39 protein-coding genes, 3 tRNA genes and 2 pseudogenes (2 of these 44 cut by a window edge) are annotated in these 57,671 nt (G+C 35.4%); 18 read left to right on the top strand and 26 right to left on the bottom strand.

The window, feature by feature from the left end; all coding sequences use genetic code 11:
- Together ASM33_RS00455 and ASM33_RS00450 are read right to left on the bottom strand one after the other, a co-directional pair.
- Positions 1-1,658, bottom strand: partial view of an acetyl-CoA carboxylase biotin carboxylase subunit gene (locus ASM33_RS00455; RefSeq protein WP_110409519.1) — the 5' portion only. It extends 463 nt beyond the left edge of the window; the window shows 1,658 of its 2,121 coding nt (coding positions 1-1,658); it begins with the start codon at positions 1,656-1,658; its stop codon lies off the left edge, out of view.
- Positions 1,659-1,728: 70 nt separating this feature from the next.
- On the bottom strand, positions 1,729-2,823 hold the full coding sequence (locus tag ASM33_RS00450) for an ankyrin repeat domain-containing protein (protein WP_237342920.1): 1,095 nt from the start codon (positions 2,821-2,823) through the stop codon (positions 1,729-1,731).
- A gap of 143 nt (positions 2,824-2,966) precedes the next feature.
- Here ASM33_RS00450 and ASM33_RS00445 point away from each other — a divergent pair.
- Positions 2,967-3,056: transfer RNA gene (locus tag ASM33_RS00445), tRNA-Ser, on the top strand.
- Between the two features lie 55 nt (positions 3,057-3,111).
- Here the strand turns inward: ASM33_RS00445 and ASM33_RS00440 are convergent.
- The 3 genes from ASM33_RS00440 to ASM33_RS00430 are packed head-to-tail and all read right to left on the bottom strand — an operon-like array spanning position 3,112 to position 10,054.
- Positions 3,112-5,385, bottom strand: a complete 2,274-nt coding sequence (locus ASM33_RS00440; protein WP_157956342.1) for a hypothetical protein — start codon at positions 5,383-5,385, stop codon at positions 3,112-3,114.
- Positions 5,386-5,389: 4 nt separating this feature from the next.
- Positions 5,390-7,822, bottom strand: coding sequence for a hypothetical protein (locus ASM33_RS00435; protein ID WP_110409521.1), 2,433 nt, complete (start codon positions 7,820-7,822; stop codon positions 5,390-5,392).
- A 3-nt stretch (positions 7,823-7,825) separates the two neighbouring features.
- Entirely contained in the window at positions 7,826-10,054 is a 2,229-nt protein-coding gene (locus ASM33_RS00430) for a hypothetical protein (RefSeq protein ID WP_110409522.1), read from the bottom strand.
- Positions 10,055-10,339: 285 nt separating this feature from the next.
- Between ASM33_RS00430 and ASM33_RS08855 the strand changes: the two are divergent.
- Positions 10,340-10,639, top strand: a pseudogene (locus ASM33_RS08855) (SDR family NAD(P)-dependent oxidoreductase); the annotation flags it as partial.
- Here ASM33_RS08855 and ASM33_RS08850 read toward each other — a convergent pair.
- Positions 10,543-12,048 (bottom strand): hypothetical protein, encoded by a 1,506-nt coding sequence (locus ASM33_RS08850; protein ID WP_162297596.1) that lies wholly within the window; start codon positions 12,046-12,048, stop codon positions 10,543-10,545. The pseudogene ASM33_RS08855 and the gene ASM33_RS08850 sit on opposite strands and share 97 nt — an antisense overlap.
- Positions 12,049-12,086: 38 nt before the next feature.
- Here ASM33_RS08850 and ASM33_RS00415 point away from each other — a divergent pair, with 38 nt between their 5' ends.
- The 3 genes from ASM33_RS00415 to ASM33_RS00405 all read left to right on the top strand — a co-directional run bounded on the left by ASM33_RS00415 (position 12,087) and on the right by ASM33_RS00405 (position 14,446).
- Entirely contained in the window at positions 12,087-12,449 is a 363-nt protein-coding gene (locus ASM33_RS00415; protein WP_157956341.1) for an IS4/Tn5 family transposase DNA-binding protein, read from the top strand.
- Positions 12,450-12,528: 79 nt separating this feature from the next.
- Complete coding sequence (locus ASM33_RS00410) at positions 12,529-13,278, top strand: IS5 family transposase (RefSeq protein WP_110409356.1); 750 nt, start codon at positions 12,529-12,531, stop codon at positions 13,276-13,278.
- Between the two features lie 4 nt (positions 13,279-13,282).
- Positions 13,283-14,446: an IS4 family transposase gene (locus ASM33_RS00405; RefSeq protein ID WP_157956340.1), complete on the top strand. Its 1,164-nt coding sequence runs from the start codon at positions 13,283-13,285 to the stop codon at positions 14,444-14,446.
- A 161-nt stretch (positions 14,447-14,607) separates the two neighbouring features.
- On the opposite strand, the gene ASM33_RS00400 is transcribed toward ASM33_RS00405, so the two are convergent.
- Positions 14,608-16,887, bottom strand: a complete 2,280-nt coding sequence (locus tag ASM33_RS00400) for a coiled-coil domain-containing protein (RefSeq protein ID WP_157956339.1) — start codon at positions 16,885-16,887, stop codon at positions 14,608-14,610.
- Positions 16,888-16,891: 4 nt separating this feature from the next.
- Positions 16,892-19,189: a hypothetical protein gene (locus ASM33_RS00395; protein ID WP_110409527.1), complete on the bottom strand. Its 2,298-nt coding sequence runs from the start codon at positions 19,187-19,189 to the stop codon at positions 16,892-16,894.
- A 280-nt stretch (positions 19,190-19,469) separates the two neighbouring features.
- Here ASM33_RS00395 and fabG point away from each other — a divergent pair, with 280 nt between their 5' ends.
- The 9 genes from fabG to ASM33_RS00350 all read left to right on the top strand — a co-directional run bounded on the left by fabG (position 19,470) and on the right by ASM33_RS00350 (position 29,156).
- Complete coding sequence (gene fabG / locus ASM33_RS00390; protein WP_110409528.1) at positions 19,470-20,204, top strand: 3-oxoacyl-[acyl-carrier-protein] reductase; 735 nt, start codon at positions 19,470-19,472, stop codon at positions 20,202-20,204.
- Positions 20,205-20,297: 93 nt separating this feature from the next.
- Positions 20,298-20,660, top strand: coding sequence for a TrbC/VirB2 family protein (locus ASM33_RS00385; RefSeq protein ID WP_110410538.1), 363 nt, complete (start codon positions 20,298-20,300; stop codon positions 20,658-20,660).
- 113 nt (positions 20,661-20,773) lie between these two features.
- Positions 20,774-21,163, top strand: coding sequence for a TrbC/VirB2 family protein (locus ASM33_RS00380; RefSeq protein WP_110409529.1), 390 nt, complete (start codon positions 20,774-20,776; stop codon positions 21,161-21,163).
- Between the two features lie 155 nt (positions 21,164-21,318).
- Positions 21,319-21,786, top strand: coding sequence for a thioredoxin-dependent thiol peroxidase (gene bcp / locus ASM33_RS00375; protein ID WP_110409530.1), 468 nt, complete (start codon positions 21,319-21,321; stop codon positions 21,784-21,786).
- Positions 21,787-22,043: 257 nt separating this feature from the next.
- Positions 22,044-23,876, top strand: a complete 1,833-nt coding sequence (gene ftsH / locus ASM33_RS00370) for an ATP-dependent zinc metalloprotease FtsH (protein ID WP_110409531.1) — start codon at positions 22,044-22,046, stop codon at positions 23,874-23,876.
- 570 nt (positions 23,877-24,446) lie between these two features.
- Complete coding sequence (gene recJ / locus ASM33_RS00365; protein ID WP_110409532.1) at positions 24,447-26,186, top strand: single-stranded-DNA-specific exonuclease RecJ; 1,740 nt, start codon at positions 24,447-24,449, stop codon at positions 26,184-26,186.
- A 301-nt stretch (positions 26,187-26,487) separates the two neighbouring features.
- On the top strand, positions 26,488-26,886 hold the full coding sequence (locus ASM33_RS00360; protein ID WP_110409533.1) for a hypothetical protein: 399 nt from the start codon (positions 26,488-26,490) through the stop codon (positions 26,884-26,886).
- Positions 26,883-28,358, top strand: a complete 1,476-nt coding sequence (locus tag ASM33_RS00355) for an IS4 family transposase (protein ID WP_157956338.1) — start codon at positions 26,883-26,885, stop codon at positions 28,356-28,358. Before ASM33_RS00360 ends, ASM33_RS00355 begins: the two co-directional genes overlap by 4 nt.
- Positions 28,359-28,367: 9 nt before the next feature.
- Complete coding sequence (locus ASM33_RS00350) at positions 28,368-29,156, top strand: IS4 family transposase (protein ID WP_338063663.1); 789 nt, start codon at positions 28,368-28,370, stop codon at positions 29,154-29,156.
- 174 nt (positions 29,157-29,330) lie between these two features.
- Here the strand turns inward: ASM33_RS00350 and ASM33_RS08915 are convergent.
- The 6 genes and pseudogenes from ASM33_RS08915 to ASM33_RS00315 all read right to left on the bottom strand — a co-directional run bounded on the left by ASM33_RS08915 (position 29,331) and on the right by ASM33_RS00315 (position 36,479).
- A pseudogene (locus tag ASM33_RS08915) lies at positions 29,331-30,298 on the bottom strand (IS110 family transposase).
- A 472-nt stretch (positions 30,299-30,770) separates the two neighbouring features.
- Positions 30,771-31,658 (bottom strand): heme o synthase, encoded by an 888-nt coding sequence (locus ASM33_RS00335; RefSeq protein WP_110409537.1) that lies wholly within the window; start codon positions 31,656-31,658, stop codon positions 30,771-30,773.
- 1 nt (position 31,659) lies between these two features.
- Positions 31,660-33,210 (bottom strand): cytochrome c oxidase subunit I, encoded by a 1,551-nt coding sequence (gene ctaD, locus ASM33_RS00330; RefSeq protein WP_110409538.1) that lies wholly within the window; start codon positions 33,208-33,210, stop codon positions 31,660-31,662.
- Positions 33,211-33,225: 15 nt separating this feature from the next.
- The gene (gene coxB, locus ASM33_RS00325; protein ID WP_110409539.1) at positions 33,226-33,990 is read right to left on the bottom strand and encodes a cytochrome c oxidase subunit II; all 765 of its coding nucleotides are present in this window, start codon (positions 33,988-33,990) and stop codon (positions 33,226-33,228) included.
- A 694-nt stretch (positions 33,991-34,684) separates the two neighbouring features.
- Entirely contained in the window at positions 34,685-35,167 is a 483-nt protein-coding gene (locus ASM33_RS00320; RefSeq protein WP_110409540.1) for a hypothetical protein, read from the bottom strand.
- 382 nt (positions 35,168-35,549) lie between these two features.
- A complete protein-coding gene (locus tag ASM33_RS00315; protein WP_110409541.1) occupies positions 35,550-36,479 on the bottom strand; it encodes an AEC family transporter in 930 nt (309 codons plus the stop codon).
- A gap of 310 nt (positions 36,480-36,789) precedes the next feature.
- Between ASM33_RS00315 and ASM33_RS00310 the strand changes: the two genes are divergently transcribed.
- The 3 genes from ASM33_RS00310 to ASM33_RS00300 all read left to right on the top strand — a co-directional run bounded on the left by ASM33_RS00310 (position 36,790) and on the right by ASM33_RS00300 (position 39,663).
- Positions 36,790-36,867: transfer RNA gene (locus ASM33_RS00310), tRNA-Arg, on the top strand.
- Between the two features lie 89 nt (positions 36,868-36,956).
- Positions 36,957-38,102 carry a molecular chaperone DnaJ gene (dnaJ, locus tag ASM33_RS00305; protein ID WP_110409542.1) on the top strand — a complete coding sequence of 382 codons (1,146 nt, stop codon included), beginning with the start codon at positions 36,957-36,959 and terminating at the stop codon, positions 38,100-38,102.
- 436 nt (positions 38,103-38,538) lie between these two features.
- Positions 38,539-39,663, top strand: coding sequence for an IS4 family transposase (locus ASM33_RS00300; protein ID WP_110409390.1), 1,125 nt, complete (start codon positions 38,539-38,541; stop codon positions 39,661-39,663).
- 293 nt (positions 39,664-39,956) lie between these two features.
- Here ASM33_RS00300 and ASM33_RS00295 read toward each other — a convergent pair whose 3' ends face one another.
- From ASM33_RS00295 to rpsL, 12 genes are all read right to left on the bottom strand, one after another.
- A complete protein-coding gene (locus ASM33_RS00295; protein ID WP_110409543.1) occupies positions 39,957-48,482 on the bottom strand; it encodes a DNA-directed RNA polymerase subunit beta/beta' in 8,526 nt (2,841 codons plus the stop codon).
- Between the two features lie 66 nt (positions 48,483-48,548).
- On the bottom strand, positions 48,549-48,944 hold the full coding sequence (gene rplL / locus ASM33_RS00290; RefSeq protein WP_110409544.1) for a 50S ribosomal protein L7/L12: 396 nt from the start codon (positions 48,942-48,944) through the stop codon (positions 48,549-48,551).
- Between the two features lie 26 nt (positions 48,945-48,970).
- Positions 48,971-49,489 (bottom strand): 50S ribosomal protein L10, encoded by a 519-nt coding sequence (gene rplJ, locus ASM33_RS00285; RefSeq protein WP_110409545.1) that lies wholly within the window; start codon positions 49,487-49,489, stop codon positions 48,971-48,973.
- A gap of 12 nt (positions 49,490-49,501) precedes the next feature.
- Positions 49,502-50,164 (bottom strand): 50S ribosomal protein L1, encoded by a 663-nt coding sequence (gene rplA / locus ASM33_RS00280; RefSeq protein WP_110409546.1) that lies wholly within the window; start codon positions 50,162-50,164, stop codon positions 49,502-49,504.
- A 4-nt stretch (positions 50,165-50,168) separates the two neighbouring features.
- Positions 50,169-50,609, bottom strand: a complete 441-nt coding sequence (locus ASM33_RS00275; RefSeq protein ID WP_110409547.1) for an uL11 family ribosomal protein — start codon at positions 50,607-50,609, stop codon at positions 50,169-50,171.
- A gap of 2 nt (positions 50,610-50,611) precedes the next feature.
- The gene (gene nusG / locus ASM33_RS00270) at positions 50,612-51,448 is read right to left on the bottom strand and encodes a transcription termination/antitermination protein NusG (RefSeq protein ID WP_110409548.1); all 837 of its coding nucleotides are present in this window, start codon (positions 51,446-51,448) and stop codon (positions 50,612-50,614) included.
- Positions 51,438-51,638, bottom strand: coding sequence for a preprotein translocase subunit SecE (secE, locus tag ASM33_RS00265; RefSeq protein ID WP_237342919.1), 201 nt, complete (start codon positions 51,636-51,638; stop codon positions 51,438-51,440). Before secE ends, nusG begins: the two co-directional genes overlap by 11 nt.
- A 19-nt stretch (positions 51,639-51,657) precedes the next feature.
- A tRNA-Trp gene (locus ASM33_RS00260) sits at positions 51,658-51,730 on the bottom strand.
- A 5-nt stretch (positions 51,731-51,735) separates the two neighbouring features.
- The gene (tuf, locus tag ASM33_RS00255; RefSeq protein WP_110409550.1) at positions 51,736-52,908 is read right to left on the bottom strand and encodes an elongation factor Tu; all 1,173 of its coding nucleotides are present in this window, start codon (positions 52,906-52,908) and stop codon (positions 51,736-51,738) included.
- Between the two features lie 11 nt (positions 52,909-52,919).
- Positions 52,920-54,995, bottom strand: a complete 2,076-nt coding sequence (gene fusA / locus ASM33_RS00250) for an elongation factor G (RefSeq protein WP_110409551.1) — start codon at positions 54,993-54,995, stop codon at positions 52,920-52,922.
- A 21-nt stretch (positions 54,996-55,016) separates the two neighbouring features.
- Positions 55,017-55,496 carry a 30S ribosomal protein S7 gene (gene rpsG / locus ASM33_RS00245; RefSeq protein WP_110409552.1) on the bottom strand — a complete coding sequence of 160 codons (480 nt, stop codon included), beginning with the start codon at positions 55,494-55,496 and terminating at the stop codon, positions 55,017-55,019.
- 6 nt (positions 55,497-55,502) lie between these two features.
- Positions 55,503-55,877, bottom strand: a complete 375-nt coding sequence (rpsL, locus tag ASM33_RS00240) for a 30S ribosomal protein S12 (protein ID WP_110409553.1) — start codon at positions 55,875-55,877, stop codon at positions 55,503-55,505.
- 233 nt (positions 55,878-56,110) lie between these two features.
- Here rpsL and ASM33_RS00235 point away from each other — a divergent pair, with 233 nt between their 5' ends.
- Positions 56,111-57,671: the 5' portion of an ankyrin repeat domain-containing protein gene (locus ASM33_RS00235; RefSeq protein ID WP_110409554.1), read on the top strand. It continues 1,241 nt past the right edge of the window; the window shows 1,561 of its 2,802 coding nt (coding positions 1-1,561); its start codon is at positions 56,111-56,113; its stop codon lies beyond the right edge, outside the window.

Below are 57,671 nucleotides of genomic sequence, written 5' to 3'. Positions count from 1 at the left end.
TCGTACTTTGCATTTATGGAGTATTCATTTTCATTTATATTCACTATGAATAAATCTCCTGCATGGCCATCTGTCATACAAGTAGCAGATGCTGGTTCTTTTTTTCTGGATTCCAGTGTCACGCACTGGAATGACATTGGAGAGTGAGTAGCTGCCGCTGGTTCTTTTTTACTAGATTCCAGTGTTACGCATTGGAATGACACCGAAGAACACTGTTTTTCCTCACTCTCCAAGTGAGCATACAGCGAAGCTAAAATAGATATTTTTATATATTCTTCTGTAACAAAGTCACCATGAAATCCATCAGGGTAAAAGTCTGGAATAAATCTAGTGTGAAGTTTGCCTGCAATAAAATTTGGATGATGGAAAATAGACTCAAGAAATTCTATATTATTTGTGACTCCTTCTATATAGCATTCAGACAATGCTTTTTGCATTCTGCTGGTCGCTTCTATTCTATCTTTTCCGTATGTTATCACCTTTGCAATCATTGAATCATAGAACATACTAATTTCCGAACCTGCGGCTACTCCATCATCTATTCTTACATAATCATTTTCGCTTGGTTTATCATAGTATTTTATTCTCCCACTAGAAGGAAAGAATTTCTTCGACGTATCTTCAGCGCAAATCCTACTTTCTATTGCCCATCCAGTAAGTTTGATATCATCTTGGCTAAACCTTAATTTTTCTCCGCAAGAAGTTCTGATCATTTCTTCCACTATATCTATTCCAGTAATAAACTCAGTTACTGGGTGTTCAACTTGCACTCTAGTGTTAACCTCAAGAAAGTAGAATTTGTGATTTTTGTCTACAACAAACTCAACAGTACCTGCTGAAAAATAGCCCACCTGCTTTGCTAGACAAACACACTGAGCATACATTTCTTGTCTCACTTTCTCATTGATAAACGGACTTGGAGTTTCCTCCATTAGCTTCTGGTTATTCCTTTGTATCGAGCACTCCCTCTCTCCAAGACAAACTATATTGCCATATTTATCCGCTATAATTTGTATTTCGATGTGTCTTGGTAGCTCTATATATTTCTCTATGAATATGCTGCCATCTTTAAAGCTTTTTTCTGCTTCATTTGTTGCTGATATAAATGCAAGTTCAACTTCTTGTTTTGAATGTACAACACGCATTCCCTTGCCACCACCACCTGCAGCAGCTTTGAGCATAACAGGAAAACCAATTTCTTCAGCAACTTTTGCCGCATGAGTAGCATCGTTAATTTTACCCATATAACCTGGCACTACATTTACTCCAGCTTTTTTTGCAGCTTCTTTTGCTGTGATTTTATTAGCTGTAGCTTCTATTGTTTCTGCACTTGGACCGATGAAATCTATATTATATTTTTGAAGAGCACGTGGAAAATCCGGATTTTCTGCTAAGAAACCATAACCAGGATGCACCGCCTGCGCACCTGTTTCAATTGCTACCTCGCATATTTTATCAATGTTTAAATAACTAAGGCAAGAAGGCGAAGGGCCAATGTATCTTGATTCATCTGCTTGTCTTACATGCACAGAATTAACATCTGCGTCCGAATATACACAAACGCAAGATATACCCATTCTATGGGCAGTTTTTATAATTCTGCAGGCAATTTCTCCCCTGTTTGCTATTAAAATTTTACTGTACTTTTTTTCTGTCATTTATGTGTGCTTATCTCAAGTTAAGAAAGTACATTCCTATATAATGACCTGCAAGTAATTTCTATTTTCATTAAACAGATATACCTTCTGAAACTTGTGTAATATCAACATCTTGCATTGAAGTGCCGTCATTATGCAAGTTGTATATCTCTTTGCATGCATTAAATGATAGATATGTAACCCCAGCAAAAGCCATTGAAGCTATTGAACTCAGTGCAAAAGTCTGAGAAGTCAAAAATAAAAGATATAAAGACAGACACAAAGCAGCAATAGAAGCCACAGCTCCTATTACATATAAAAATAGGTGAAAGTTTTTATTACATATGAGCTTATCTTGTATGCCTACAGCTTTTTTTATATCTTCTTTTTCTGTTTTGCTAACACAATCAAGAGGAGTTTTTTTATCTTTATTCAATGCGCATTTACTACGCAATGCCTCTACAATATAACTCTTATCATTTTTTAACTTTTCCTTTACCTCTTTTAATTCCTTTTGAGACTCTTTTATATCTGCATTATTTCCAGCTTCTTTTGCTTTTTTAATAAAGCCCTCTAGCCTTTTAATTTCATTATTTGCAGTTAACTCCAAGTGCTCAAACACTCCTTTTACTATAACCTGAAGTATTCCCATCCTTGCTGCTATATGCAGTGGATTTTCATGATTCTCATTATATTCTAATAAACGAACATTTTTTTCAATGCTTTGCTTAAAAATATACATAAAAGCATTAATATTTCCTGCTCTTGCCGCTATGTGTAAATAATTATCTCCATCTCTATTTACTTTTTTCTTTTTATCATTGAGTGGACTGCTGTACCTGAAGCTAATGTCTAGTACTTTTAATAATTGAAATTCAGCTTGTTCTGAAAATATTCCTCTTAAATTCCTATTTTTAATAGCTAAGCATAATGCATTTTCTCCAGTACTGTCTTTCATTGCACAATCAGCACCCTTTTCTAATAGCACTGCTATGATTTTAACGTCAGGATTTTGTTGTCTTAAAGCAACGTGTAAAGGTATATTTTTATCTCCCAAGTTAATTATTGAAGAGTCGTTATGCCCATTTGTTACACCTGCGCTTAGAGCAGTTTTAACTTTTTCACCATCACCTTCTTCAATTGCACAAATCAGATCTTTAAGCTTTTTAAACTGAGCAGTAGTCACACCACACCCCACAATATTTAACCAATAATAAATTATACAACATAGTTTATTAAAAATAAATATAATTAATTGTAACAAATTTTAGCTAAAATAAAAAGCAAAGCCTTGTTCAGATGTATAATTTTTAATATTATGGACAGTATGGAAAGGTGGCTGAGCGGTCTAAAGCACACGCTTGGAAGGCGTGCACATATGAAAATATGTCGGGGGTTCGAATCCCCCCCTTTCCGCCACACCAGCAAGTTCACACAGCGACCTGAGTACTTAGGAAAAATTGGCTCCATACCCTTATCTCCTACCAACTCCTGCGCTTCGGCTTGTGCTTGCTCCTTGACTTACGTTTACATCACTCAGCGTTGTGCTACTTTCCTCATGCAACAACCTATTTATGCCCATATTAATCAGCTCAGGATTAACTGTTTCATCTCTCAAGACTTGGGTTTTATTATGCTTAATTTCGTCTATTATTGAACTGAGTAATTGTTCTGGTGAAGAAGAATTATGTTGCATAACATGCTTCACAACTGCTTCTACGATTCTAACTTGATTATCTATTACTATGTCATATAAATCATCATCAAAACCTCGTGTTTTTTTTGAAAAGATCTGGCTTATCCTACCAGTATGCTCTGCCCTTTGAGCTTCCTGCTCTGCCCTTTGTTCTAGTTGATCTAGTTCTGCACTATATTCAGCTTTCCTTCTTCTATCTTTTTCAAAAAATGTTTCCAGTGGTTTTAATTCCTCATTCAATAAAGTTGCTAAGTGATTGAGCACAAAAACTATTACATTTCCTATCTCCTTTTTTGTGTAAACATTACTCTGATAACGTATGTAATATTTATTTATTTTCTCATCCAATTCTTTTTCACTTTGATTGTGGTAGTAATAATTTACCATAAGGTTTGAAAATTGTGACAGTTCTTGGTATGAAAGCTCTCTCATATATTTTTTACTTATTTCAGTAAACTCTGTTTCTTCTTCTCCCAACGCAAATTTCTGCTGCTTAAATAAATCATCATTAAATCTTACATTCCTCCGCGTAGGAAAACAACTCTCTATATTCTCGCATAACTTAACTGCGAACTTATAATACATATTTATCAAATTGGTATACTCGAGCATTGGCTGCACAAATATTCCATCCGGTTTTACTTTACCAGCCTTATTGCTTTTTAATATTTGATATTGCTCTTTAGCTTCTTTCACCAGCTTCTCCACTTCTGGCTTTATTATTTTCAACCCTTCAGCACTTTTACATTCTTGGTTTAATTCTTTTAAATTTTGCACCCACATTTCTTCGTAAGATTTTTGATATTTTTCATTATATTTTTCAAAACTGCCTTTTATTTTATTCATTGAATCAATGCAATTTTTCGCTTCTTGCATCGGTTCTTTGCTGCTCAATATTTTTTTCACTAAGCTTAACATATTTTCCAGTGGCTCTACGTAATGCTCTTTTGCTTCTCTAAGATAACGATTTCGTTCCTGCATCAGCATGCCTTCTTCCCACAACGCTAGATAAAATAATTTACTGCTTGCAGCAACATTAATTATTTTATACAACTCTTTGCCGCTATTGATCAGGCTGACTGGAAGTTCTCCAAATAACCTATATATATGACCATATGTTTTATTTGGATGAGTTTCCTTCATTACATAATCATGCACGCTATTTAGTGCTTTCTTAATTTCGGTAATCGTTTTTTGTATATCATCTGCAGCAACTATTTGCTTATCTGGATGATATCTTAATGATAATTTTTGAAAATCTTTGATTCTTTCTTTGGCATATTCACCATGTTTTTCTTTACTCTTTTTTCCTTCTTCCACATCCTGCAGACTCGAATCAAGACTCGTTAGTATCCCTTTTAACTTAAATTGCTCCAGGGCCTTATTTAAAGTCATATTAGCATCGCCATCAAAATTATGACTTAGAGCAATTGCTCTGATTAAGTTGCCGAACCTGTCTGTTGGTACCAATGCATTTGCAGTATTAGCTCCATTTCTCAAATAAGAATATGCTGTTGCTACTCCTGCTGCCGCTGTTATCGCTGCCACGGTTGCACCTGTTGCTAGACCGATTGCCATTTTTTTCGCTGTATCCATTCTTTGCACCCCTTTTGTTAATTGTTGATAATTGAAAAAATACCCATATTGAACAATGCGCCATTGATGCACTATTACATTTGTAAAAAATCCCAGAACCACTCTCCAAAATAAAGAATATCTATCATAATCCTTCGCCCTTTTTTCTTGGGGCTCGGTCATCATAATATCTTTTATTTTAGAACTCCACGGCCACCACCAATGAGCTTTCATTTCACCAAACGCTTCCAGCAGCTCTAGGCATTCCTTTTCTAAATTTTCACGGTTTTCATTTTTTTGCTGCAGCTCTTTAGCATTCAAGCCTTTTTGCTTGCAGAGATATTCAAACACAGTTGGACCAAACTCCCAAAAGAGCACTCGATATTTTTGGTGCTGAGAAAAGCGCCGAATAACATTGTTCTGCCAGCATGGCAGGTTTACACTACCAAACGCATATTCAGGAAAAATTGGCTCCATACCCTTATCTCCTACCAACTCCTGCGCTTCGGCTTGTGCTTGCTCCTTGACTCACGTTTACATCACTCAGCGTTGTGCTACTTTCCTCCAGCAACAACCTATTTATGCCCATATTAATCAGCTCAGGATTAACTCTTCCATCTCTCAAAACTTGGGTTTTATTGTGCTTAATTTCTTCAATTATTGAACTAAGTAATTGCTCTGCAGAAGAGTTATGCTTCATAACATGTTGCACAACTGCATCTACAATTTCATCTTGGCTATCTATTACTATATCTTTTAGCTCATCATCAAGACTACGTATTTTTCTTGAGAAGCACTTGCTTACCCTCTTAATCTGCTCTGCCATTTCAGCATACTGATCTGCTCTTTGCTTTGCTTCTTTTTGCATTTCATGCTGTTCTTTTATCTTTTTTTCTAATTTATGTATCTCCTCTTCTATCCTTTTAAACCAAGTTTTCTCTTTTTGAAATTCTTCCTTTAAGAGATTTACATATTTTTTTAATATTTGCACTAATATCATTCCTCCAATCTCTACTGCTGTTGCTTCTCTTGATCCAAATCCATATGATCTTGGTACGCAATATGTCTTACCATACATAAAGCTCATGATTTCTGGAAAGCTATTCTCCTTAAAGGATTTTATGCATTCCTGCAACTCAGCAAGTGAACGACTATTTATATCGTTTGTTACATCAAACTCTATATTGGTCATCTCTTTTGCATGTGCTTCGAAAATTTTTGTTAAATGTTTTATACTGCAATTACTCAATAGCTCAACATATTTCTGTACAACCTCATTATATTCTAATATTGGCAGCACAAAGCACTTATCAATAGGACACTGATCTATTTGAAAAGACTCTGGTAACATTTTTTTCAGTTCCTTTTTAATCTTTTCTCTGGCTGGTAAAATATTAGCTAGCCTAATATATTGTCCAATACTGTCCTTTAAAAGACTTTTAACTTCATCTTTTATAACTTCTAAGCTCTTATCTTTATCGCACCTAAACTTTAATTTAATCAAATTATCAAACCAAAATTCCTGATAACCTTTGATATAATAATCTACCAACTTATCAAATTCTTGTTTCAACTGCGCTGGATTATCAAGATAAACTTCAAGATGCTTTTGCGTCTTTTCTAAAAACTCATTACGAGAATACAGTAAATCATCCTGCCTCCAAATTGTTATATTTCTTAGTTCTGCAGCTACGTTTGCATTTATAAGACCTGCGAATTTATCCCTATTTTTGTGCAGAAAGTCCAATGCTACTTGAGCAAACGTCTTATATCTAAAAATATCTCTTTCTTTTTTTGATGTTTCATATAACTCTTCCATGACCTCCTTGATATTATTTAAAGTATCCATTCCATTACCTCCTTTGTCCGAATGGAACTTTAGCGCTGATTCTCTATATTGCTTGCTAAATATTCTTGTAAATGACTGGTTATATTCACTTATAGCCTCTTGGCTGTAACCTAAATTTCTAACACGCTCCAAGCTTTCATCTAGACTAGATAAAGTTTTATAAGAAAAGCCAAATGAAGATAATGCTTTTTCCAAATTCATTTGATAGACCATTGCAAATTCAAGAAAATTGATAGATTTTGAGCACCCTGGAGCACTTGATTCCATTCCTTCTCCTGAAGGTTTTGCCTGTGGATCAGATGGTTGATAATGTTCGTTATCGCTTGAACCTTGAGAATAATCCTCTTCCTGCGCGCTGAATTGCTGATCGCTTGGTTGCTGCATTGCCTCTTCAGATGGTTGATAATGGTTGTTATCGCTTGGGTCTTGAGAATAATTCTCTCCCTGCGCGCTGAATTGCTGATCGCTTGGTTGCTGCATTGCCTCTGTAGATACATCTATATTACGTACTACATCTATTCCAGAAACAGATAAACTGCGTTGCCGATTTCTCTTCATGTAGCCTCCATTATCAGGCTGCACAGACTCTTTAGATACATTTATATTACGTACTGCAGTCCCTCCAGGAGCAGATAAACTGCGTTGTTGATTTCTCTTCATATAGCCTCCATTATGTTGAAAAAGAATAGAACGATGGGTTAATACAGATGTAAACATCACTAGTACTACCCGATATAAAAAAGAGTAGCTTGCATACTTTTCTGCTCTTTCCTTTTGACTTTCAGTTAGAATAACCTCACTAACTCTAGAGCTCCATGGCCACCACCAATAAGCTTTCATTTCACCAAATGCTTCAAGTACCTTGAGGTATTCCTTGTGCAACTTTTCACGGTTTTCATTTTTTTGCTTTAGCTCTTTAGCATTTAAGCCTTTTTGCTTGCACAAATATTCAAACAAAGTTGGACCAAACTCCCACCAGAGTATTCGATACCTTCTGTGATTTGATAAAAAGGCTACAATATTGTCTTGTTGTATAGCCCTTTTAATTTCAGAAATAGAACGCATGTTTTAGCCCCTACCTGCTTGGGCTCCCATAATTTGATCTGCATTGATACCACTCAGCGAAGTTGGAACACCTCTTATACCAATTTTGATCAGCTCAGGATTAACTGTTTCATCTCTTAAGACTTGATTTTTGTTGCACTTGATTTCTTCAATTACTCCATTCAGCACTTGCTCTGCAGAGGAGTTATGTTTCATAACATGCTCTACAACTGCCTCTACAATTTCATCTTGGCTATCTATAACTATATCTTGTAGCTCATCATCAAGACTACGTATTTTTCTTGTAAAAGCCTTGCTTACCCTCTTAATCTGCTCTGCCCTTTCAGCATTCTCGTCTGCCCTTTGAGATTCCTGCTTTGTCTTTTGCTCTGCTTGGCCGACCACCATATCGTTAGCCCTTAGCACTCCTCCGTGAGTTGCTACCAACCAATTAGCTAGACAATTCCCAGGCAAAACTTTTACATCTATGTTCCTAAATTTCTTAGTAAAACGCTGTTTTTGATGTTCATCATACTCTTTTGAGATAACCTCGAAAGCATATAGACCCATACGTAAGCTCCCCATCATTTTATCTGCATTTATATCGTCTTGATGTGCTTCGAACATATATGGAAACCTATCTTGAAAATGATACCATAACCTTTCCCACTTACCGGTATCACTTGTGGGATCTTCTTTTCTTTTTGACGCGTTATACTCCTTAAGTATCGAATATAGAAGACTATATATCTTTGCTGTATCGCTATTGGATTCTTTATTAAGCTTACTCTCTATTTCTTTTATATAGTCAATTACAACTCTATCATCACCAGTTGACATAGATAAGTAAACTATCTCCAACACTTCATATAATACGATGTAGACCCCTTCATGCTCCTCGTCTGTATTAGGAACGTATTTCTCTCCCATAATTGTTTCATGCCAAAAATCTTTAGCAGTGTCGAGTAACTCATTGAATAAACCAGTTTCACGGTTCGCTTTGCCACTTTCTCTTGCTTCTTGTAGATCATTTGCTATGTATTCTAGGCTGGCTAACGTAGTCTTAATAAATGGTGAACCACTACTTTTAAATATAGGTACATTTCGACTCACAGGGTCAGAAAATTTCCCATCTTTGCCAACAATAGTAGAAATGAATTTAGCTATATCGCTTCTATCAAAATCAAATAATACTTTGTAAACCCTTCTTGCAATTGTAAAAATTGATTGTAAAGCAACTTCTTTCAACTCTTTAGTATCAAAAGCATTAGCTAATGATCCTACATGAGCCCCATTAATAGCCAATACCCTTACTATATCCAAATATTCTTCTTTTTTTTGTGCATTTGTTTCTGCTTTAAATTTTCGTACAGCGTAATCAATACATCCACTAAAATCGTAACTTACAGATAAGTTTCTTAGCTGTTTTTTAGCATTATTTATACTTTCCTTTGACCCTGTATATTCGTATAACGGATTTTTTCTATTAATGGCATGTTTACTAGAGCTAAAATAATAGTCAAGTAACTTATTATATTCAAGCTTAACAAAATCCTTATCTAGAAATTTATTATCTTGCATTTTTTTTATAATCCCTTCCTTAACTGTATTTATTTTTAATGAGAAAGATTGTTTATCACTATTCAATTGTCTTATTTTTTCAAGTAGTTTATTTCTTAGACCACTTACAGTATCAGCATTTTTAACCTCCTTTTCACATTCACTGATTGTTTCATTTATCATTACCTCACATTCTTTAGAAAAATCAGCATTAACGGCTGCTGAAACGCTGTCAGAAACATGTAATCCTTTGTTGTGATCTTGATAATCCTGCAAACCAGTATCTGCAAATTGTGTTATTATAGATTTCGAGCATCCTTCTGCTGAAGCTTTTAATTGTTCTCCTTGTTTGCTAGAGCGTATTTGCAACAGTCTGCCACTACCATAAAAATTCTCTACTTTTGTCAAGCATTCCATTTTTTTATCTCTTTGAATATTACTTAACTCCTCAATATTAATACGTTTTTTTTCATTAAGATATTTTACTTGCTCATTAGCAATTGCAAGAGAAAGCTCACACTTAGTCATTTGAGACATAGAAAGCATATCATAGTTGAAAAGTGCACGAATAAGCCAATACTGCCAAAGCTGACAATACTTTGGTCCCAAAAGAATTTGTACTAGTTTTGGATCACTATTATCAATTGCTACTTTTATTTGTCTATTAACCGATTGACCAAGAAAATTTGCCATTTACTACCTCTCACTATTTAAAGAAATGCAGTACTAACAGCTTTGTGAAATAAGAACAATACTTATTTTATAATTTATTTAGCATTATCAATGCTATAATTTATATAATATGTTAATTTATTAAAATTCTACAGTCTAAAAAGAAATAATTTTTTAAGAAAGTGTCAGATGTATAGTTCAATAGTGCAATAGTAAGGTTGGTTGTAACTCTGGAACGATACATGTAATGAATCTATTGTCAGCCAGTCAATATTTTGTTAGTAATGTAAGTAAAATGAAGTTGTTATGTTTAGGTTAGATAACAGGAAATTCTTGGTTACTGGTGCGTCAGGTGGAATAGGCCAGGCAATTGTAAAAATCATGCACGAAGCTGGAGCAATTCTGTGTATTTCTGGCACAAAGAAGGAAGTGCTTGAGGAAGTTGCTAAGAAGTATGAAAAAAATATACATGTACTTCCTTGCGACTTATCAAATTCTGAAGAGGTAAGTCAATTAATAACTAAGGCAAGTGAACTGATGGAAGGTTTTGACGGGCTTATATGCAATGCTGGTTCTACAAATAATTCATTTGCTATTCCGCTTTCCTTACCAATCAGTATTTTGTATTGCGCGTTACTTTCTTTTAATAACTCCTCTACTTCATTCTTTATTATCTCGAGCCTCTTATTTTTTTTGCATTTATCAAGGAGCATCTCTAATTGTTCTACTTTATTACTGTAATAACGCTGTTTATAGCTTTCATAATGCCCATCAAACTCACTTTTCTTCATTTTTACAAAAGCATCTACTGCGTCAGTAGAATTTTTTCCACTTGCGTAATCTTTCATCAAATCAAAGCTACTTCTCAGTTTTTTTATCAAGCCTTTTGCTTCTTTTATATATTCATTCCTTCCCCGCATTAGATGTCCTTCTTCACGATATATTAATGAATGCAGGCTATCCAGCACAATAGAACCACCATCAAGAGATGATATATCAACCAAATCCAATATATCTTTACCGCTGTTTAGCGCGCTCATTGCCATCTTGCCATATAGCTCGTAAATTCCATAATATTGATTGTAGATACATTTGTGCTTTTTCATCACATGCTCATGTACATTTCTCAGCGTTTCTACCGCTTCATTAATTAGCTTCTGCTCTGCATCAATGTCCATTCCCGCTCGCTTATTGGCTTTCTTATCCGAGTGATATGTCTTTGATAATTTCAATATAACTCTCACCAAATTTTTAAAGTACTGATCATGTTGCTCTTTAGTTTTTGTACCTGCTCGTACACTTTTCAGACTCTCATCTAAATGACCCAGTAACCATCCAAACTGCATCGATGAAAGTGCTTCATTCAACGTAGTACTGTTTACATTTAAAATTATTTTAATTAAGTTATCCGACTTAACTTCTAGACTATCTTCAACATTAGCTTGATCAGATCCGAGTTTTTTTGCTAGCCAAGGCCAATTATTCGATAGTATATCTTGATTAATGTGCTTTTTTATATCAAATCCAAATGGCATTTTTCCCTCCGTTAACTCTTGATAATTATAAAAGTAGCCATACCTTGAAACACAAAATTGGTGCGATATGACATTAGTAAATAATGAATAGATCAAGCGCGAGACAAACGAATAATCATTATAGTCTATTGCTCTATGCGCCTGTTTTTCAGTTATTTTGATGTCTTTTATTTCAGAGCTCCATGGCCACCACCAGTGCCTTGGCATTTCCCCCAGTTTTTCAAGTAACTTAAGGCAATATTCTTGATTCACCTCTTCATTACTAGGTTTTCTCTTTGTATTTTGATAATCGATCAAAACTGTAGCTGTAATTCCAAGCAGCATCACACTTGAAGCAATTGCTGCCGTAAATGCTGCTCTACGCGTTGATGTGAGCAAAGCACTCGCAGTTATCAAAGCAGCGCAATAAGTTAAAACCAAACCATTTTTTGTATAATCTGGATGTTTACTCTCCTTCATTTTGTGCTTACTTTTACCCACAAATATAAAAAAGCTAGTAAAATAGCAAATTCATATATTTGATAAAGGGTTTAAAAATGTACGGAGTAAATACAAATACGCAATATACTGATAGCTTAGGGGACAAATGGCTAGAAAGAGAGTTGAGACATGTTAATCTGGGAGATATAAGGCTTAATAAGAGGCTTATTACAACAAGTTATCTTATAGAGCGTAAGGCATCTGGATCAATTAATCAAAGTTGTGGTGGATGGAAAGAAGCTAAGGGCGCGTACAGGTTGTTTAGTAATGAAAAGCTTGAGGCCGAGAAAATTTATTCTTCTCATCATAAAGAAACAGCGGAAAGGATAAAAGGAAATAAGCTTATATTTTCAATCCAAGATACTAGGCTCTGTGAACAAAATTTCGTTGTGAAAGAATAAGATGGGAAAAAGGATATAAAAAAGGAGGAGAAAGTGGTAGTTTAACCCAATTAAGCAATAAAAAAGGAGAAACTACCGAATGGAATATTACATACAAGAAACAAAATGGGAACAAATTTTTGCATTTTTGAAAAGTGTGAAAGGTATACACAGCAAAGATGAAACGCAACTGAGAAGGTTCGTGGAAGCAGTCTGGTACATGGTCCGAAGTGGTTGCCAGTGGCGTCTTTTAGGAGAAATATATGGTAATTACAGGAGTATACACAGGAGGTTTAAAAAGTGGTGCGAAAAGGGAATTTGGGAAAAGCTATTTAAATATACACAAGATCCAGATTTAGAGGTGCACATGATAGATGGCACAATCGTTCGAGCGCATGCTTGTTCGGCTGGATACAAGAAGGATTCTGGAGCTCAAGAGGCATTGGGACGCAGTAAAGGTGGCTTTACAACAAAAATTCATGCACTTGTCGATGCTCTTGGAAATCCGTTAAAATTTACGCTTACTGCCGGTCAAAGACATGATATTACACAGGCTGAAGCGTTAACAGACAATGTCTATAACTCTATTGTAGTAGCAGATAAGGGCTATGACAGTAACGCATTTATTGGCAGCCTTGAAAGCAAGGGATGTGAGGTCACCATTCCACCAAAAAGGAATCGAAAAGTGCAAAGAGATTATGATAAACATGTTTATAAAGAGCGGCATTTGATCGAGTGTTTTTTCGGTAAAATCAAAAATTTTCGACGGATTTTTTCGAGGTTCGACAAGACTGCTATAGTGTTTATGGGCTTTTTGAACTTTGTTGGTGCACTTATATGGCTACTCTAAAATTTTGTTCACAGAGCCTAGTTATTTGGATTTTGACTCTCATATAAATACCAAAGGGCTAGGCAGTATTTCTAAAGCTTATACAAAGCATAAAAAGGGTTTGCTGCTGCATAGTGCCTTAATGGTCAGTAAAGAAGGATTACCTTTAGGTTTATCTTCTCAACAGTGCTGGGCGCGTCCCGCTAGAAAAGAAGAAACAGCAAAAGAAAAAGCAAATAGGAAATACCGTACTTCTATAGAGGAGAAAGAAAGTTATAAGTGGATAGCAGCACTAAAAGAAACCATAAATAACGTTTCCAAAGATGTACAACTTGTCACTCTTGGTGATAGGGAAGCAGATATCTTCAAATTTTTATGGATAGCTGAATCATTGGGTAGTTTTTATGTAATCCGTAACCGAGCTAATAGAAAATTTATCTGTACTGAAGAGGGAAAAACAGATTTGCAAACACGCATAGCTCAACTTCCGGTAAAAGAGAAAATCGTCTTGGAAGTTGCTAAAAACGGGCACCAGAAGTCAAGAAAAGCAAATATTGAAGTAAAATATATGAAAGGCTATATACCTATCAGAGCGCCTTACATTTATGGGTCAAAAGATACAGCACATAAAATAAGTGATAAAGTCGCTGTATATGTGGTAAGCGCAAAGGAAATGGATCCTCCTAAAGGAGTTGAAGCTATCGATTGGACTTTGTTAACTAATGTACCAGTTAATAGCACTTTAGATGCCATAGAAAGGATAAATTGGTATAAGCTACGATGGAAAATTGAAGAATACTTTAGAATTTTAAAATCAGGATGTAAAATAGAAAGCTCTCGTTTAACTACAAAGGAAAGGCTACAGAAATTAATTGCTATAAAGAGCATTATTACATTTAAAATTTTATATTTAACAAAAGTGGCTTTATCGCATCCTATGGAGGCTTGCACTAAGGTTCTAAGCAATGAAGAGTGGAAAGCTCTTTACATACGTGAGCATCAAGTGGCCACATTGCCCGAAGAACCTCCAAACATAAAACAAGCTATTATTTGGTTAGGAAAATTAGGTGGGTTTATGAATAGAAAAGGTGATAATTTACCAGGAAGTATGACTCTATGGCGAGGCTATGAAAATCTTAGAGAGAGCATGGTTATGCTTCACATAATAACTTCTCAAAGTTATGGGTAAAAGTAAGCATTTTGTGCAAGTGATCGAGCAAGGTAGGACCAAACTCCCACCAGAATATTCGGTATTTTTTGTGATTTGCTAAAAACCTAATCACATTACTCTTCCACACTGGCAAGCTCACAGAGTGACCTGAGTACTTAGGAAAAATTGGCTCCATACCCTTATCTCCTACCAACTCCTGCGCTTCGGCTTGTGCTTGCCCCTTGGCTCACGTTTACACCTTGTAAAACAGTATCTGGATCTATACCAGCTTTTCTGAGTGCCTCTGCAAGTCGCTCTGCTCTTTGAGATTCCTGTTCTGCCCTTTTCTCTGCCTCTTGCCTTCCTTTAGCTTCCTCTTGCCTTCCTTTAGCCTCCCGATCTGCCCTTTGAGCATGTTGTCTTCCTTCTTCTTCTATCTGCTCTATTTCTCTTTTTAACTTTTCTATTCGCTTTTGCCTTTCCTCTGATTCTCTTTTCTCTCTATCAAAATAAGTTTCCTTTTCTTGAAATTTTTCATCTAACCTTTCCTCTAAAAGCTTTAGCGTAAACACTATTAAATTTATTATCTCTGCATCACTTTCTTTTTGATCGGAAAATTCACTCATCATTTCTGCTATTCTCTTTCTTCCAAGAGATTTGCTAGCAAACATACCCTCTGGATAGTAGTTATTTATCACTTCATCAAGAAAATTTAATAATTTCGCATCTGAAAACTTTCCTATTTCTTTCTTGCTTTCTTTTATAAAATCCGAGTCAACTCCTGTTTTACTTAACATTTGCTTTAACTCACTATCAGAAACTGCCCCTTTTTTTATTTCATTACACAACTGAGTAATAAACTTACAGTACATTTCCGCTAAAGCTTTATAACTTAACGCTGGTTGCACAAATAATTCATTTGCTATTCCGCTTTCCTTACCAATCAGTATTTTGTATTGCGCGTTACTTTCTTTTAATAACTCCTCTACTTCATTCTTTATTATCTCGAGCCTCTTATTTTTTTTGCATTTATCAAGGAGCATCTCTAATTGTTCTACTTTATTACTGTAATAACGCTGTTTATAGCTTTCATAATGCCCATCAAACTCACTTTTCTTCATTTTTACAAAAGCATCTACTGCGTCAGTAGAATTTTTTCCACTTGCGTAGTCTTTCATCAAATCAAAGCTACTTCTCAGTTTTTTTATCAAGCCTTTTGCTTCTTTTATATATTCATTCCTTCCCCGCATTAGATGTCCTTCTTCACGATATATTAATGAATGCAGACTATCCAGCACAATAGACCCACCATCAAAAGATGATATATCAACCAAATCCAATATGTCTTTACCGCTGTTTAGCGCGCTCATTGCCATCTTGCCATATAGCTCGTAAATTCCATAATATTGATTGTAGATACATTTGTGCTTTTTCATCACATGCTCATGTACATTTCTCAGAGTTTCTACCGCTTCATTAATTAGCTTCTGCTCTGCATCAATGTCCATTCCCGCTCGCTTATTGGCTTTCTTATCCGAGTGATATGTCTTTGATAATTTCAATATAACTCTCACCAAATTTTTAAAGTACTGATCATGTTGCTCTTTAGTTTTTGTACCTGCTCGTACACTTTTCAGACTCTCATCTAAATGACCCAGCAACCATCCAAACTGCATCGATGAAAGTGCTTCATTCAACGTAGTACTGTTTACATTTAAAATTATTTTAATTAAGTTATCCGACTTAACTTCTAGACTATCTTCAACATTAGCTTGATTAGACCAGAGTTTTTTTGCTAGCCAAGACAAATTATTCGAGAGTTTCTTTTGTATATCTGGATTAATGTGCTTTTTTATATCAACTCCAAATGGCATTTTTCCCTCCGTTAATTCTTGATAATTATAAATATAGCCATACCTTGAAACACAAAATTGGTGCGATATGACATTAGTAAATAATGAATAGATCAAGCGCGAGACAAACGAATAATCATTATAGTCTATCGCTCTATCTGCCTGTTTTTCAGTTATTTTGATGTCCTTTATCTTAGAGCTCCACGGCCACCACCAATACCTTGGCATTTCTCCTAGCGCTTCAAGTAACTTGAGGCAATCTTCTTGATTCGCCTCTTCATTACTAGGTTTTCTCTTTGTATTTTGATAATCGACCAAAACTGTAATTGTAATTCCAAGTAGCATCACACTTGAAGTCACTGCTGCCGTAAATGCTGCTCTACGTGTTGACGTGAGCAAAGCACTCGCAGTTATCAAAGCAGCGCAATAAGTTAAAACCAAACCATTTTTTGTATAATCTGGATGTTTACTCTCCTTCATTTTGTGCAAGTGATCGAGCAAGGTAGGACCAAACTCCCACCAGAATATTCGGTATTTTTTGTGATTTGCTAAAAACCTAATCACATTACTCTTCCACACTGGCAAGCTCACAGAGTGACCTGAGTACTTAGGAAAAATTGGCTCCATACCCTTATCTCCTACCAACTCCTGCGCTTCGGCTTGTGCTTGCCCCTTGGCTCACGTTTACACCTTGTAAAACAGTATCTGGATCTATACCAGCTTTTCTGAGTGCCTCTGCAAGTCGCTCTGCTCTTTGAGATTCCTGTTCTGCCCTTTTCTCTGCCTCTTGCCTTCCTTTAGCTTCCTCTTGCCTTCCTTTAGCCTCTCGATCCGCCAGTGCAGTTGCTTGTTTGGTTTTTTCTTCTGCTTGATTTTTGCCACTTTCCCAACCCTCTTCTTTTTCTTTTTGTTGTAATTCGAGATGGTTTTTTATTCCTTTTCCCATATTATCTAGAAAGTTACCCAATTGGTAATGACTTTTAGCTTTTTCCCATTTAACACTATACAACCAGTTATTACAAAATAAAGCTCTCCATTGTGTACCTTTTGCAATTGTATATAGAGCTAATATGTCGTTATTTCTTTCTGTTTTTTCTCTTTCTCTTATCTTTTCAAGATAGTCATATATAATGCCATCATCATTAAATATAGCTGTACATAAAATTATGTTGAGAAACTCTGCTTCTTTAATTTTCACTTCATGATATTCAGCACTATCTGTCGCACTAACCCTTTCCCATCCATTTAAAGAGTATAACACTTTCATTACAGGGTCGCACAGGCAGAAGTAAAACATAGACGGAAATAAGCTCCGAGAACGATTTAATTTACCATCTTTTGCTCTTGATTCTATATCTTTAGCGTGCCTTAACAATTGCCTTTGCAAATATTTATGTTTTTTGTCGCCAGTGTTGATTGGAATAATTATTTTATCAAAATCAGGTACTTTTAAGAATTTTCCCTCCTTATCAGGAAATGCTGAAACTAATGTTATTACATAATCATTAAGGTGACCAAATAACATTTCATGTACTTCCATCAAGATTGTATTAATAGACTTCTCACTAAATTTTTTTATCTTTTTGTTATCATGCTGCGCTAAATAGTTCTCGTATCCACTTCCTCCATTTACGGCATTAACAATAAATATGCTGATTATATTCAAATCAGGATCTGTTTTATTAGCTGCATATTTTAATAATTTATAAAATTGCTCATAATCTACTTCTTGTTTTAAAATTTTCTCCTTTACACTTTCTATTTTAGAGTTTTTTATATCATTATACAGTAGACACTTATCATTCTTGCTTGCAGAAGCCAAATAATCATCTAGTAAGATTTCATACATGTTTTTCATAAATTCCTTATCTATAGGCTTACCATCTGACATTGGCTCTATTACCTTTTCTACTATAGAACGTCGTTTATCAAGTAATGCAATACTTAATGCTTCATTTTCTTTTCTTGTACGTTCTAAGGAATTAATCATTTGATCTATACGTACTTTTTTTGCCTTGATATGATCCGAGTTGTTCATATCATCATTAGTAGTGCCTAAAAAATAGAGAGAAGTTTGTGCTAGACCTCTTACACCAGCCAAAACTCCTTTAGCAGTATCACGTACAGGCACATCACGCACAGTAATATTTTCTGGTATAGAGCCTACAGCACGATCTAACCATTGACCATTTTCTCCACTTGTATAATGATCTGCGCTGTTGCAACGATCTGCAATCTGAGTTGTCACATTTGCTCCATCCCTGACTGTAGTATTGATTGCTTCTTGGGTTTCTTTAATTACAGTATCACACTCAGAAAGTAGATTTTCACTGAGAACTTCTCCAACAATATCCAATGCTGAAGAGATATACCCCATTGAAGACTCATATGAAGTGTTCCCTGTTACATTTTTGTTACCATCTACAAGCGCAAGATCTTGACAATTATTCTCATTTGCACCATTATTACTTATAGTAGTATTTTGTATATTATGCTCTTGTTCATCAGGCGTGTAAAATAAGTGACGCATATCAATTGCTGTATTTAATGCATGTACTTCCTTTGTATAATTTTCGGCCTCCTCGCGCGTTATACTAGATAACTTTTTTAATAGCTCTTTGGTTTCCAGTATGCTTTCTGCCGCTCTTTCTTCTTTACCTTCTAGAAAATTTTCTTGTTTATTGAGTAATGCTTTTTGTTCATTTAATGCATTAAGTTGTTTTTTTATAATGCGTAAAAATAAATTGCAACCTGCTGACCTTTCTACGCCTAACATATTGTAAGAAATCATTGCGTGTGCTGCCCAATACTGCCAAAGCTGACAATATTTTGACCCCCAAAGGATCTGCACTAGCTTTACATCGCCAGCATCCATAGCTGCTTCTACACGAGTTTCAAATGTACTATAACTGCTAAAAAAATCTTCCATTTACTACCTCACCTTATATAATTAAATCAGTAAATCTTAATAACTGTTTCAATAAAAAGCAATGTCTTTCTTATAATTTATTTAGCATTATCAATGCTATAATTTATATAATATGTTAATTTATTAAAATTCCACAACCTAAAAAGAAGTAATTTTTTTAAGAAAGTGTCAGATGTATAGTGCAATAGTAAGGTTGGTTGTAACTCTGGAACGATACATTTAATGAATCTGTTGCCAGCCAGTCAATATTCTGTTAGTAATGAGGCAAAACGAAGTTGTTATGTTTAGGTTAGATAACAGAAAGTTCTTGGTCACTGGTGCATCAGGTGGGATAGGCCAGGCAATTGTAAAAATCATGCACGAAGCTGGAGCAATTCTGTGTATTTCTGGTACAAAGAAGGAAGTGCTTGAGGAAGTTGCTAAGAAGTATGAAAAAAATATACATGTACTTCCTTGCGATTTATCAAATTCTGAAGAGGTAAGTCAATTAATCACTAAGGCAAGTGAACTGATGGAAGGTTTTGACGGGCTTATATGCAATGCTGGTATCACACAAGACAGCTTAATACTTAGAATGACAAATGATTCATGGCAAAAAGTAATTGATATTAATCTAACTTCCACATTTACGCTAAATAGAGAAGCATTTAAGAAACTAATTAAAAATGATTGTGGAAGAATTATAAATATCTCCTCCATAGTAGGGTTAACAGGAAATGCAGGGCAAGCAAACTATGCAGCATCCAAAGCTGGGGTAATAGCTATGAGTAAATCTATAGCAAAAGAAGTTGCAAGTCGTGGTATAACAGTAAACTGTGTTGCTCCTGGGTTTATAGATACTAAGATGACTGAAGTTTTAAATACGGAACAAAAAGAAAAAATACTAGATAATATTCCAATGAAAAGAATGGGAACAGGAGAAGAAATAGCAGCAGGAGTGCTATTTTTAGCAAGTGATGAAGCAAGGTATATAACAGGGTGTGTATTAAATATTAATGGTGGACTTTTTATGTAATTACATTTGCACGTGGACAAATCATTAATTTTACTTTAAGATAAATATGTATAGGTTACAATGTTTTGGTTACATTATTTAAAGGCAAAAAAAATGAGCTCTATAATGAAAAAAATTTTTAGTGTTTTTTGTGTAGTATTACTCTTTTCTTTTTCAAGTTATGCAGATACTGCTCCTAGCAATCCTAAAGCTACTCCTCAGGTTGTAATGGATGATACGACACAAGTAATATGTAATATTATTGGTTATATTTGGGGTCTAGGTGGACCACTTATGACAGTAATATTTATTGGTGCAGCTTTGATGGCGATATTCGGTAGAATGCCTTGGCCTGCTCTTTTTGCATTGGGCATGTTCTGCGGTGTGTTTTTTGGTGCTAAGTCAATTATAATCAAAGTTATGCCAAACGTAAGCGATGAAGCAAAAGCTATGTTGCAGCAGTGCGGAAGAAAATAATTCATAAAAGCTATAATGCATTCTAAGGGATTTGATTGTTGATTTTTTAATAGGTTTACTAAAAATTATACTATTTTAGATATAATGATAATATCTAAATTTTAGGTATAAGGATGAATCTTATAATAAAAAAAGCTTTTAGTGTTTTTCTTATAATACTGCTCTTTTCTTTTTCTCATAGTAGTGGTGCTCCTACTAATAAGATTGAGGACGATGCAACTGCTCAAGTAATATGTAATATTATTGGCTATGTTTGGAGTATAGGTGGCCCACTTATGACAGTAGTAATAATAGGTGCGGCTTTGATGGCAATATTTGGTAGAATGCCGTGGCCTGCTCTTTTTGCTTTGGGGATGTTTTGTGCTGTTTTTTTCGGCGCTAAAGCAATTGTAAAGACAGTGATGACCAATATAAGTGGAGGTGCAAACAACTCTTTTATGGAACAGTGCGGGGTAGGTGATTTAAAAGCTGGAGGCTCACCGCAACCAGCAAAAAACCAGTAAAGGAATGATTTAATACATAATATTAGCAATAAAACAGCTAAACGTCATACAGCAGTTTATTTATGGTATTATTTTACTCCATAGATATAAATTTGATGCTTTGATTACAATATAGTACTATACTTACCATAGAAATATTATTTATGGAGTGAGGTATGGAATTAGCAATAGGAAGCAATGCACCTGATTTTAACTTACCAACAGATTCTGGTGAGAATTTATCACTTAGTGAATTTTCTAGCAAAAAAAATGTAGTTCTTTATTTTTATCCTAAAGACGATACCCCTGGTTGCACTATGGAAGCTAAAGACTTTAGGGATAAAATAGATGATTTCTCTTCTCTGGATACAGTAATAATTGGCGTATCAAAAGATAGTGCTCAATGTCACGCTAATTTCAAGGCAAAATATTCCCTACCATTCTATTTGGTTTCTGATGAGAATGCTAAAATGCTCGAAAAATATGGCGTTTGGGTAGAAAAAAGCATGTTTGGTAAAAAGTATATGGGAATAGAACGTACTACCTTTCTAATAGATAAGCAGGGTAAAATAGTCAATATTTGGAAGAACGTGAAAGTTAGTGGACATGTTGACGAGGTTTTGAAAGAAGTAAGGAAAATATAATGACGTCATTTCAGCACCCTCCTCCTATCATCCAAGTTTCACGCTACTTGCATGACACCATTTTTCGCATTTTTACCTTCAAATTTGCAATGTTCGTATAGTTATGTATAACACACTTAGATAACAGAAGATCGAGCTTCTAATCTCTTACCAAAATCATTGCTACGCAGAGACATAATAATAGATTTCAATGCATTATTAATAGCATGGTAAAACAAAATTTGGTAAACTTGGTTGGTATTTAGTTAAAAATTACAATGAAAAAATTTTTAGAAGGTTTGTTAATCTGGTTAGTGATTATAGTGCTTATTTCGGTTTGTTATATCCAGTTTAGTGGAGACATAGGCAAAAGTAAAACAACTATACCTTTTTCAGAATTTTTAACCAGATTAGAGGAAAATGATGTAGAAAATATTGTCATAAAAAACCAGAGCGTTGAAGGTAAATTTAAGGATGGGTCAAGCTTTAATTCAAGCGGTGTTATATACAGCGACCTAATAAAAAATTTACATGATAGAAAGGTAAGTTTCTCCTTTTCAACCGGAGATTCCGCAATGAGCGTAATTGGCAGTATATTAATTTCATGGGTTCCAACATTTATTTTTATTGGCTTATTGCTATTCTTTTTAAAGCAAACACAAGCTGGAGGGAATAGAACTATAAGCTTTGGCAAGTCAAGAGCTAGACTCATGACCAGTGGAAAAAAAGTAACGTTTGATGATGTTGCTGGCATTGATGAAGCAAAGGAAGAGTTGGTAGAAATCGTTGACTTTCTTAAACATAAACAAAAATTTCAAGCATTAGGTGGGAAAATACCAAAAGGCTGCCTTTTAATTGGTTCTCCTGGAACTGGTAAAACCCTTCTTGCTCGCGCAATTGCTGGTGAAGCTAATGTGCCATTTTTTAGCATTTCTGGATCTGATTTTGTTGAGATGTTTGTTGGTGTTGGAGCAAGTCGTGTTCGTGATATGTTTGATCAAGGCAAAAAAAACGCTCCTTGTATAATTTTTATAGATGAAATTGACGCTGTTGGGAGACACCGTGGTATTGGCCTTGGTGGAGGTAATGATGAAAGAGAACAGACCTTAAATCAATTATTAGTTGAGATGGACGGATTTGAATCCAATGAAGGTGTAATAATAATTGCTGCAACTAATCGCCCAGACGTTTTGGATCCAGCATTACTCAGACCCGGTCGTTTTGATCGACAGATTACTATTTCTTTACCTGATATAAATGGGCGTGAGAAAATCTTAAATACGCATATAAAGAAAATATCAATGGCGCCCGATGTAAATGTGAAAACAGTTGCGCGAGGGACACCAGGTTTTTCAGGGGCTGATTTAGCAAATTTAGTAAATGAGTCTGCACTCATTGCTGCAAGAAGAAATAAGAAGATTGTTACTATGGATGATTTTGAATACGCACGTGATAAAGTCATGATGGGAGTAGAAAGGCGATCTCTCATTATGAAAGAAGAGGAAAAGAAATTAACTGCATATCATGAAGCTGGTCATGCAATAGTTGCTGTTAATATGCCAGCCTCTGATCCAATACATAAGGCAACAATTATTCCTCGCGGTAGAGCACTTGGTTTAGTTATGCGCTTACCAGAAACTGACAGGGTATCTCTCACAAGAGAAAAGATGATAGCAGATATAACAGTTGCTATGGGTGGAAGAGTAGCAGAAGAATTGATCTTTGGTTATGACAAAGTTACAAGTGGCGCATCTTCGGATATAAAACAGGCATCTGATTTATCACGTGCTATGATAACAAAATGGGGAATGAGCGATAAAATAGGCCTTGTATATCATAACCGTGAACAAACTGTACATGGCTCTGATGTGATTTCTGAAGATACATTAAAGATTATAGATGAGGAAGTAAAAGGTGTTATATCTTCTTGCTATGAAAATGCAAAGAATATCCTGACTAAACATAAAAAAGGATTAGATCTTATTGCTGAGAATCTACTGGAATTTGAAACTTTAACAGGAGATGAAATAAAAGATATATTGGATGGCAAAAAAATCATCAGGGATGAAGATAAAAATAACGAGGAAGTAAAAAAATCCTCTCTATATTAATTAAGCACGCACATTCAACCTGTGTATTACCCCAATTGCGGATTAGGAATTGATGAAAAAGCCGAAAAAATAGGGTAAACTCCACAATATTTATAAGCTTTTTGATAGGAGGTTACCCATGGATAAAAATATAACAGATTGACTAACATGGGTGAAACGAGCGAACTAACCCACAACTGTACGAACATCCCGTAAAGCGATAAGACTGGTATTAAGGATCAACCAAGGGTGTCATCCCAGTGCCCAGACACTGGGATCCAGTAAATTTATTCATTATATAGCTAAAATAGGTAAGTGTTACCCTTCTTTTGTCATCCTATGACTTGATCATAGGATCCAGTTTAAAGAAATTCCTGGATTCCAGTGTCACGCACTGGAATGACACCATTTTCTTGCACTTTTGCCTTAAAGTTGCAGTCTTCATACAGCTCTATGTCACACTACTTGCATGACAATTTGATTTTACCATGTGCAAAATAATTTTGAAAGAAGTCTATTAAAATAACTATTAATCTTTTTATATAGAGCAAGCCTAAAAATTCTGATAAGATCACTTCATTTACAAAAAACATGCTAGTTGACATTGAAAAGCGTAGCGTAACAAATGCATTGTGGAAGCTGCAAGAAGCAAGTCAAAGGGAAGTCCTAACTCTTACTCAGAAATTTGAGTTACCAGAAATATTGGCAAGAATACTAGTTACTCGTAATGTGAACACAGAAAATGCTAGTGATTTTTTATATCCATTAATCAGATCATTATTGCCAGATCCTTTTCATCTTCTTGATATGGATAAAGCTGTCTTCCGAATAATAAAGGCAATAAATAATAATGAAAATATTGCAATCTTTGGTGATTATGACGTTGACGGTGCAACATCATCAGCATTGATTAATAGATATTTAGCAGCAATAGGTACATCTTCTATAATTTATATTCCAGACCGTATTGATGAGGGATATGGATTAAATGTAGATGCTTTATTGGAGCTTAAAAAAAGTGGGATCGATTTATGCATTTCTGTTGACTGTGGCACACTTGCATATCAGCCAATAGAGGATGCAAAGAACTTTGATCTTGATATCATAGTTGTAGACCATCACCTTGGTACAGAAAAATTACCTAGTGCTGTGGCAATTGTGAATCCAAATCGCCTTGATGAGAGCTCTCCTTATAACAATCTAGCAGCAGTTGGAGTATCGTTTTTGTTAGTTGTCGCTCTTAATAAAAGCCTACGCACGCAAGGGTTTTTTGCTGGTAGAAAAGAGCCAGATTTATTTGATCTACTTGACCTAGTTGCTCTTGGAACTGTCTGTGATGTGATGCAAATTACCAGCTTAAATAGAGCATTCGTTGCGCAAGGATTAAAGGTTATGTCAGCAAGAAAAAATGTCGGCTTGCGTATTTTATTTGACGCTCTAGGAATTCTTGAAAAACCAAGCGTTTCTCGATTAGGGTTTGGCATTGGACCATGCATAAATGCCGGAGGAAGAATTGGAGAAGCATCACTTGGAGCAAGGCTGCTTTCCACAAACGATGAAGAAGAGGCGCACTCGATCGCGCTAAAGTTAATAGATTTAAACAATGCAAGAAAAGTGTTAGAGAACGAAGCTCTTGTGAAGGCTACAGAACAAGCTGAGGAATCTGCACAACTGGGCGCAAATTTTATAATGGTAAGTGGCAACTGGCACCAGGGAATAATTGGTATTATTGCATCAAGGCTAAAGGAGCAGTTTCATCTACCAACAATAGTAATATCTTTAAATAATGGAATAGGAAAAGCAAGCTGTAGGTCAATTTCCGGAGTTGATATAGGTGCAGCAGTGCTTTCTGCAAAGTTTGTAAATTTAATTATTGAAGGAGGCGGCCATAATATGGCAGCAGGGTTTTCGATTGCAGAAGACAAAATAAATGATTTACATGATTTTTTTGCTGAAAGATTTTCAAATTCTATAAATGAAAAAACTTTAAAAGCCGACGGTATACTAACGGCTAAAGCAATAAATTTATCTTTATGGAATCAATTACAGCGCTTAGAGCCATTTGGACCTGGCAATCCTGAACCAAGGTTTATCATTCAAGGAGCAAAAATCAGGAAGCCTGAAGTGATAGGAACTGATCATATAAAATGCTTCATTGCAGATGATAATGTTATGGTGAGAGCAATCGCTTTCCGCTCCGTAAATACTGAGCTTGGCGTTGCTATTATGCAGGGTAATATTAAAGCCATTTTAGGAAAGATCTCTATGAACTACTGGAACGGAAATGGATTTATACAATTTTTAATAGAAGATGCATTAACCATCAGTTGATTTACTACATCTATATCAGCCTCAACAAAAGGCTTCTTTCGAAACTCTGTCATCCCAGTGCCTAGACACTGGGATCCAGGAAAAAAGTATAGATCCAAGTGTCACGCAGGCTTTGTTGCATAGCTCAAAAATACTACACGCCTTTGTCATTCTAGCGCGTGAAGCTAGAATCTATTTATATATTTTCAATGCCAACAACGTGTTATATGCAACCTTCGCTTGTTAGATCCCAGTGTCACGCACACAACTGTACGAACGTCTAATTTAGCGATAAGATAGGAAAAAAATTAGGGTGTGAAGTGTGTTTTATTACAAAGAAATAATATCAAAATTGCCGAAAGCAGTGTTAGATGAAATAGGCAAAGCGGTTGGCGTTGATTACAAAGTGGGCAAACTTACGGGAGAAAATATATTTAATTTACTGCTGTACAGCATATTGGAGAAAAACGAGCTGAGCTTGCGGACTATCGAGGAAAATTATCGTCGGATGTTTTGCCTGAATACGCGCCATTCATCGGTGGCAAGCCGCTTAAAAACGATACCAATTAAGTACTTCGAAAGAATTTTTTCGTTCGTTTTACAAAGTTTTTGTAACCAAAAAGACCAAGAAAAGCTATTAATTATAGATTCCACAACCCTGCAGCTTACTTTTACCCACAAATATAAAAAAGCTAGTAAAATAGCAAATTCATATATTTGATAAAGGGTTTAAAAATGTACGGAGTAAATACAAATACGCAATATACTGATAGCTTAGGGGACAAATGGCTAGAAAGAGAGTTGAGACATGTTAATCTGGGAGATATAAGGCTTAATAAGAGGCTTATTACAACAAGTTATCTTATAGAGCGTAAGGCATCTGGATCAATTAATCAAAGTTGTGGTGGATGGAAAGAAGCTAAGGGCGCGTACAGGTTGTTTAGTAATGAAAAGCTTGAGGCCGAGAAAATTTATTCTTCTCATCATAAAGAAACAGCGGAAAGGATAAAAGGAAATAAGCTTATATTTTCAATCCAAGATACTAGTTATTTGGATTTTGACTCTCATATAAATACCAAAGGGCTAGGCAGTATTTCTAAAGCTTATACAAAGCATAAAAAGGGTTTGCTGCTGCATAGTGCCTTAATGGTCAGTAAAGAAGGATTACCTTTAGGTTTATCTTCTCAACAGTGCTGGGCGCGTCCCGCTAGAAAAGAAGAAACAGCAAAAGAAAAAGCAAATAGGAAATACCGTACTTCTATAGAGGAGAAAGAAAGTTATAAGTGGATAGCAGCACTAAAAGAAACCATAAATAACGTTTCCAAAGATGTACAACTTGTCACTCTTGGTGATAGGGAAGCAGATATCTTCAAATTTTTATGGATAGCTGAATCATTGGGTAGTTTTTATGTAATCCGTAACCGAGCTAATAGAAAATTTATCTGTACTGAAGAGGGAAAAACAGATTTGCAAACACGCATAGCTCAACTTCCGGTAAAAGAGAAAATCGTCTTGGAAGTTGCTAAAAACGGGCACCAGAAGTCAAGAAAAGCAAATATTGAAGTAAAATATATGAAAGGCTATATACCTATCAGAGCGCCTTACATTTATGGGTCAAAAGATACAGCACATAAAATAAGTGATAAAGTCGCTGTATATGTGGTAAGCGCAAAGGAAATGGATCCTCCTAAAGGAGTTGAAGCTATCGATTGGACTTTGTTAACTAATGTACCAGTTAATAGCACTTTAGATGCCATAGAAAGGATAAATTGGTATAAGCTACGATGGAAAATTGAAGAATACTTTAGAATTTTAAAATCAGGATGTAAAATAGAAAGCTCTCGTTTAACTACAAAGGAAAGGCTACAGAAATTAATTGCTATAAAGAGCATTATTACATTTAAAATTTTATATTTAACAAAAGTGGCTTTATCGCATCCTATGGAGGCTTGCACTAAGGTTCTAAGCAATGAAGAGTGGAAAGCTCTTTACATACGTGAGCATCAAGTGGCCACATTGCCCGAAGAACCTCCAAACATAAAACAAGCTATTATTTGGTTAGGAAAATTAGGTGGGTTTATGAATAGAAAAGGTGATAATTTACCAGGAAGTATGACTCTATGGCGAGGCTATGAAAATCTTAGAGAGAGCATGGTTATGCTTCACATAATAACTTCTCAAAGTTATGGGTAAAAGTAAGCCCTGCAGTTATCGAGCAAATTACTGCAATCTGCAATACCATGGCGTGGTGGTGCAAAGAATATGGTAAAGTGCACCGTTGCCACTGACGGCAGGTTTGCAAAGTTGCTGAACTTGTATACTCAAGCCAAGGGCTCCTCTGACAGCACATCGTTCCGGGAAATGATTTTAAATCACGGTCAAGAGTCGATTTGCATATTTGATCGAGGACTGCAAAAACGTGCAACTTTCGAGGAGTTTATAGATAAAGGCATACATTTTATCACACGTGGCAACGATAATATTCGTTATCAAATTGTGCGTATCCACGGAAAAGTTGCAGGCATGCAGACTGGAACGCTTGAGCTAATGGAAGATGTAGTAGTCAGGCTGGGGCAAAAAGGTTCAAGATTTTTGTCGTTTGAAATCAGGCTAATTAAAGCGCAAAATCGACAGAATGGCGAAGTTCTCACATTTTTGACTAATATTTATGAAATGTCTGCTGAAGAAGTCTGCGCTCTTTACAAAAGGCGCTGGTCAATAGAAGTTTTCTTCAAATTTATCAAGCAGGAGCTCAACACGAAGCATTTTCTTGGACATAGCAAAAACACAATTTTGGTCACACTATACATGATTCTTATTGCTTCGGTTTTATTAACAGAATACAGAAAACGCAGCGAAATCAAGAGTTATAAGTTTGCAAGGAGAGCTTTTATGAATGAACTCAGGCTTGAAATCCTAAAACCTGTCATTGAATATTGTGGTGGAAACCCAGAAAAAGTCTACGATTATTACCTTTTTCACTTTCCATAACAAACGTTCGTACACTTGTGTGTCACGCACTGGGATGACAGGGCTTTGTTGCATCGCTACGCAAAGATTTGAAATTATTAATAAAACTTTCCCTTTTTTCGTCATCCCAGTGCGTGACACTGGGATCCAGGAAAAAAAGATAGATCCCAGATACTGTCTTTCATGTCAAACAAATTATCCAACTAAATTACAATTAAATGGTTGATTGTTTTTAAGAATACCAAAAAAGACATGCATTAATTTTCTCATTAACGCAAGGACTATGACTTTTGGGCATTTACCTTTACTTGCTAGACGCTGACAAAATTTTTGAAAATGATTATTATGGTTTTTGACTACTATAGCTGGCATATAAAGGGCTTTTCGGACGCGCTCAGATCCTATTTTACATATGCAACTTCTCTTACTTACAGACGATCCAGATTCATAATGTCCTGGATTTAGGCCAGCAAAAGCTGTAAATTGCTTAGCATTATCAAAATTATCAGCCGCTGGCATTTCTGCAATAACAGCAACAGCAGTAAGATGTCCTATACCTTTTATAGTCTTGAGGTTTTCTACCATATTTTTTAGATGTGGTAGTGATTTATATGCTCATTAATTTCTGTTTCGAGAACAATAATTTGCTCCTCTATTGCCAAAATTACCTTAGATATAGCTTCTTTGCAGCTGGAATGCATATTTTCATTTTCCAAGCGGTTCATCTGTTGCAATTTATCATTTTTTAGCGATTGCATACAACGGTAAAGATCTCTTAAATGCCTCATTTCAGGTGCAATTGGTTTCCAAAGAGCAGGTTTATTCGCAATACAAAATCTAGCTATCATAGCTGCATCTGATTTATCTGTTTTATTTCTGAGCAGCTCACTTTTGCCAAAAGCCTTGATTTGAGCCGGGTTTACTATACTAACATTATGCCCTAAATCGTGCATAAAAGTAGCCAAATCTTCCCCATACCAGCTAGTTGCCTCAAGACACAGATGAATAAGATTTGCTCCATGGCCATTGCACCAAACCACAAGCTTTGCAAAGCCATCCTGATTATTTTGAAAGACTTTGTGTCGTTTTTTATTGTCCATCAGCAAACAAACATCAAATTTCTTTTTTGAAATATCCACACCCAAAATAGCATTTACTTGCATAAAATTACCTCCAAGACTATAAATAAACTGAGAGTTTAGACTAACCTTGTAATACGGGATATAATTCCAAAGATACTGTTCAGTCTTTTAACTCTATGGGAGGGGAGCAAAATCTGGAATTCGGCCTTATTGGCGTTAGTGTCAAGTCGGCTTCACCCTCCCTGTGAGGTATTTTAGCTCTAATGCCTCACATCATAAAGATACAAGTGTCACGCACTGGGATGACAGGATGAGGATATTGGAATGAGACCAGTTAGCACCAACCCTATCGCCTTAAGAGATGTTCTTACAGTTCTGTGCCAAGCTATTTGCATGACAATAAGCCTTACAAGTTTGTTAAGCTTACATATCTTAAATCTGGTTTAAGCTGCACTTTTAAATTTTATTATAGAAACAAAAAAAAGTGCAACAACGAGCATTATTAAAAGGAAAAGTAAAAAATAGTTTTTATTTTTCTGTTGCTTTTTCATAACTAAAATAAATCAATAGAACAAAAAATAATACTAGCAAATAAAGAAAATAGATAAGAAATTGAATAAGAGAACATTTTCTTTTGTGAGCTATGAGTCTTATATCTCAGAATAGATGTAGCATACCAAATGAAAATACAACCTGTAAAAGCTGCTATAATCAGGTAGAGCAAATGTTTTTTCAAAAATAGAGCTGGAAGTAAGCTAGTTAGCACCAGCAGTATGCTATAAATTAATATATACTTTCTTGTTTTTTCTGGACCATAAACAATATTGAACATCGGAATTGATGCTTTTGCATAATCTTCAGATCTATTTAAAGAAAGTGCCCAAAAGTGTGGAGGAGTCCACATAAAAATTATCAAGAATAAAATGAAACTTTCCCAACTGATTGAGTTTGTAACAGATGCCCAGCCAATCATTGGAGGAAAAGCGCCTGCTGCGCCACCGATAACAATATTTTGTGGAGTGCGTCTTTTGAGCCAAATTGTATATATAAAAACGTAAAATAATATACTGATCGCAAGTAAAGCAGCAGAAACATAGTTTACTGCCATTGCCATGATGAATACTGACAGTATTCCAAGAGTTATACCAAACTCAAGTGCATTTTCTGCAAGAATTCTGCCTGACGGTATAGGACGTTTTTTTGTCCTTTCCATCAACATGTCTATATCCCTATCATACCACATGTTTATAGCGCCTGCAGAGCCTGAACCAAGAGCAATGCATATAAGAGATATTAATGCAAGAAAGGGGTGCATACTACCAGGTGCTGCTACCATACCAGCAACTCCGGTGAATACCACAAGGTACATTATCCTTGGTTTGAGGAGCTGCCAAAAATCCAGTATCGTTGATTCACTGTTTAACAAAATACTCGTATACATCTTATTTTATAACCGGCGGTTTTTCAAAAGTATGAAAAGGTGGTGGCGAAGATACTGTCCATTCCAAAGTGTCGCTTCCCCAAGGGTTATCTTCAGCTTTTTTACCTCTAATGAAAAGATGAGCTACTACAAATACAAAAAACATCACTGAGAAGAAGGACATATACGCACCGATTGAAGATACATAATTCCAAGGAATAAATGCATCAGGGTAATCTGGTATACGTCTTGGCATGCCAGCTAATCCTAAGAAATGTTGAGGTAAAAAAGTGACATTGGTACTAATAAAAGTGAGCCAAAAATGTATTTTGCCCAGGCACTCATTATATTGCCTACCTGACATTTTACCAATCCAATAATAAAATCCAGCAAAAGCTCCAAATAAAGTTGCTAGTGACATGACATAGTGAAAGTGAGCCACAACGTAATATGTATCGTGCAAAAGCTTATCTATTCCACCATGAGAGAGAACGATTCCGGTGACGCCACCACCTACAAACATAAAAATAAACCCTAGTGCAAATAACATAGGAGTTTTAAACTCAATTGCTCCACCCCACATAGTTGCAATCCAACTAAAGACTTTCACACCTGTTATAACACCGATAAAAATCGTAGTAGTGCTAAAAAATATAGCAGCATCAGCGCTAAGCCCAACAGTGAACATATGATGAGCCCAAACCATAAAGCCAAATGCAGCTATACCTATCATTGCATAAACCATCCCCGTGTAGCCAAACACTGGCTTATGAGAAAAAGTTGATACCACCTGGCTTATAATACCAAATGCAGGAAAAATGATGACGTACACTTCTGGATGGCCGAAAAACCAAAATAGATGTTGAAATAATACAGGATCTCCACCACCTGCAGGGTCAAAAAAGGCAGTGCCGATATTTCGATCAGTAAGAAGCATAGTTATCGCGCCAGCAAGTACAGGTAACGCAACAATCAACATAAATGCTGTGAGCAGGACAGACCAGACAAACAAAGGCATTTTCATTAATGACATTCCTTTTGCACGCATGTTGAATATAGTAACTATAAAGTTAATCGCTCCAACAATTGATGACATACCTGCAACGTGGAGTGCAAATATAGCAATATCAACTCCAGCACTTGGGTGGGACATAACCTGTGATAAAGGAGGATATAAAGTCCAGCCAACACCTGGGCCTTCACCAACGAATACAGAAATAGCTAGTAAAATAAAAGATGCTACTAATAGCCAGAAACTTAAATTATTCATGCGAGGAAACGCCATATCGGGTGCCCCGATCATGAGTGGTACAAACCAATTACCAAATCCTCCCATTAAGGCCGGCATTATCATAAAAAACACCATTATGAGCGCATGTCCTGTAACCATTACGTTATATAATTGGTAATTACCTCCCAGTATATCGATGTGCATTAGCTGAGTACGAATGATTACAGATAATAATCCACCAATAATTCCCGCTAATATGGAAAAAATAATATATAGCGTACCTATGTCTTTATGATTCGTAGAAAATAGCCAACGTCTTATACCTTTTGGTACATCACTCATACATATACTCCAAATTTAACTTAACAATTTTCTATTTTCAATCCATTTATTAAAATCTTCTTTGCTTACTGCTTCAACAACAATTGGCATAAACCCGTGGCCTGGACCGCACAATTCGTAGCACTGTCCGTAATAAATACCAGGCTTTTTGACATTAAACCACGCTTCATTTAATCTTCCAGGTATTGCATCAATTTTTACACCAAAAGCAGGCACTCCCCAGCTATGTATTACATCCCCTGCTGTGACTTGTAAGCGAACATTAGTATTTATGGGCAACACAATATTATTATCGACGGAAAATAACTTCAAATCTCCTTCAGTAAGATTCTCATCTCCTTTAATATAGCTATCAAACGACACACCCTGATATTCTGGATATTGATAGCTCCAGTACCACTGATGGCCAATAGCTTTTAACGTCATCTCAATTTTTGGGATTTTTTCCTGCATTCTAAGTAATTTAGCATTTTCAAAAGCCAATACACCAACAATGATAGTTGGTATAATAAGCCAAACAATTTCTAAAGTAATATTATGAGAGGTTTTACTTATGCTCGTTACTTTGCTTTTACGAAAGCGAAACACTATATAAGCAAGTAATATCCACACAAACAGCATTATTGCAGTCATCACAATCATGATAAATGAGTGGGACTTAACTACAGCCTCCATTACGTCAGTAGCAGGAGCAGGAAACCCAAATTGCCAGGAAGTAGGGGCAGAAGCAATAGAAATATTTGAATAAAATATTATCAAAAGCGCAAATAAATTTACCATATCTTTTGTTTGCTATAAAACTTAAGTGACACGCTATATAATAGTATATATAAATTTACTATGCAAATATAGATTAGCGATGGTTAATAAATTTTTAGCATTAGATAAGTATAATAAGACAATAACAATTTGAGGAAGAAAGCATTTACACAAGTCTATTTTAATGTAAAATATTATAATATTTTACATTAAGAAAATAACAATATATTATACATAAGTATTTACTTTAAGTAAATTCTGTAATAAGTTTAATAGTGTCTGTTACTGCTAATAACCCTCTAGCCTCACACCTAAAAGCAGTAACAGACACTATTAAACTTTATGGAAGTTTTTTTTATCATCAGAAAATTTAGAAATCCCTTTACTTATATTCTACATTGCAATTTATTAAGTAACTTTTAACACCTATAGTTTAAAAATACTGACTAAAGGTTTACATATTATAGAAAACAATCATAAAATAAAATATACTATTTGTATACCAATGTAAATTTCTTCTACGCATCAGAACTCAGTTTTTTTAGTAATAGCTATAATAGCCGATAAAATAAACGATATAATAACCTTGTCAAATCACAATTATTGATGGCTTTGTATATAACCATCCAGAATTTGGATATTAGCTATGCTTGAGGTTTTGTGTGATGTCGTCAACTATTTTTAGGTGGTGAAAAAATATCCATGAAGGTTATTTTCAATCTTCTGACTTGTGTTTTTCTATGGAAGGCACTTTTATTGATTGAGCAAGTGTTTTTCTAATATTTACTTCTTCGCCATTTTCATTTTTCTGCAGTAGGTTAATGTCATTTATTGTATCTACTAAATCCTTTCCTTCTTTAAGGATTTTTACATCGCTTTCATTGAGACTATGTTCATTATTAAATCCTGCAATAATTTCTTTTTTTACTGTATGAGTATTTAAAAACGTTAATATTTTCTGTTTAGCAATAGTATGAATTAACCTTTTATGAGATTTGAGATCGTTGTATATATTCTCTAAGCTACTATCATAATGTTTTGCTTCACTTACAGTGAGTTTTACTACCTCTTCTATACCACTCAGCAGCTCTCTGTAAAACTTATCGTATCTATTACCTGAGGTATGTGCAGCGAATTTTTGTTCAATGTATTTTGTTATATAATTTTGCAGTGTATTTTCTATTGTGCTTATATTCATCAGCCTGCTTTAAGATTACATTAACTATTGTATACATGAAAAGATTAATATTTGATTAACAAGATATTTCTAAAATCAGAATTTTACTAAAAATTATAGTATTTAAGGTATAATTCCTGACATGATATAAAAACGTAAATGGAATGGACCTTGTAACAAAAATAAAACTTAAAATAAAGATGAACAAAGGTAGAATTACAAGTATCCTTATCATCTGTGCCATAATCTTTTTCATATATCTTATACATGAACCAGTGATAGATATGATAGAAAAAATTATAAGTAAAATAAAAGGACTCTTTTAAAAATAATGTATTAATTATTTGTGTTATTCAAGTAGCATGACGCCTATTGGTTGACATCACACTGCTTAAATTGTTGATTAAAAAGGGACAAGTTTAGTGAAAAATAATGATATTATTAGTGGAACATAAAACAGCCCTACTGCAACACTAATTAAAAGTAATAGAGTAGCTTTATCTGGTTGATAATTTAATATGTTAGCAAGTATTATACTGGACCCAGAAACTGGAATAATAGCTAGCAGCATAAGTGCTTTATATATGCTCTCATCATATACCCCTATAACATGCTTATCTAAAAGGACAATTCCTAGAACAAATAATGGCCAAAATACATACTTTGCTGTGATAGTCATCAAAGCAAGCTTCCAATCTATTTTAAAATTTGTAATTTGTGCAATACTCACTCCAAGTAAAACCATTCCGAGTGTAACGAATGTACTTCTAATATTTAGCATCACATCCGTCAAAAAAGTAGGTATTTGTATATCGTATATACTTAAAAAAAACCCCACAACCATTGCGTATGATGAAGGAAGTTTGAACAACTTAAACATGCATTGTTTTGCAGTATAAATACCGTTTGCAGCTATATAAAACCCTAAGCTATTTTCAAACAATGCCATTCCTATATAACAAACAACATAGACAGATACTGAACCCTCGTCGAATAAAGCCATAGCAATTGGTAGGCCAAAATAGCCCATACTTGTGCTTCCAGAGCTAAATGCTAATATGTTTCTTGTATTATCCTTAAATAAAAAGGAAGAAAGATAATATACAGATAAAGACATGGTACTGCCTATAAACCATATCAAAATTGGCAGAGAAATCACTTTTAAATTTACTTCTGTGTGAGATACTCCATATAAAATTACTATTGGATTAGCTATATAAAAGAGTATTTGAGATATGGTATTTCTATCAATTTTAAGAAACTTGCCTGCTAAATAACCAATAAATATTGTGATATAAATAGGTAGTATTTTAAGAAAAAGAGAAAAGAACATACTAATTTAGATTGGAGCCCTTTTAATACTTTTAACTGGTAAAATCACATTAGATCTTAAGATATTGTAAAAGTAAATAAAATTTATTTTCCAGTTTACCCAATTCATAGTTAAGTTAAGAAAGATTCGCTTAGCGCCAAAATTTGCTTTTACGTCAAACTTAAGAATGATATCTTTATAATAACATTATATTAAATTTTTATAAACTTTCTTGTAGAGCAACTGATCCACTGCAAAACAAGTAGAAATATGAATTTAACCAAACTAATTGAATCAAGCTATAAAATCTGCTAGAGTTGATTTTCTAAAGGCACCCTTAGCTCAGTTGGATTAGAGCATTTGACTACGGATCAAAAGGTCGGGCGTTCAAGTCGCTCAGGGTGCACCATATTTTTAACATATACAAGAAACGGAAATCACACTTGAAATTAATGCATAGAATACCTATCTTTAAAAGCTAAACACTTAATATTATACATGAGCAAAAAAGACCATTATGAATTGTTGGGAGTAGATAGAAGTGCCAACATTGATGAGATAAAAAAGGCGTATAAAAAACTAGCATTAAAGTATCATCCCGATAGAAATCCTGGTAATAAAGAAGCAGAGGAAAAATTTAAAGAAGTAACAGCTGCGTACGAAGTTTTATCTGACTCTGATAAGAGAGCAGGTTATGATCATTATGGACATGATGGCGCTTCACACGGTTCTGCTGGTGGGTTTGATTTTAATCAAGGTTTCAGCTCTACAGGTGATTTTAGCGACATATTCAATGATTTCTTTGGTGGAGGATTTGGTGGTGGTGCAGCTAGATCAAGAACAACGAGAAGTACAGCGAGTCATGGAGTATCTGGAGCAGACCTACGCTATGACCTTGAAATTAGCTTAGAGGATGCATTTAAAGGGATGCAAGCACCTATACATTACGTAACAAATGTACAATGTAATACGTGCAGAGGCACGGGTAGCGAAGGAGCAATCAAACCAGTTCAGTGTCACGCATGCCAAGGAAGTGGTAGGGTCAGAACTCAGCAGGGCTTTTTTACAATAGAAAGAACATGTAGCACATGTTATGGAGAAGGAGAAATAATACAAAATAAATGTAATAAATGTGGCGGCAGTGGACGCAAAAGAGATGAAGTGAATATATCAGTTTTAGTGCCAAAAGGTATAGAAAATGGTGCTAAAGTAAGAGTAAGTGGTAAAGGAGAAGCTGGCGCAAGAGGTGGAAAAAGCGGAGATTTATACGTATACATTAAAATAACTCCACACAAAATATTTATGCGAGATAAAGCACATTTGCATTGTAAAGTGCCTGTAAGAATGACACTAGCCGCACTTGGTGGTGAAATTGAAGTACAGTCAATTGATGGAGCTAAAATAAAAATAAAAGTTCCAGAGGGCACTCAAACTAGTACAAAGCTACGCTGTAGGGAGAAGGGCATGCCGTATATGAACTCACATGTTCGTGGCGATTTATACGTACAGGTAATGGTTGAAACTTTAAATCCAAAAAATTTAACTAAAAAGCAAATTGAGCTATTAAAAGCACTTGAAGAAGAGGAGAATGCAAATACCAAGCAGGAATCTGAAGGATTTTTCAGCAAAGTAAAAAAAAAATAGAAAACTTGATGAATAATGTTAGAAACGGTTGAGTCGTTTATGAGACCTGCTGCATATCCAACCTCGTATAGCTAAAATAAGTAAGATTTCCCGACGTCATACCGCGATTTATTCCACAACTGTACGAACTTCTAGTTTAATGCGTAAACCGTTGATGTCATTCCAGTGCGTGACACTGGAATCCAGTCTTCTTACTGAATGATTTCATCATATAAGCCTTTCCAATCTTGGTTTTCTTCTTCAATCAAATCAATTTTCCAAACTCGCTTAATTAAATTTGATGCTATACCAACATCCATTACGCTCACTTGCAGTTATATAAATATAATAGTTTTTCATATATAGTGAATAAATTTACTGGATCCCAGTGTCACGCACACAACTGTACGAACGTCTAATTTAGCGATAAGATAGGAAAAAAATTAGGGTGTGAAGTGTGTTTTATTACAAAGAAATAATATCAAAATTGCCGAAAGCAGTGTTAGATGAAATAGGCAAAGCGGTTGGCGTTGATTACAAAGTGGGCAAACTTACGGGAGAAAATATATTTAATTTACTGCTGTACAGCATATTGGAGAAAAACGAGCTGAGCTTGCGGACTATCGAGGAAAATTATCGTCGGATGTTTTGCCTGAATACGCGCCATTCATCGGTGGCAAGCCGCTTAAAAACGATACCAATTAAGTACTTCGAAAGAATTTTTTCGTTCGTTTTACAAAGTTTTTGTAACCAAAAAGACCAAGAAAAGCTATTAATTATAGATTCCACAACCCTGCAGTTATCGAGCAAATTACTGCAATCTGCAATACCATGGCGTGGTGGTGCAAAGAATATGGTAAAGTGCACCGTTGCCACTGACGGCAGGTTTGCAAAGTTGCTGAACTTGTATACTCAAGCCAAGGGCTCCTCTGACAGCACATCGTTCCGGGAAATGATTTTAAATCACGGTCAAGAGTCGATTTGCATATTTGATCGAGGACTGCAAAAACGTGCAACTTTCGAGGAGTTTATAGATAAAGGCATACATTTTATCACACGTGGCAACGATAATATTCGTTATCAAATTGTGCGTATCCACGGAAAAGTTGCAGGCATGCAGACTGGAACGCTTGAGCTAATGGAAGATGTAGTAGTCAGGCTGGGGCAAAAAGGTTCAAGATTTTTGTCGTTTGAAATCAGGCTAATTAAAGCGCAAAATCGACAGAATGGCGAAGTTCTCACATTTTTGACTAATATTTATGAAATGTCTGCTGAAGAAGTCTGCGCTCTTTACAAAAGGCGCTGGTCAATAGAAGTTTTCTTCAAATTTATCAAGCAGGAGCTCAACACGAAGCATTTTCTTGGACATAGCAAAAACACAATTTTGGTCACACTATACATGATTCTTATTGCTTCGGTTTTATTAACAGAATACAGAAAACGCAGCGAAATCAAGAGTTATAAGTTTGCAAGGAGAGCTTTTATGAATGAACTCAGGCTTGAAATCCTAAAACCTGTCATTGAATATTGTGGTGGAAACCCAGAAAAAGTCTACGATTATTACCTTTTTCACTTTCCATAACAAACGTTCGTACACTTGTGTGTCACGCACTGGGATGACAGGAGAAGGATACAGGACTAACACCCTTAGTTGATATTTAATGCCTGTCTTATCGCTTTACGGGATGTTCGTACAGTTGCGTATTTATTCGCGGTAACTCAGCATAGATCCCGCTAACAAGCATCTGGATGACGATATTATTAATCGGCACTGTGTTAGCTCTACTCTAATTTCCTATCTTGATTTGCAGCAGATCTAGAGATCTTATCAGAAAGTCACGAGAGAAATCTTTTTTAATTTCTCTCGCTTACTTATTAACTTGACTGATCATAATGCGACACTACTACGCTCTCTTTTTCACCAGAATGTGAATGACAACTGTCATCCCTTAACCATTTCTCGTCATAAGTTTCAATATCAAAATATTTCTCATATTTATTTATATTATCACGAAGCGAAAGTGCTCTAATCTTACTCATAATTAAGCCTGTACCAGCAGGAATTAATCTTCCAACTATAACATTTTCTTTTAATCCGGTTAAAGGATCATCCTTTCCACAGAATGCTGCTTCTGTAAGCACTTTTGTGGTTTCTTGGAAAGAGGCAGCAGAAATGAAGGAGTTGGTCTCAAGGCTTGCTCTAGTAATCCCCTGCAAAATAGGGAGATAACCAGCAGGTCGCTTACCAGAGTTATTCATAGCATCATTTTCTTTATCAATTTCCAGCTTATCGATGTTTTCACCAATCAAATACATAGTGTCACCAGGATCAGTGATTTCTACTTTTTGTAGCATTTGTTTTAATATAACTTCTAAGTGCTTATTATCTATACGCACACCCTGCAATCTATAAACTTGCTGTATTTCAGAAATCATATAGTGTGCTAAAGCCTCTAATCCAAGTACACGTAAAATATCATGAAGATCAGGGTCACCATCCATTAATAGATCACCTTTACGCACAAAATCACCTTCATTGACTATTACATGCTTACTCCTTGATACAAGATATTCAACTGGGGAATTTTGCTCATCTACAGGCCTAATCAATATGCTACGTTTTCCTCTTCTATCTTTCTCAGAAAATACTATATGACCATCTATTTCACTCACAATAGCATGCTCTTTAGGTCGGCGTGCTTCAAATAATTCTATAACTCTAGGTAGTCCACCAGTAATATCACGAGTTTTAACTGATTCTCTTGGTGTCCTTGTAATAACATCACCAGCATAAACTTTCTGACCATCTTGTACATTAAGTACTGCACCAAGTGGTATAAAGTAACATGCTTCAACACCACTTGCGAGTGTCATTACTTCACCATCATCACCCAATAGGACTATACGAGGACGTAAATTAGCTCCACCAGAATGCAATTTCCAATCTTTTACTACTTTGCTTGATATCCCAGTAGATTCATCCATAACCTCTGTGATTGAAACTCCATCTTTTAAATCCTGGTAAGATACAGTACCAGTTTTTTCCGTGATAATAGGCAATGTATAAGGATCCCATTCTGCCACCTTATCACCAAGCTTCACTGACTCACCTTCACCTACATAAAGCTTAGCACCATAAGGTACACTGTGCCTTAATTTCTCACTACCAAGGCTATCAACTAATACAACTTCACAAGAACGGCTGATCACAATTTTATTTCCGTTTTTGTCTATAATTATATTACTATTGTTTAGTTTTATTTTAGCATTAGTAGAAGTTATAATATTTGAGGATTCAACACCTCTTGTCATTACTCCACCTATGTGGAAAGTACGCATCGTTAACTGAGTACCTGGCTCTCCAACAGATTGGGCAGCTATAACACCAACTGCTTCACCTATTGAAGCAATCTTACCAGTTGCAAGATCTCTTCCATAGCATAGAGCACATAGACCAGGGCTCATTTCACAAGTCAAAGCTGACCTGATTTTTATAGCATCAAGTCCAGCAATATTAATTTGTTTAACTTTATCCTCATCAATCAATTCTCCCGCTGTTACTAATAGTTCTTTTGTCACTGGATTGTATATATCATTTGCAGCTGTTCTGCCAAGCACAACACTCTCTAAAGATGCAACTATAGTGCTTCCCTCAACTGTAGCTCTAACAACAAGACCATTTTTTGTTCCACAATCATGCTTTGTAACAATACAATTTTGAGATACATCAACCAAACGACGAGTTAAATATCCGGAATTTGCAGTTTTTAGTGCAGTATCAGCCAGACCTTTACGTGCGCCGTGAGTGGAATTGAAATATTCAAATACGTTTAACCCTTCGCGGAAGTTAGAAATTATAGGAGTTTCTATGATTTCACCTGAAGGCTTAGTCATGAGTCCTCGCATTCCTGCAAGCTGTTTCATTTGTGAAGTAGAACCCCTTGCACCAGAATTAACCATCATATATACAGAGTTATATTTCCCATTTGCGCTATATACAGACATTGCTTTTAACATGTCACTAGCTATTACATCCGTACACTTAGACCATTCGTCTATAACCTTGTTATACCTCTCACTTCTTGTGATTAGCCCGTCCTGATATTGGGCGGAAAATTTCTTAATTTCAATTCTTGCGTGATCAACATGCATGGCTTTAGTATCTGGTATAACCATATCACGACGACCAAAAGATGCACCAGAAAATGTAGCATATTCAAAACCAAGTACCATTAACTTATCAGAGAATGCTACAGTAGCACTTTGACCACAGTTACGATATACTAAATCAACTATATTAGTTATTTCTTTAACTGTTAATATCTGATTTATTAGATCAAAGCTTAAATTCTCATGTTGAGGGAAAATCTGCCATAATATTAAGCGACCAGGAGTTGTACAAACACTCCTATAGCGGCTCTCACCATCACTACCTACATATTCCATTCTATATTTTACATTAGAATGTATATGCAAAGTCCCATCACTCAAGGAATGCTCAATATCACAAAAAGCCCCAAAAGATGGTAAATCAATTGCTTCATCAGCTAACTCTTGTAAAGTTAGGTAGTATATACCAAGTACTATATCTTTACTCGGAACTATAATCGGTCGACCATTAGAAGGACTCAAAACGTTATTAGTTGACATCATTAACACTCTAGCTTCAAGCTGAGCTTCAAGCGAAATCGGCACGTGTACAGCCATTTGATCGCCATCAAAATCAGCGTTAAATGCTGTACAAACGAGTGGATGAAGTTGTATCGCTTTACCCTCAATAAGGATCGGTTCAAAAGCTTGAATACCAAGCCTATGTAACGTAGGTGCCCTGTTCAATAAAACAGGATGCTCTTTTATTACTTCTTCCAGCATATCCCAAACTTCTGGTTTTTCTGCTCTTATCAATTTACTAGCAAACTTAATAGTTGGAGCCATGCCATACATCTTAAGCTTTGAGTAAACAAAAGGTTTGAATAACTCAAGAGCCATTCTTTTTGGCAACCCACATTGATTCAGCTTCAAAGTTGGACCAACAACTATTACAGAACGTCCAGAATAGTCTACCCTCTTACCCAGTAGGTTTTGACGGAAGCGACCTTGTTTTCCTTTTAACATATCACTAATAGATTTTTTATATCCAACAGCGCCAGCCTTATTTGTAAGAGTACTACGACGGCTATTATCAAAAAGAGAATCAACTGCCTCTTGTAACATCCTTTTTTCATTACGAATCATAATCTCAGGAGGATTCAAGCTTAATAGCTTCCTCAGCCTATTATTTCTATTAATAATAGTCCTATAGTGATGATTCAGATCAGAAACTGCAGGACGACCACTTTCAAGCGATACCAAAGGACGCAAATCAGGTGGCAAAATAGGTATAGTCGTAAGTATCATCCACTCAGGCTTGTTTCCAGATTTAATAAAGTTTTCAACAATACGCAATCTCTTTATAATTTTCTTTCTCTTTATTTCAGAAACAACAGATTCTAATTCCAGCCTTAAATCCTTTCTAATTTCAGGTAAATCAAGGCGCGTTAATAACTCTCTTATAGCTTCAACACCTTGCATAGCTACAAAGGTATCGGCTCCATATGTATCCTTAGCTTCGTTATAAGATTTTTCACTAATAATCTCATTTTGTTCAAAAGGAGAAACAAGAGGATCTATTATAATATAATTATCGCTATACAAGATATTCTCAATATCTCTCAGAGATATATCTAGCAATGCTCCAATTCTTGAAGGAAGTGATTTCAAAAACCATATATGAGCAACAGGGGATGCAAGTTCTATATGACCCATCCTTTCTCTTCTTACTTTAGAAGATGTAACCTCCACTCCACATTTTTCACATATGCGACCTCTGTGTCTTCTTTTTTTGTATTTTCCACATAAACATTCATCATCATTTACAGGACCAAAAATCTTAGGACAAAATAATCCACCTTTTTCAACTTTGAATGTACGATAATTTGCAGTTGAAACATCTTTTATTTCGCCATACGACATAGATGTAATACTTTCAGGGCTAGCAACTGATATGCTGATCTTATCAAAAGACTGCGCAATGTTAGTGTGAGATATATCCCCAATAACTACATCATTTTGCTTTAAAACTACATTCAAACATAAAGAACGTAATTCTTTTATCATCACATTGAAGGACTCAGGAATTCCACATTCAAAATTACTGTCGCCTTTTATTATCGATTCGTAAATTTTAACCCTACCGTTAATATCATCGGACTTCACGGTTAACATTTCCTGTAAAGTATAGGCAGCACCATAAGCTTGCAATGCCCAACATTCCATTTCACCAAAACGCTGACCACCAAAATGAGACTTTCCTCCAAGCGGTTGTTGAGTAACTAAACTATAAGGACCTACTGAACGCGCATGAATTTTATCATCAACCAAGTGATGCAGCTTAAGCATGTACATGTAACCAACCGTAACCTCACGGTCAAATTTTTCACCAGTGCAACCGTCATACAATGTAGATTGTCCAGAGTTATCCAAGCCAGCGATTTCAAATAATTTTGTTATTTGTTCATCTTTTGGACCTTCAAATACAGGCGCAGCAACAGGCACACCATCACGTAATTTATGTGCAAATTCAATTAGATTATTATCGCTAATATCACGAAGATTATTACAGATAGGTACGTTATTACCACAGCTATAAATTTCAATAAGAAAGTTTCGTAAATTGCTGCACAAGCTTTTACAAGAATTCAAGCAATTTTCTACTAATTCGTTCAGCTCATCACTTAGTGGACTTTTATTTACTACACTTAAGATAGAAGCGGTGATTTCATTGTCATTCAGATCTTCAATTTTCTTATTATCAAGATATACTGCTGCAAATTTTGCAAAATTATCATCGTCAAAAGATCTGATTGCATTACAAAAAGCATTTTTTGTCTTACTGATTTCGTCGAGAATGTTACCTATTTTTTCTCCCAACTTTTTGCAAGCCCAGCCCACGTGAGTTTCAAGTATTTGCCCAACATTCATTCGTGAAGGCACACCAAGCGGGTTAAGAATAATATCAACGGGAGTACCATCCTCTAAGTAAGGCATATCTTCAACTGGTACAACTCGAGAAATAACACCCTTATTCCCATGTCTACCAGCCATTTTATCTCCAGGCTGCAGGCTATGTTTCACAGCAATGAAAACCTTAACTGCCATCGACACACCTTGAGGCAAGTCATAGCCTTCATTTAATTTTTCTACTTTTCTCTTAAACTGTGCTATTGCAGTTGACACTTTTTCGTCAAAATCTTTTTTTAGATTCTTAACTTGCTCTAAAATAGGTGCGCATTCAAGACCTATGCCCCACCATTGTTCACGTTCAATAGAGTCTAATTTCTCTTGATCATGTGAACCCGAGTGAATGATGAGTTTTTGTAGTTCATCATAAAAATATTCACTAGTAACATTTATTATATAATCACGTTCTTTTTCAAAATCACTGACCTCTTTTTGCTTAATAAGCAATGCCCTTTCATTTTCTTCAACTCCTCTGCGTGTGAAAACTTGTACATCAATTACTGTGCCTTCAACATCTGGAGATGTATATAAAGAGGAATCGGAGCAATCAAATGACTTTTCACCAAAAATTGTCATTAACAGCTTTGTCTCAGGAGGTAATGAAAGAGAAGGCTTAGGGGTCACTTTTCCTACAAGAATATAACCAGGCCCAACTCTTGTACCAATTTTCACTATACCACTATCATCCAAGTGATATAAATTTTCCTCATTAACATCAGGTATAGCGCGAGTTATTTTTTCTGACCCAAGTGGAGTATCATGCACAACACACTCAAATTCTTCTATATGTATAGAGGTAAAGAGATCTTTTTTAACAACTTCACTGGAAATAATAATAGAGTCTTCAAAGTTATAACCTTGCCAAGACATAAAAGCGACTAGCAAGTTTTTACCAAGTGCCAATTCCCCGCTATTAATTGCAGGACCATCAGCAATGACATCACCCTCTTTAACGTGATCGCCTACACGCACCAAAGGTCTTTGATTAATACAAGTATTATGATTTGAACGCTGAAATTTTCTTAAATGATAAATATCCACATCCAGGTAATTAACTTTTTCTTTATCAAAAGCACGGATAACTATAGAGTTACTATCTGAACTATCAACTATACCATCACGTTTCGCTAAAACTACAGCACCAGAACCAGAAGCGGCAAAAGACTCCATACCAGTAGCAACCAGAGGAGCAGTAGGCTTCAATAAAGGCACAGCTTGACGTTGCATGTTTGAACCCATCAATGCTCTATTGGCATCATCATTTTCCAAAAATGGAATTAAGGAAGCTGCAACGGATATTACCTGCTTAGGAGACACGTCAATGTAAGTAACTTGGTCACTACTTACCATAACGAAGCTACCAGCATATCTACAGTATAGCATATCATCAACAAAGCAATTATTTTCATCAAGCTTTACGCTAGTGTCAGCTATATGATGAGAGCCTTCATCTATTGCAGAAAGATACTCAATTTGATCAGTAACAACCTTATTCACTACTTTTCTATAAGGGCTTTCAATAAACCCGTATTTATTAATGCGTGCGTATATAGCTAAACTATTGATTAATCCTATATTTTGCCCTTCAGGAGTCTCAATAGGACAAATTCTTCCATAATGAGTTGGATGAACATCACGCACTTCAAATCCTGCACGTTCTCTCGTTAAACCACCTGGCCCGAGCGCCGATAATCTTCTTTTATGTGTTATTTCAGACAATGGATTAGTCTGATCCATAAACTGGGCTAATTGAGAAGAATTGAAGAAATCTCTTAAAACGTTAGTTAAGACTTTTGGATTAATAAAATCAGAAGGGGAGACTTTGTCTAAACTAGAAGTGGATATAGAATCAACTATTACACGCTCTAATTTTAACAATCCAGTTCTAAACTGATTTTCTATAAATTCTCCAACTGATCTGACTCTTCTATTTCCCAAATGATCAATATCGTCTACAGTACCTTGACCGTCACGTAATAATACTATTTTTCTTACAACTTCAATAATATCTTCATATGTTAAAACAGTGAAGTCTTCGTCATAATTTAACCCAAGGTAAGAGTTAAGTTTTAACCTACCAATGTTAGATAAGTCATAATATTCCGGACTGAAGAAAAGGTTACGGAAAAATTCTTCTACTATCTCCAAAACAGGCACTTCGCCAGGACGCAAAACTCTATATATTTCATATAGCGCATCCTGATAAGACATGTTTTTATCTAAGAACAGCGTATTTAATATATAAGGCCCAACAGACATATTATCTATATTGAGCACCGATATTTCATCTACAGATAAGATCTCAAGCTTTTTCACGTCCTCTAATTTTATAGGCTCACCAGCAGATAAAATTTTTGTAGAGCTAGCACTGTCTATTAAATCTTCTGCAAGGAATAACCCGCATATAGAATCAAAAGGTATAAGATACTCTTTCAATCCATCTTCATGTAGCTTTTTAGCGAGCCTTGAGGTAATACGAACATTAGCTTTAAGTAGCACATTACCTGCAACATCCATTAAGTCAAAAGGCAGCCTAATTCCCTTAAATTTATCAGGAGTGAAAGGTACTTTCCAACCATTTTTATGCTTTACATACTTTATTTTTTCATAAAATCTATTGAGTATGTCATTGTTTGAGAGACCTAAAGCTTTTAATAAAACCGAAATTGGTAATTTCCTTTTTCTATCAATACGGAAATGCAAATGATCCTTAACATCAAACTCAATATCAAGCCAAGAACCTCTATAAGGAATAATTCTAGCAGAGTAAATCAATTTACCAGAATTATAAGTTTTTCCCTTATCGCTATCAAAAAACACACCAGGAGACCTGTGCATTTGTGAAACGATAACTTTTTCTACGCCATTAATAATAAAGGTGCCCTTGTCAGTCATCATCGGCAATGCACAAAAATGGACTTCTTGCTCTTCTATAGATTTTACAATAGTTGCAAGCTTAGATTGATCTTCACCCTCTTTAATCGATTTATATTCTTCAAGAGAAATACCGTCTTGCATAATAACAAGACGTATACAAGCAATCACTTGAGCAGAAAAAGTTATACCACGTTTTACACATTCAGATTCATCATACTTAGGATCGTCTATCTTGCAGCTTATAAACTCAATAGTGGCCCTGTGCAAAGGATCATTTATTGGAAAGATTGCATGAAAAATAGCCTCAAGTCTTTCATTACCCTTATTCTCAGGAGTAAATGAATTATATGATTCTTTCTGAACCTTAACTAAGTCCAACAAAGAATCTTTTAAATCAACTGACCTAGAATAAGAAATTCTAGGAACAAAAGCACCAGAAGCACACATATAAGAAGAATCAACCATTAAAAACACCCCAAATCAATTAAAAAGCTACACCGATATAAAACTAATACATTAAATATAAATGTGCTATTCAAGGTCTACTTTGGTTGCTCCTGCTTCAATAAGTTTTTGCTTCATTTTTTCTGCTTCATCTTTAGGAATATTAATAACCAAATCTTTAGGCAAAGATTCAACTAATTCTTTTGCTTCTTTTAAGCCTAACGTAGAATTACACTCTCTAACAATTTTAATAACCCCTATTTTCTTAGCAGCATCAATTTCTTTAATTACGACTTTATATTCAGTCTTTTCTTGAGCAGCAGGAGCAGCTGCAGCATTACCAGCAGCAGGTGCACCAGCACCACCAATGAAAGAACCAGCAGGCAACCCTATTTTTTCTTCTAACACTTTCACAAGTTCAGAAGCCTCTAATAGATTTAAAGATAATATTTTATCAACTAAATCATTTGTTACATTACTCATAATTATCACCTTATTTAACAACAAATTTACTTTTTAGAACTATAATAATCCAACGCTCTCATAAGCCTCATAGAAGGCGAATTGATGGACAACGCCAATCGAGCAGGAATATTATAAGATATTAAACGCATAATTTTAATACGAAGCTCATCCAGAGAAGGCAACTTAGCCAACTTATCAACATCATCTGCTGTTAGCAATTGATTTGAATGCGCTGCGCAAATCACAGACATCTTTTCCTTGTTAATATTAGCAAAATCAACTATTAACTTTGCAGCTTCTACTATACCACTAGAGTATATAATAGCAACAGGACCAGAAAACCTATCTGATAAATAAGAAAATCTACCAGTTCTTTCCAAAGCCAAGCGAGCTAAAGTGTTTTTAACTACTAATACTCCACCAGCTATAGATTTTAAGCTATTCCTAAGAGTTAATGAATCACTTGCATTTATAGATTTAAAATTTACCAATATTAAAAAATCATTATCTACAAATAGATTCATTATATTCTGTATAAACTCATCCTTATTTTCACGCTTCACGGCATTACTCCACTAAATTATATCTTCTACTTTGCTTAGTTTATAAGCTTTACCCATAGTTGAATTTAAAAAAACACTCTTAAAATAAACCCCCTTTGCAGAAATAGGCCTACTATCTTTAATCACTTTAAGAAAGGCTTTCAAATTTTCCAGTAAATCATCAATGCTAAATTTGATATTTCCTAATTTACCATGAATAATACCATTTTTATCTGTCCTAAATTTTATTTGACCAGACTTAATAGTTTTAATAGCCTCTGCAACATTAGGTGTGACAGTGCCAAATTTAGGATTAGGCATAAGCCCTTTAGCACCCAATATCTTTGCAATAGGAGTGATTTTTGACATAAAATCAGGAGTAGTGATGCACCAATCAACATCAAGCTTCTTACCTTTTTTTATCTCTTCAACTAAATCCTCTCCTCCTACAATGTCAGCACCAGCTTTTTCAGCTTCTGATAAATGTTTATCTTGAGCAAAAACAGCTACTTTAATATCCTTTCCGACACCTTTAGGTAAAACTACTGTACCACGCACCTGCTCCTCAGATTTACGCGAATCTACGCCTAAATTGATGGCAACATCAATTGATTCATCAAACTTTGCTGAAGCAGACTCAATAATTTTTTCCAAACATTGTTTAGGATTATAAATTTCATTGTTATATGTGTTCATGTATTTAACCTTCTACAACTTCTATACCCATAGATTTAGCAGTACCTATAACCATTTTCACTGCTGAATCTTCATTATCCACTTTCATATCAACCATTTTAGACTTTGCTATCTTAATTATAGCAGACATCGGCAATTTGGCTACCATCTCTTTACCTGGATTGCTAGAACCCTTAGCTAAGTTAATCGCCTGTTTGAGCAAGTAAGCTACAGATGGGCCACTGATGATGAAATCATAAGACCTATCATCCTTTATAAAGATCCGCACAGTGACCAGGTCACCTATTTTATAATTGTCATTAGCAAGGCTAGTAACCTTATTAAAAGCTTCACAAAATTTAGGAACAGGTATACCACGTGGTCCAAGCACCGAAGCAATTTTCGGCCCAGGTACTGCTTTTCCAGCTTCCATCAGCAAGTTAATTTTAGCAACTACAACACTCATAATCAATCCTCTATTTTTTCTACTTGAGTTAGATCAAGCTCTATTATTGTAGGCTTACCTAAAATTGATACTTCTACATTAATAGTTTTCTTCTCCTCATTTATGATATCCACTTTACCAGTAAAATTTTGAAAAAGGCCGTCGTTTATTTTGACTTTCTCACCTTTTTCATAACCATAACTCAATTTTTTCGTTTCTTGAGCAGTGTAAAGTGCACTACACATTGAGTTAATCTCATTATCTGAAATCACTTTTGGTATATTACCATTTTTTAAAAATCCATAAACCTTAAGAGATTTTGGTATATTATTAATAAAGTTTAACACTTCATCACACAAATTCACATATAAAAAAACATAACCAGGAAAACATTTCCTTCGTGTAGCAACTTTTTTAGATCTGAGCTCCGTTTCATTTAGCTCTTCGTATGGAATAAAAACTTCCTTGAAATAATCATTAACACCGAGTCTCATAGAATTTTCCAGTACATGCTGACGCACTTTCTCTTCATAATTAGAAGCAACTCTCAAAATATACCATTTATACCTATTAAACTCCTTGCATTTTAAACTTATGTCATCATTTGAAATTACTTCAAAATTACCAGATTCGCTACTACAAAAACCAGGCATTTGACTTAAAATGCTTTTACTTTCATCACAGAGGTGCATACAAACATACACTTCGCATATCTCCTTTATATCAGATTTTGCATTACACACAGTCTGATAAGGAATAAACACTTCCTTAAAATAAGCAGCATTACTCACCAATTCGCGTATATCTCGCTCATATCCATAATCAACTTTAATGATATACCATCTATATTCATGCGTCATAAACAATACCAAATAAAGTCTTAATTGTGCAAAGAGATATAAAATCCACCAAACAAAAGAAAATAGAAAAACATAATATTACAATTATTACAACAAATAGAGATGACAACACCTCCTGCTTTTTTACCCAGGCAATTCTTCGGACTTCTTGCCTTATATCACAAAAAAAATCACACAAATTTTTTAACATTTCTACCACAATATTAATGCAGGAGCGATAGGAATTGAACCTACAACCTCTGGTTTTGGAGACCAGCGCTCTACCAATTGAGCTACACTCCTATAACTTACTCTAAAATCTCAGAAACAACGCCAGAACCAACAGTTCTACCGCCTTCTCTTATCGCAAAACGCAAGCCCTTATCCATTGCTATTGGCACTTGCAACTCCACTTCTATACTTACATTGTCACCTGGCATTACCATTTCTTTTCCATCTAGCAACTTTATACTTCCCGTTACATCGGTCGTTCTTAAATAAAATTGCGGCTGGTAATTTGCAAAAAATGGCGTATGCCTACCTCCTTCCTCTTTCTTCAGTATATAAACCTCTGCCTTAAACTTCTTGTGAGGCTTTATCGACCCCGGCTTTGCTAATACTTGCCCTCGCTCTACTTCTTCTCTTTTTGTTCCCCTCAGTAATATTCCAACATTGAGTCCCGCACTGCCTTTATCCAGCAACTTCTTGAACATTTCCACGCCCGTACATATCGTCTTTTGCGTATCTTTCAAACCTATTATCTCTATTTCATCACCAGTCTTTATTTCTCCACACTCTATCCTTCCTGTTACCACAGTTCCGCGCCCTGATATTGAAAATACATCCTCAATCGGCAATATAAATGGCTTTTCTACAGGTCTTGGTGGAATTGGCACATATTCATCCAATTTTTCCATCAATTTAGCTATTGATTTTTTGCCATATTCGCTATCCTCATCCTCCAGCGCTTTGAGTGCTGAACCAACCACAACAGGCACATCATCTCCAGGATAGCCGTATTTAGTCAACAATTCCCTGATTTCCATTTCCACTAAATCTATCATATCAGGGTCAGCAACATCGGCTTTGTTTATATAGACCACGATACACCCAACTCCAACTTGCTTCGCGAGCAATATATGCTCTCTGGTTTGCGGCATCGGCCCATCAACCCCTGACACCACCAATATCGCTGCATCCATCTGCGCCGCACCTACAATCATATTTTTTACATAATCAGCATGTCCCGGGCAGTCAACATGTGCATAATGGCGAGTCTCACTCTGATACTCAACATGCGCAGTTGCTATTGTTATTCCCCTTTTTCTCTCTTCTGGAGCTTTATCTATCTGATCATACGCCACAAAATTTCCATAATGTTTTGTTATTGCAGCCGTTAACGTCGTCTTTCCATGATCCACATGCCCTATCGTTCCCACATTTACATGCGGCTTTCCAAATGCTTCTACTACTGTTGTCATAATTATTACCCTTAATTATACTTTAGCTTTAACTCATCAACCACATATTGTGGTACTTGCTCATAACAAGAAAAATGCATACTATACTGCGCTCTTCCCTGAGACATAGAACGTAAAACGTTGATATACCCAAACATATTTGCAAGAGGTACCGAAGCAGTAATTATTTTGCTATTATTACCTAAATCTAGCATGTCAGCAACATTCCCTCTTCTACTATTTATATCACCCATCACATCACCCATATATTCTTCAGGAGTAATGATTTCAACTTTCATTATAGGTTCTAGCATTTTAGGACCAGCTTTATTTGCCATTTCCTTAAAAGCACCTTTAGCAGCAAGCTCAAAAGCTAAAGGACTAGAATCAACCTCGTGAAAAGCACCATCAAGAAGAGTAGCCTTAAAATCAATCAATGGGAAGCCAGAAATTATACCACCTTCTTTTATCAACTCCAAGCCATTTTCTACTCCAGGAATATACTCTTTTGGAATAGAGCCCCCTACAATTTTACTTTCAAATTGGAACCCAGAACCAGGCTCAAGAGGTTCAAATTTTATTTTAACCTTAGCAAACTGACCAGCACCACCTGATTGTTTTTTATGAGTGTAATCAATTTCAACAGATTTAGTAATAGTTTCACGATATGCAACCTGAGGAGCACCGACGTTAGCCTCAACGTTAAACTCGCGCTTCATTCTATCAACAATAATCTCAAGATGTAGCTCACCCATACCTTTCAATATAGTCTGTCCGCTTTCCGCATTTACTGACATTCTCAAAGAAGGATCTTCTGCAACTAGCCTATTTAGAGCAACACCTAATTTTTCCTGATCTGAAGTAGTTTTAGGTTCCACAGCGATTTCAATAACGGGCTCAGGAAATTCCATACGCTCCAGTAATATAGGAGAATCAACAGAACATAAAGTATCCCCCGTAGTGGTTTTCTTTAGCCCAACCAAAGCAACTATATCTCCAGCCCTAGCTTCAGTTATATCTTCACGGTTATTTGCATGCATAAGTAACATTCTACCAATCCCTTCAGTTTCATTCTTTAATGCATTTGAAACAGTAGATTTAGATTTTAACTTGCCAGAATAAATACGAATAAATGTTAAAGTTCCAACGAATTTATCTGTCATCACTTTAAATGCAAGAGCTACAAACTTTTCTTTTTCTGAAGGTTTAATCTCGATTTTCTTTTCTGGGTCTTTAGGATCACTCCCGATAATCACATCAACATCAATAGGAGAAGGTAAAAAATCAACCACAGCATCAAGAAGAGGCTGAACACCTTTGTTTTTAAAAGCTGATCCGCATAACACAGGAACAAAATTACCTTTTATAGCCCCAATTCTTACACATTTTTTTAATAAATCCACTGGAATATCATTGGTTTCAAAGTAAATATTCATCACTTCATCGTCCATCTCAGCTGCTGCTTCCAACAAAGCCTTCCTAAATTCTTGAGCTTTACCCAGCAAATCAGAAGGAATATCACCATAAGAAAACTTAGCACCAAGTGTCTCTTCTTCCCATATGATTGATCTCATATCAATAAGATCAATAACACCTTTAAAATCTTTCTCACTTCCTATCGGCAATTGAATGACTAAAGGCACTGCACCAAGCTTGCTTTTTATCATATCAACACAGCGATAAAAATTTGCCCCTATTCTATCCATTTTATTAACAAAACAAATACGAGGAACACTATATTTATCAGCTTGACGCCAAACAGTCTCAGATTGAGGTTCAACACCAGCAACGCCATCAAATACAGCAACTGCACCATCTAAGACTCTTAAAGATCTTTCAACTTCAATAGTAAAATCAACGTGACCAGGAGTATCTATTATATTAATTCTATGATCATTCCAAAAACATGTTGTTGCAGCAGAGGTTATCGTAATTCCGCGTTCTTTCTCTTGCTCCATCCAATCCATAGATGCTGCACCATCGTGCACTTCCCCAATTCTATTTTCTTTACCAGTATAAAATAAAACACGCTCTGTTGTGGTAGTCTTACCAGCATCTATATGAGCCATTATTCCTATATTTCTATACTTAGATATCCCAATTTCCATATTACAATTAATTAACCAACGCTAAAAACGAAGGTGAGAAAATGCTTTATTAGCTTCAGCCATTTTATACTTTTCTTCGCACATCTTGAACGCTCCACCACGTTTGTTGTATGCATCCAATATCTCAGATTGCAAACAATAAGCAGAAGTTTTTCCGCTCTTTTTACGAGCAGCAGAAGCTGCTTTAGCAATCCATCTCAGCGCCAAAGAAACAGCTCTATCCTTTCGAACTTCTACAGGCACCTGATAAGTTGCACCACCAATACGCCGAGAGCGCACTTCTATAGAAGGCGTAACATTTTCCACGGCAGTTTCAAAAATTGCTAATGCACCATCATCCACTTTTTTCTCAGCTAAAGATAAAGCGTCATAAATGATCTTTTCTGCGGTAGATTTTTTACCACACTTCATAATTGTATTAATAAAACGCATCAGCAAAACACTGCCATAACGCGAATCAGGACTGATTTCTCTTTTTTTTGCTTTATTCCGACGAGCCATAAATTTTTAACCAGATTTCTTTACACCATATTTTGAACGAGATTTTTTTCGATTTTGTACACCGCGAAGATCAAGAGCGCCTCTCACTAGATGATAGCGCACACCAGGTAAGTCTTTTACCCTTCCACCACGTATCAGAACAACTGAGTGTTCCTGTAAATTATGACCCTCACCAGGTATATATGCAGTTACCTCACCATATCCAGAAATCCTCACCCTTGCTACCTTACGAAGTGCCGAGTTAGGCTTCTTAGGAGTTGTGGTATATACTTTAGTACAAACACCCCTTCTTTGTGGGTTAGTTTTTCCCAAAGCTGGTACTTTTTTCTTATGGGTTAATCTCAATCTACCCTTGCGTATTAATTGATTTATTGTAGGCATATTTATAACTTCAAGCTTATTAAATTGACTAAGTCTATAGTTATAAAATAATAAACCTCAATAGTCAATATAAAAATAAAAATTACTATTCTAATATTTTACCTTAGGTGCCTCACTAAAAACATCAGCGCTCGCACCTTCAAACGCAGTTCTAATCTGGCATTACAAGCCACTATTGACATATAGCAAGAATTAGCATATGATAGAACTAATATGTAGCATGTGAGGTTATTATGCCACCAAATATAAAAAGCGCTCCCTTTAGGGTTAGTCATAGGGCAATTGAGCCTCAAGAAGAGATAAAGAGAACTTCTACTCCTATTTCTTTCGGAACAACACAGCAGCAAAGTGACGACTCACTTATAATTAATGATAATAGTGATATAGAATGTGAGTTTGAGGATGCGAAGTCTGATTTTGAACACTTTGAAGATATGCTTGCAATTAGAAATGCTGCTGAAAGAGAGAAGAGAATAAAACAGCTAATTAGTGATGGCTTAGATGTTAATGCAACAAAAAATGGTCAGACTATTTTAGATGTTGCTATAGAAAGAAGATGTTCATCAAAAATTGTAGAGTTACTGATAAATAACGGAAGTAAGATAGATACTATTGATCTGAATGGTTGCACTATATTACATAGGTCAGTTCAAAATAGAAATATTAAGGTGGTCAAACTGCTTTTAGAAACTGACAAAAAAGAAATAAATAAACTCCCTTTAGCAAAGTTCTTTCCTAAATGTATATTTGTTCATCAAATCGAACTAGATATTGAAGATAAAAATGGCTTTACTGCTTTAGATTATGCAAAGCAGAATAGTGAGATGTATACTCTGCTTCAAAATTATGGCGGAAAGCATAGTGGAAAGTTTTTGCATTTTCGTAATCTTAATATAGAAGAATTAGATTTGAGCAAACTTGTGACTGATAATGATTACTGTTTTGATGCGCTTGCAAAAGCGTTAGAGATTAAAGATGAGTATAATAGAATAAAAGCCATAGATTGGCTGCTTGAAAACGGAGCCAATATAAATGCTACTAAAAATAACAGAACTCTCCTAAGTGTTGCAGCTGAAGAAGGTAATATTGAAGATGCTGTATTGTTGATAAGAAGAGGAGCTCATGAAGGAATTAATTTTAAGGATAGTGATGGGAAAACATTATTGCTGAGCGCAATTATTCAGAATAAGTTAGGCTATGCAGAATATTTCATAGAGCAAGGCATTGATATTACTACGCTCGACAATAGTGGAAATAATGCATTGCATCATGCTTCTGCAAATTTTGACAAGCTTTCAATCAACTCCACAGAAGTTCATATGATGAGCGCACTTTTTGAAGAACTTGCAGGAAGAGGTGCAGATATTTATGCTAAAAATAATAATAGCTTAACGCCTTTTGAATATGCTTTTCAAGCAAGAATTGCTCCAAACGAAATTGCTCGCTTATTCAAGATATACATAGAAAAAGGCAATAGGAATAAAAACACACAGTTAGTAAAAAATGCTAGATCATCTTCTGGCGAAACGTTGCTAGAATATTTTATTGATAATAAATTATTTGACAGTGCTGAGTCATGCATAAACTTAGGAGCGAATGTAAACCAGCCTTTAAGTAATGGCTCATCTTTACTTTCAAAAGCTTTTCAGAATGGCAATATGGAAGGTGTTAGATTCCTTAGAAAAAACAGGGCAAATGCTAATTTAGGCAATGATGGAAAAAAGAAAAATAATAAGTTATACTTTAGAGCAGCATTTGGATGCGCAGTAGCGTTCTCACTTGGCATGGGAATAG

Source organism: Wolbachia endosymbiont of Folsomia candida (assembly GCF_001931755.2).
GTDB lineage: Bacteria > Pseudomonadota > Alphaproteobacteria > Rickettsiales > Anaplasmataceae > Wolbachia.
The sequence above is the reverse complement of the archived record's forward strand: the minus strand, read 5'-3'. Positions and strand labels throughout refer to the sequence as shown.

Excerpts from the sequence above, each read along its gene's own strand:
- secE (WP_237342919.1), bottom strand. The coding sequence starts at position 51,638 with ATGTTAAAAAATTTGTGTGATTTTTTTTGTGATATAAGGCAAGAAGTC.
- ASM33_RS00385 (WP_110410538.1), top strand. The coding sequence starts at position 20,298 with ATGAGCTCTATAATGAAAAAAATTTTTAGTGTTTTTTGTGTAGTATTA.
- fusA (WP_110409551.1), bottom strand. The coding sequence starts at position 54,995 with ATGGAAATTGGGATATCTAAGTATAGAAATATAGGAATAATGGCTCAT.
- ftsH (WP_110409531.1), top strand. The coding sequence starts at position 22,044 with ATGAAAAAATTTTTAGAAGGTTTGTTAATCTGGTTAGTGATTATAGTG.
- rpsL (WP_110409553.1), bottom strand. The coding sequence starts at position 55,877 with ATGCCTACAATAAATCAATTAATACGCAAGGGTAGATTGAGATTAACC.
- ASM33_RS00335 (WP_110409537.1), bottom strand. The coding sequence starts at position 31,658 with ATGTATACGAGTATTTTGTTAAACAGTGAATCAACGATACTGGATTTT.
- ASM33_RS00395 (WP_110409527.1), bottom strand. The coding sequence starts at position 19,189 with ATGGAAGATTTTTTTAGCAGTTATAGTACATTTGAAACTCGTGTAGAA.
- coxB (WP_110409539.1), bottom strand. The coding sequence starts at position 33,990 with ATGGTAAATTTATTTGCGCTTTTGATAATATTTTATTCAAATATTTCT.
- ASM33_RS00320 (WP_110409540.1), bottom strand. The coding sequence starts at position 35,167 with ATGAATATAAGCACAATAGAAAATACACTGCAAAATTATATAACAAAA.
- ASM33_RS00440 (WP_157956342.1), bottom strand. The coding sequence starts at position 5,385 with ATGGAGCCAATTTTTCCTGAATATGCGTTTGGTAGTGTAAACCTGCCA.
- ASM33_RS00275 (WP_110409547.1), bottom strand. The coding sequence starts at position 50,609 with ATGAGTGTTGTAGTTGCTAAAATTAACTTGCTGATGGAAGCTGGAAAA.
- rpsG (WP_110409552.1), bottom strand. The coding sequence starts at position 55,496 with ATGGCTCGTCGGAATAAAGCAAAAAAAAGAGAAATCAGTCCTGATTCG.
- ASM33_RS00315 (WP_110409541.1), bottom strand. The coding sequence starts at position 36,479 with ATGTTCTTTTCTCTTTTTCTTAAAATACTACCTATTTATATCACAATA.
- nusG (WP_110409548.1), bottom strand. The coding sequence starts at position 51,448 with ATGACGCATGAATATAGATGGTATATCATTAAAGTTGATTATGGATAT.
- fabG (WP_110409528.1), top strand. The coding sequence starts at position 19,470 with ATGTTTAGGTTAGATAACAGAAAGTTCTTGGTCACTGGTGCATCAGGT.
- ASM33_RS00435 (WP_110409521.1), bottom strand. The coding sequence starts at position 7,822 with ATGCGTTCTATTTCTGAAATTAAAAGGGCTATACAACAAGACAATATT.
- ASM33_RS00295 (WP_110409543.1), bottom strand. The coding sequence starts at position 48,482 with ATGGTTGATTCTTCTTATATGTGTGCTTCTGGTGCTTTTGTTCCTAGA.
- tuf (WP_110409550.1), bottom strand. The coding sequence starts at position 52,908 with ATGACAACAGTAGTAGAAGCATTTGGAAAGCCGCATGTAAATGTGGGA.
- ASM33_RS00430 (WP_110409522.1), bottom strand. The coding sequence starts at position 10,054 with ATGGCAAATTTTCTTGGTCAATCGGTTAATAGACAAATAAAAGTAGCA.
- ASM33_RS00400 (WP_157956339.1), bottom strand. The coding sequence starts at position 16,887 with ATGGAGCCAATTTTTCCTAAGTACTCAGGTCACTCTGTGAGCTTGCCA.
- ctaD (WP_110409538.1), bottom strand. The coding sequence starts at position 33,210 with ATGAGTGATGTACCAAAAGGTATAAGACGTTGGCTATTTTCTACGAAT.
- recJ (WP_110409532.1), top strand. The coding sequence starts at position 24,447 with ATGCTAGTTGACATTGAAAAGCGTAGCGTAACAAATGCATTGTGGAAG.
- ASM33_RS00410 (WP_110409356.1), top strand. The coding sequence starts at position 12,529 with ATGGAATATTACATACAAGAAACAAAATGGGAACAAATTTTTGCATTT.
- rplL (WP_110409544.1), bottom strand. The coding sequence starts at position 48,944 with ATGAGTAATGTAACAAATGATTTAGTTGATAAAATATTATCTTTAAAT.
- rplA (WP_110409546.1), bottom strand. The coding sequence starts at position 50,164 with ATGAACACATATAACAATGAAATTTATAATCCTAAACAATGTTTGGAA.
- ASM33_RS00380 (WP_110409529.1), top strand. The coding sequence starts at position 20,774 with ATGAATCTTATAATAAAAAAAGCTTTTAGTGTTTTTCTTATAATACTG.
- dnaJ (WP_110409542.1), top strand. The coding sequence starts at position 36,957 with ATGAGCAAAAAAGACCATTATGAATTGTTGGGAGTAGATAGAAGTGCC.
- bcp (WP_110409530.1), top strand. The coding sequence starts at position 21,319 with ATGGAATTAGCAATAGGAAGCAATGCACCTGATTTTAACTTACCAACA.